Source organism: Mycobacterium sp. DHQP2018-32-09 (genome assembly GCF_058148405.1).
Map to the genome: position 1 here is coordinate 56,971 of NZ_JBYVYK010000009.1, position 56,752 is coordinate 113,722.

Consider the following 56,752-nt stretch of genomic DNA (forward strand, 5'->3'; position numbering starts at 1 on the left):
CCGGCGTGGGGTAGCTGCGCACCGGTGATCGGTGGCGCGGCCGCCGCCGTTCCCACCGCCCAGTGCAGCACCGTCACGGTCCCCGTCGACTGGGACGATCCCGCGAACCCGGCGACCGCGCAGCTCGCCGTGATCCGCGTGCCCGCCACCGGCAACCGCATCGGCGTGCTGATGGTCAACCCCGGCGGCCCGGGCGCGTCCGCCGTCGACACCGTCGCGGGCATGGCCGCCGGCCTCGCGGGCACGCCCATCACCGAACACTTCGACCTCGTCGGCTTCGACCCGCGAGGCGTCGGCCATTCGACGCCGCAGGTGCGCTGCCGCACCGACGCCCAATTCGACGCGTTCCGGCGCGAACCGATGGTCGACTACAGCCCCGCAGGCGTCGCCCGCATCGAAGCGCTCTACGCCGGCCTCGCCCAGGGCTGCGTCGACCACACCGGATTGCCGTTCCTGGCCAAGGTCGGCACGTCGTCGACGGCCAGGGACATGGACGCCGTGCGCGCCGCACTCGGCGAGGAGCAGATCAACTACCTCGGCTTCTCCTACGGCACCGAGTTGGGCGCGCGCTACGCCACCCGCTACCCGGATCGCGTGCGGGCCATGGTGCTCGACGGCGCCGTGGACCCGACGTCGGACCCCATCGCCGAGAACCTGCGGCAGGTCGCGGGATTCCAGACCGCCTTCGACGATTACGCCGCCGACTGCGCCCGCTACGCCGACTGCCCGCTGGGGCGAGATCCCGCCCAGTTCGTGGCGCGCTACCACCAGCTGATCGACCCGCTGGCGCTGGCGCCCGCCCGTACCAGCGACCCCCGCGGGCTGAGCTACTCCGACGCCATCACCGGCACCGTCAACGCGCTGTACTCCCGGCAGTACTGGAAGTACCTCACCAGCGGGCTGCTGGGCCTGGCGCGCGGCACCGATCCCGGGGACCTGCTGATGCTGGCCGACGACTACGACCAGCGCGACGCCTCCGGGCACTACTCCAACCAGCAGGACGCGTTCACCGCCATCCGATGCGTCGACGCGCCCTACCCGCGTGACCCCGCCGTCTGGGCCGAGGCCGACCGCCGGGCCCGCCTCGCCGCGCCGTTCATGTCCTACGGCCAGTACACCGGATACGCCCCGCGTGACGTCTGCGCCATGTGGCCGGTCGCGGCCACCTCGCAGCCCGAGGGCGTCGCCTCACCCGGTGCGGGCAAGGTCGTGGTGGTCTCGACGACCCACGACCCCGCGACGCCGTACCAGGCGGGCGTCGACCTGGCCGCACAACTCGGCGCCGCGCTCGTCACGTTCGAGGGCACGCAGCACACCGTGGTGTTCAACGGCAGCCCGTGCGTCGACCCCGCGGTGGTGAGCTTCCTCGTCGACGGCGTCCAGCCCGCGCCCGGACTGCGCTGCTGAACCCCGGCTGCTGAACCCCGGCTGCTGAACCCCGGCGACACGGGTAGCCCGCACGTAACACGGATTTAACAGCTGGTGCCTACGCTGCGCACATGGACCGGCAGAAGGAATTCGTACTTCGCACGCTGGAAGAACGTGACATCCGGTTCGTCCGGCTGTGGTTCACCGACGTGCTCGGCTACCTGAAGTCCGTCGCCATCGCGCCCGCCGAACTCGAGGGGGCCTTCGAAGAGGGCATCGGGTTCGACGGCTCGTCCATCGAGGGCTTCGCCCGCGTGTCGGAAGCCGACATGGTCGCCCGCCCCGACCCCTCCACCTTTCAGGTGCTGCCGTGGACCACCAGCGCCGGCAAGCACCACTCCGCCCGCATGTTCTGCGACATCACGATGCCCGACGGCTCGCCGTCGTGGGCCGACTCGCGCCACGTGCTGCGCCGCCAACTCGCCAAGGCCAGCGACCTCGGTTTCTCCTGCTACGTGCACCCCGAGATCGAGTTCTTCCTCCTCAAGCCCGGCGAGGACGGCGAGCCCCCCGTACCCGCGGACAACGGCGGCTACTTCGACCAGGCCGTGCACGACTCCGCACCCAACTTCCGCCGCCACGCCATCGACGCCTTGGAGCAGATGGGCATCTCGGTGGAGTTCAGCCACCACGAGGGCGCTCCCGGCCAGCAGGAGATCGACCTGCGCTACGCCGATGCGCTGTCGATGGCCGACAACGTGATGACGTTCCGCTACGTCGTCAAGGAGGTGGCCCTCGGCGAAGGCGTGCGGGCGTCGTTCATGCCGAAACCCTTTGCGCAGTACCCCGGTTCGGCCATGCACACCCACATGAGCCTGTTCGAGGGCGAGACCAACGCCTTCCACGACCCCGAGGATGCGCTGCAGCTGTCCGACGTCGGCAAGTCCTTCATCGCCGGCATCCTGGAACACGCCAGCGAGATCAGCGCGGTCACCAACCAGTGGGTGAACTCCTACAAGCGCCTGGTGCACGGCGGCGAGGCGCCCACGGCGGCGTCGTGGGGTGCGGCCAACCGCTCGGCGCTGGTCCGGGTGCCGATGTACACGCCGCGCAAGGCGTCGTCGCGGCGCGTCGAGGTGCGCAGCCCCGACTCCGCATGCAACCCGTACCTGGCCTTCGCGGTGCTGCTGGCCGCCGGGCTGCGCGGCGTCGAGAAGAACTACCAGCTGGGCCCCGAGGCCGAGGACAACGTGTGGACGCTGACGCCCGAGGAGCGTCGCGCCATGGGCTACAAGGAACTGCCCGGCAGCCTCGGGGTGGCACTGGAGGCCATGGAGAACTCCGAACTGGTCGCAGAAGCCTTGGGGGAGCACGTCTTCGACTTCTTCCTGCGCAACAAGCGCAAGGAGTGGGAGGACTACCGCAGCCACGTGACGCCGTTCGAACTCAACGCCTACCTGTCGCTGTAGCCGCCAGGCCCGGCAGGCGCGTGCGCTAACGTCGACGGGTGTCCAAACCCGCCACGCAGCGCCCGACGCTGCCCAGTGTCGGAAGGCTCGGCCTCGTCGCCTCCACGGCGCGCGACGACCTCGACCGGCTCGGCTGGAACACCGACGCACACATCGAGCTGCTCTGGTCGCTGTCCCGGGCGCCCGACGCCGACGAAGCCCTGCGCGCCATCGTCCGTCTCGCCGACGCGCTCGGCGACGACTGGCCCGAACTGGACCGCGCCCTGCTGACCGACAAGGCGCTGCGCGGCAGGCTTTTCGGTGTCCTGGGCTCGTCGCTCGCCCTCGGTGACCACCTGGCCGCCCACCCCCGCTCGTGGCGTCTGCTCGCCGGTGCCGTCACGCTGCCGACCGCGGCCGAGCTGCGCGAGGCGTTCCTGGCCGTCGCCGACGCCGACACGTCCCCGCGGATCGTGCACACCCTGCGCGTGCACTACCGCGACCGCCTGCTCGTGCTCGCCGCGCTCGACGTCGCACCGACCGTCGAGAACGAACCCGTGCTGGCCTTCCCCACCGTCGGGCGCCACCTCGCCGACCTCGCCGACGCCGCGCTGGCGGCCGCCCTGGCCGTGTCCACCCGCGCGGTCTGCGGCGCCGACACCCCGCCGGCACTGGCGGTCATCGCCATGGGCAAGTGCGGGGCCCGCGAGCTGAACTACGTCAGCGACGTCGACGTCATCTTCGTCGCCGACGACGCCGGCGAGACCGCCATGGCCCTCAACACCCGCATCGCCGGGGAGATGATGCGCCTCGCCGGTGAGGCCTTCTTCGAGGTGGACGCCGCCCTGCGGCCCGAGGGCAAGCGCGGGCAGCTGGTCCGCACCCTCGAGTCGCACGTCGCCTACTACGAGCGCTGGGCCAAGACGTGGGAGTTCCAGGCACTGCTCAAGGCCCGGCCCGCGGTCGGCGACGCCGAGCTGGGCGCCCGTTACGTCGCGGCCCTCATGCCGATGGTGTGGACCGCCTGCGAGCGCGAGGACTTCGTCGCCGACGTGCAGGCCATGCGGCGGCGTGTCGAGGAACTGGTGCCCGCCGGGGTGCGTTCCCGCGAGATCAAGCTGGGCACCGGGGGATTGCGCGACGTCGAGTTCGCCGTGCAGCTGCTGCAACTCGTGCACGGCCGCACCGACGAGTCGCTGCACGTCGCCTCCACCGTCGACGCACTCGCCGCCCTCGGCACGGGTGGATACGTCGGCCGCGACGACGCCGCCAACCTCACCGCGTCCTACGAATTCCTCCGACTCCTGGAACACCGCCTGCAACTGCAGCGCCTCAAGCGCACCCACATGCTGCCCGAGGCCGACGACGACGAGGCGATGCGCTGGCTCGCGCGCGCCGCGCACGTCCGGCCCGACGGGCAGCGCGATGCGCTCGGCGTGCTGCGCGAGGAACTCAAGCGCCAGAGCATGCGCGTGTCCCGGCTGCACGCCAAGCTGTTTTACCAACCGCTGCTGGAATCCGTCGGCGCCACCCCCGCGGCCCACCTGGCCGCCGCGGGCATGACGACCGCGGCCGCCGAACGTCAGCTCGCGGCCCTCGGCTACGAGGGTCCGCAGAGTGCACTCACGCACCTGGCGGCGCTGACCAGCGGTGGCGGCCGCCGCGCCACCGTGCAGCAGGTGCTCCTGCCGACGCTGCTCGACTGGCTGTCCGACACCCCCGACCCCGACGCCGGGCTGCTGGCCTACCGCAGGATCAGCGAGGAACTCGCCGACCAACGCTGGTATCTGGCCGCGCTGCGCGACGAGGGCGCCGTCGCCAAACGGCTCATGCACGTACTCGGCACGTCGGCGTACGTGCCCGATCTGCTCATGCGCTCACCCGAGGTGATCCAGCAGTACGCCGACGGACCGAACGGGGCCAAACTGCTCGAGGTCGACCCGGAGGCGTTCGGCCGCGCCCTCGTCGCCTCCGCCGGCCGCCACCCCGACCCGGTGCGGGCCATCGCCGCCGCCCGGACGCTGCGCCGCCGCGAGCTGGCCCGAATCGCCTCGGCGGATCTGCTGGGTCTGCTCGACGTCACCGACGTGTGCGCGGCGCTGACGTCGGTGTGGGTGGCAGTGCTGCAGGCCGCGCTCGAATCGGTGATCCGGGCCAACACCCCCGTCGGCGGAGCGCCCGCGACCATCGCGGTGATCGGCATGGGCCGCCTCGGCGGCCGCGAACTGGGCTATGGGTCGGACGCCGACGTGATGTTCGTGTGCGAACCGGTGGGCGGGGCCGACGAGTCCGTCGCGGTCAAGTGGTCGGTGAGCATCGCCGAACAGGTGCGTGCCCGGCTCGGGACGCCGAGCGCCGACCCGCCACTGGAGGTCGACGCCAACCTGCGACCCGAGGGCCGCAGCGGGCCGCTGGTGCGCACGCTGGCGTCGTATCAGGCGTACTACGCCCAGTGGTCGCAACCCTGGGAGGTGCAGGCGCTGCTGCGCGCACACTGCGTGGCGGGCGATGCCGATCTGGGCCAACGCTTCCTGCTGATGATCGACGCCATCCGGTACCCGCCCGACGGCGTCTCGACGAAGGCCGTACAGGAGATCCGGCGCATCAAGGCGCGTGTCGACGCCGAGCGGTTGCCGCGCGGCGCGGACCCCAACACGCACACCAAGCTGGGTCGCGGCGGGCTGGCCGACATCGAGTGGACGGTGCAGTTGCTGCAGCTGCGCCACGCCCACCGGTTGCCGTCGCTGCACAACACGTCGACCCTGGAGACGCTCGACGCCATCGGGGCCGCCGAACTGGTCGCCGAGGGGGACGTCGACCTGCTGCGTCAGGCGTGGCTGACGGCCACCAAGGCGCGCAATGCGCTGGTCCTGGTGAAGGGCAAGCCCACCGATCAGCTGCCGGGCCCGGGTCGGCTGCTCAACGCCGTCGCCGTCGCCGCCGGCTGGCCCGAGGGCGACGGCGGCGCGTTCCTGGACAACTACCTGCGGGTGACCCGCCGCGCCAAGACCGTGGTGCGCAAGGTGTTCGGAGAGTAGCCGCATGCAGTTCTACGTCAGCACCGCGTTCCTGAACATCGACGAGGTGGTCGAGGTCGCCAGGGCCGCAGACGATCTCGGGTACGACGGGATGGGCATCCCCGACCACGTCGTGAACCTCGAGACGCTGGCCACGCCCTACCCGTACACCAAGGACGGCTCTCGGCGGTGGGAGGCGTTCACGCATTGGCCCGATCCGTGGGTGACCATCGGGGCCATCGCGCTGGTGACGCAGCGGCTGCGCTTCGTGACCACGGTGTACCTGCCGGCGATGCGGGACCCGTACTCGGCGGCGAAGGCCATCGGCACGGCAGCCTGCCTGGCGCAGGGCCGGCTGGAACTCGGCGTCGGCGTCGGTTGGTGCGAAGAGGAATTCACCCTGATGGGGCAGCCGTTCGCCCGCCGGGGCAGGCGCACCGACGAGATGCTGCGGCTGATGCAGGCCCTGTGGCAGCCGGGATGGACCGAGTTCGACGGCGAGTTCTACCGCACACCGCGGCTGGAGATGGAGCCGACGCCGCCGCCCATCCCGATCTACGTGGGCGGGCTGTCGGACGTCGCGCTGCGCCGCGCGGCCCGCCACGACGGCTGGATCGGCGACCTCATCGACACCGAGCGTGCCCTCGCCGCCGTGGATCGCATTCGGCAGGTGCGGGCCGAGAACGGGCTGGGGATGCGCGATTTCACGGTGCTGACGCCGCTGACCGACGCGTTCACCCCAGAGCACTACGCGCGGGCCGAAGACGCGGGCGTCACGGGCATCATCACCATGCCGTGGATGTTCTACGCCGGGCCACAGGCCACGCTGGCCGAGAAGATCGACGGCATGCGGCGCTTCCGGGCCGACCTGGGGCTGGACGGTTGAACCGTCTGCTAGGCCCTGCCGCGCACGGCGTCCAGCGCGTACGCGCCGCCCCCGGTGAACACCAGCGCCAGGAACGCGAAGCAGAACAGCACGGCGGCCTCGCCGCCGTTCTCGATGGGCCAGAAGGCCTTCGGCATGTGCGCGGTGAAGTAGGCGAACGCCATCTCGCCGGCGCCGACGAAGGCCGCCGCGCGGGTGGCCAGGCCGACGATGAGCAGCACGCCCACCACCAGCTCGATGATCCCGGCCCACCAGTAGGGCCACGTGCCGACGGGGACCGGTCCGCCGCCCCCGGATGCCGAGGGCCAGGCCATCAACTTCTGGGTGGCGTGCATCGTGAACAGCAGGCCCAGCACGACGCGGAACACGCTGATCATCGCGGGGGAGAAGGCGGTCAGCTTGGTGTCCAGAGAGGTCTTCACGTGCAGCACCCTACTATTCGGACTTGAGTCCGGATAGTCGAGTGCCCACGGGCCCGTCGATTCAGGCCGTTCTCCCGGATTCGGCGACACCCCGGCGGTGGACGTCGTGGACGTCGAGCCCCGCCGCCGGGGTGCGCTCGACTCAACCGATCGACTCGCGGAACTGCACGCCGCGCTGAGCAGCCGCCATCCAGTCGGCCACGTCGACCACCGGATGCAACGCGAACTCGTTGAGCGGGCCGAACTCCAACGCGCCCTCGAGGAGCGCGGCGGCATCGTCGGTCTCGACGACGGCGAACCCGCCGCCGCCGTCGACGCGGCCGAGGAAGTGGTGGAACGTGGTGCCCGCCGGCTGCTCCCACTTGGAGAACAGCGCGACACCGCGCTTGACGGCCTCCTCGTTCTCCCGCTCCGACCCGTTGAGCCTGGTCGTCCAGGACATTACGTACTTCATCTGATCGCTCCCGTCGTCGCTTGTCGGATGCGAACGAGGGTGCGCGCGTCACCGCCGGAACGCGCCACATTGGACGACGCCGCGTCGGCCTCCTTTCCGGTGAAACGGTTAGGTGCCCGAAGAGCTCCTTGCCGAGGCCCGCGCCGACACCGCCGCGACGACGCAAAATGCCCCGTCCGCGGGGGACGGGGCATTCGCGACGACCGGGGTTACACGTCGTAGTAGAGCGAGAACTCGTACGGGTGAGGACGGATCTGGATCGGCATGATCTCGTTCTCCCGCTTGTAGGAGATCCAGGTCTCGATCAGGTCCTCGGTGAACACGCCGCCCTCGGTGAGGTAGTCGTGATCCTGCTCGAGCTTGTCGATGACCGCGGACAGCGAGGTCGGCGCCTGCGGGATCGCGGCGGCCTCGTCCGGCGGCAACTCGTAGAGGTCCTTGTCGACCGGCGTCAGCGGCTCGATCTTCTTCTTGATGCCGTCGATGCCCGCCATGAGCATCGCCGCGAACGCGAGGTACGGGTTGCCCGAGCTGTCGGGGCAGCGGAACTCGAGGCGCTTGGCCTTCGGGTTGTTGCCCGTGATCGGGATGCGGACGCACGCGGAGCGGTTGCGCTGGCTGTACACCAGGTTGATCGGCGCCTCGTAGCCCGGCACCAGGCGCTTGTAGGAGTTCACCGTCGGGTTGGTGAACGCCAGCAGCGACGGCGCGTGGTGCAGGATGCCGCCGATGTAGTGGCGCGCGATGTCCGACAGCCCGGCGTAGCCCGACTCGTCGTGGAACAGCGGCTTGCCGTCCTTCCACAGCGACTGGTGGGCGTGCATGCCGGAGCCGTTGTCACCGAACAGCGGCTTGGGCATGAAGGTGACGGTCTTGCCGTTCTGCCACGCCGTGTTCTTGATGATGTACTTGAACAGCAGCACGTCGTCGGCGGCGGCCAGCAGCGTGTCGAACTTGTAGTTGATCTCGGCCTGACCGGCGGTGCCCACCTCGTGGTGGCCCCGCTCGAGCACGAACCCGGCGTTGGTCAGGTTGGTGGCCATCTGGTCGCGCAGGTCCACGTAGTGGTCGTACGGCGCCACGGGGAAGTAGCCGCCCTTGGGGCGCACCTTGTAGCCGCGGTTGGGGGAGCCGTCGGCCTCGAAGGGCTCGCCGCTGTTCCACCAGCCGGACTCCGAATCCACCTCGTAGAAGGTGCCGTTCATCTTCGAGTCGAAGCTCACGGAGTCGAAGATGTAGAACTCCGCCTCGGCGCCGAAGTACGCCGTGTCGGCGATGCCGGTGCTGACCAGGTAGTTCTCGGCCTTGCGGGCCACGTTGCGCGGGTCGCGCGAGTACGCCTCGCGCGTGAACGGGTCGTGCACGAAGAAGCTCAGGTTGAGCGTCTTGGCGGCCCGGAACGGGTCGATGCGCGCGGTGTTGGGGTCGGGCAGCAGCATCATGTCCGACTCGTGAATGGACTGGAAGCCGCGCACCGACGAACCGTCGAACGCGAGACCGTCCTCGAAGACGCTCTCGTCGAACGCCGAAGCCGGGATCGAGAAGTGCTGGACGACACCAGGGAGATCGCAGAACCGAATGTCGACGTACTCGACTTGTTCGTCCTTGATCAGCTTGAAGATGTCGTCGGCCGTCTTGTCTGCCACTGAGTGTTCTCCTTGTCGGTCGTACCCGCCGACTGACGCTATGGACACCATGTTGCGCGGCAGTCAACCGAATGTTGCGCCGACGTTACGCAATGCGGCCGGCCGGTGCTGGGCGGCACGACACTATCCTGGCCGTATGGCGCGCACCTCCGGTTCCGGTCTCGGCTCGTGGCTGTCGGGTCCCGGCAACTCGGACGCCGGCGCGTATCCCGGCGAGAGGCTCGGGCTGCCCGAGGACGGGCCGGGCTCGATCGCCCGCTTCGGACGGCGCCTGGCCGCGCTGATCGTGGACTGGGTGCTGGCCCTGGGGTTGGCGGCGTTGCTCATCACCCTGCTCGGCGCCGACGTCGCGGTGCAAACGGGACAGTTGGTGGTCTGGTTCGTGCTCGGCGTGGCCTCGGTGCGGCTCTTCGGTTTCACACCCGGACAGGCCGTCCTAGGACTGCGGGTGGTCACCGTCGACGCCGCGGGCGTCGGGGGCGGCGTCGGCCTCGGACGGCTGCTGCTGCGCGGACTGCTGATCGTGCTGGTGATCCCGGCGCTGTTCACCGACGCCGACCATCGCGGCCTACACGACCTGGCCTCCAAGACCGCCGTGATCAGGCGCTGACCTCCAGGCCTCGGTCAGTACGCTCAGGCCTTGTGGCGGATGCGGCCGTCCATCATCGTCATCACCACCCTGGCCGTGTGGATCTCGTGCGGGTCGACCGCGAACACGTCCTTGTCCAGCACGATCAGGTCCGCGAGCTTGCCCACCTCGATCGAGCCCACCTTGTCCTCCAACCGGATCTGGTGCGCCGCGCCCAACGTGTTGGCGCGCACCGCCTCGGCCACCGTCAGCCGCTGATCGGCGGGCGCCAGCACCGGGGCAGCGGGGTTGCCGATCAGCTGGCGCGTCACGCCGATCTGGATCGAGTCCAGCGGCCTGTACGTCGAGAAGTAGCCGGCCGCGGGCCAGTCGGTCCCCAGCGAGACCCGACCACCGGTGCGCAGCACGTCCTGGATCCGGTAGAACTCGTCCTTGCGTGGCGCCCCGTAGCGGGCCGCCATGTTCACCACGGTGTCCGGATCCGCCGAGAACCAGTTCGCCGAGAACTCCGCACCCACGCCCAGCGCGCCGAAGCGCGCGCTGTCGGGATCCTGCACGTACACCAGATGCGCGATGGTGTTGCGCCGATCCCGCGGCGGGTTCTTCGCCACGGCGGCCTCCAGCGCGTCGAGCGCCACGCGGGCGGTGCGCTCGCCGCACGCATGCACGTGCATGTCGATGCCCGCGGCGTCGATCTGGTCCACCAGCTGATGCCACTGCTGCTCGGTGAACGGCGACCCGCCGATCGAGTCCGGTTTGTCGGCATACGGCTCGATGAGCCACGCCGTGTACCCGCCCTGAGTGCCGTCGCCGACGATCTTGATCATGCCGACCTGGACCAGATCGGTGGCGACCCGCGAGCGCGCTTCGGTGAACTTCGCGACGGCGTCGTCGAACGGCGGTGACTTGACGCTGTAGGACGCCACCACCCGGAACGGCAGCGCGTCGTTGCGTTCCACGGCGGCGTACAGCCCGATGATGTCGGCCTGGTCGCCGCCCACCGGCGGCACGCCGGCGTCGAACACCGCCGTGATGCCCGCCTCGGAGGCCTTGGGCAGCCACTCCTCGAGCATGCGCTGCATGCCCGCGGCATCGATCGGGTCGATGGCGTTGACCAGGCTCAGTACCGCGTTGATCTCGAGCACGTAGCCCGTGGGGTCACCGTTGGCGTCGCGGGCGTAGTAGCTGAACCCGGGAACGGGGTCGGGGGTGCCGCGCGACACGCCGGCCGCCTCGAGGGCGGCGGTGTTGGCCCACATGCTGTGGGCGTCGATCGCGAAGAAGAACCCCGGCCGATCCGGCAACACCGCGTCGAGTTCCTGGCGCGTCGGCCCCTCGGGGCCGAACATGTCCACGCGCCAACCGAATCCGCGCACCGGGCCCTCGGGATGGGCCTTCGCGTAGGCCGCGATGGCCGCCAACGCGTCCTGCCTGGTGGGCACCTGCAGGTCCACGCCGTGGCTGAGGAAGGCGCCGAGGAACGGGTGGATGTGACCCTCGACGAAGCCCGGCAGCAGCAGCCGGCCCGCCAGGTCCACCACGCGGGTGTGCGGCCCGACGCGCGCCATCACGGTCGCCTCGTCGCCGACGGCGGTGATGGCGTTGCCCGTGACCGCGACGGCCTCGACCCACTCCGCCGGGCCTGCCACGGTGTGGATGCGGCCGTTGTGGAACACGACGTCGGCGTCGCCGGCGTCGTTCCCGCTCTCGGCGCCGTTGCCTGCCGGGCCCGAGGCGGGTCCTGCCGAACACGCCGCGACGGCCGTCGCGGCGATCATCACCGTCGCGGCGGTGCGCAGCACCCTACGGCGGGGGGTCTGCGCGCCGAACGCGGCGAAGTGCGGGGCCCAGTCACATGCGGTGCACACCGCGATATTGTCGCCGACGAAAATTAACTCGGCAAGGCTGCCGCGCGTCGACTACTTGCGGCGCACCGTGCGCTGCACGCCCCGCATCTTGGCGTTCCCCGGCAACGGACCCTTCGGCATCGCCGCCGGCCCCACGCGCGAACCCAACGCCGCCAACCGCGACTCGAGCGAATCCATCTGCTTCGCCGTGATGTTGGCGGGCAGCTTGTTCAGATGCCGCTCCAGCTTGGCCAGCGGCACCTCGCCCTCGCCGTTGCCCACCACGAAGTCGTAGATCGGCGTATCGCCGATCAACCGCGCCGTGCGCTTCTTCTCCTGCGCCAGCAGCGGCTTGACCCGGGACGCGGCACCCTCGCCGACGAAGATCACCCCGGGCCTGCCGATCACGCGGTGCACGGCGTCGAAGTGCCCCGTCGCCGCCACACCAGGGGTGACGCGCCACTTGCCGCGCAGGTTGTCCAACGCCCACGCCGCCGCGCCCGTCTGACCCTCGGCCTTGCGGTACACCGACTTCTGCGCGCGCCTACCGAAGATGATGAACGCCACCAGGGCGCCCAGCACGATGCCCAGCGGAATCAACGTCACCATGGTGAACGTGCTGCCACTGAGCACGCCCGTGACGACCGCGGCCGCCACGATGAGGACGAACGCCCCGATCATGTACGGCAGGAGGCGCGAATCCTCCTTGCGCTGAATCTGGAACGCCTGCCACAGCTGACCGCGCCGTTGCTTCGACGCCGCCTTGCGCTGTGCCTTCGCCTCGGCCTTGGCGGCCTTCACCTCGGCGGGGTTGCGTTTCTTCGCCATTTGTCCAGTTTACGGTGCGACCGCGGCGCCATCGGCAGCGCGCGCCCGCATCACTTCCTGATACAGCCGGCCCGCGCGATACGACGACCGGACCAGCGGACCGGAGAGCACGCCGGGGAACCCGATGCCCTTGGCGTAGTCGGCGTGCTCGACGAACTCCTCGGGCTTGACCCACCGCTCGACCGGATGGTGACGGGCCGACGGCCGCAGGTACTGCGTGATGGTGATGATGTCGCAGCCCGCAGCCAGCAGGTCGTCCAACGCGGTGCGGACCTCCTCGGGGGTCTCGCCCATGCCGAGGATCAGGTTGCTCTTGGTCACCAGACCGAATTCGCGGGCCGCGGTGATCACGTCGAGGCTGCGCTGGTAACGGAACGCCGGACGGATCCGCTTGAAGATGCGCGGCACCGTCTCCACGTTGTGCGCCAACACCTCGGGACGGGACTGGAAGACCTCGTCGAGTTGTTCGGGGACGGCGTTGAAGTCGGGGATCAACAACTCCACACCGGTGTTCGGGTTCAACGCCTTGATCTGACGCACCGTCTCGGCGTACAGCCACGCCCCGCCGTCGGGCAGGTCGTCGCGCGCCACACCGGTGACCGTCGAGTACCGCAGGCCCATGGCCTGCACGCTCTCGGCGACGCGGCGCGGCTCGTCGCGGTCCAGTTCGGCGGGCTTGCCGGTGTCGATCTGGCAGAAGTCACACCGCCGGGTGCACTGCTCGCCGCCGATGAGGAACGTGGCCTCACGATCTTCCCAACACTCGTAGATGTTCGGGCAGCCCGCCTCCTCGCACACCGTGTGCAGGCCCTCGCGGCGCACCAGCGCCTTGAGTTCGGTGTATTCGGGGCCGGTCCTCAGCGTCGTCTTGATCCACGGCGGCTTGCGCTCGATGGGCGTCTCGGCGTTGCGGACCTCCAGGCGCAGCAGCTTGCGGCCGTTCGGGTCGACACTCACGACGTCAATGCTACCGACGGAGTGCCGTCGAGTGCTCCCGCCACCGCCGCCGCCACCAGCTCGGTGACCTCGCTCACCGTCACGTCGCGCCCCAACTCCCGCGACAACGACGTCACGCCGGCGTCGGCGATGCCGCACGGCACGATGTTGCCGTACGCGCCCAGATCGCAATCGCAGTTCAGTGCGAACCCGTGCAGCGTCGTCGCGCGGGCCACCCGGATGCCGATGGCCGCGACCTTGCGCTCCGGCAGACCCGCTGTGCGACTCGCGGGCACCCACACCCCCGAACGGCCCTCGACCCGCGTGGTGGCCACGCCCAGCGTCGCGCACACCGCCATCAACGCATCCTCGAGACGCCGCACGAACTTGACGACGTCCAAGGGCTCGGCCAACCCGACGATGGGGTAGCCGACGAGCTGGCCGGGGCCGTGCCAGGTGATCTTGCCGCCCCGGTCGGTGTCCACGACGGGCGTGCCGTCGGCCGGACGCTCGTGGGGTTCGGTACGCCTGCCCGCCGTGTAGGTCGGCGGGTGCTCCAACAGCAGCAGTGTGTCCGGACCGCCCGCCGCCCGGGCGGCCGCCACCTCGCGCTGCAACTCCCACGCCTCGCGGTAGTCGACGACACCCAGTCGCCGCACGGCCACCGGCGTGCCCGCCGAGCGCACCGAATCCGTCATCGTGGTCACGCTACTCGCACTCAGCCGTCGTCCCCGCGGGCCGTGGCGCGCGCCGTCGCATATGCCAGTGCCTCGCCGATGGTCTCGTGGTGGAACTCGAACCCGGACCGCTCGAGGACCGCGGGGATGACGCGCTGACCGCCCAGCACGCCCTCGTCGGCGAACTCGCCCAGCACCGCCCGCAAGGCGAAGCCGGGCACCGCAAGGGGAGTGGGCCGATTCACCGCGCGGCCCATCGCCGCCGTGAACTCCGCGTTGGTCACCGGCGCCGGACCCGTCATGTTGACCGGGCCCGCCACGTCCTCGCGGGAGATGGCGAACAGCAGGGCCCGCACCTCGTCCTCGAGGCTGATCCACGGCATGTACTGCCGCCCGCCGCCGAGGCGGGCGCCCAGCCCGAGCGCGAACAACGGGCGCAGCCGGCTCAGCAGGCCGCCCGACGGGGACAGCACCAGCCCGGTGCGCGCCAGCACCACCCGCGCGCCCGCCGCCGTGGCGACCGCCGTCGCGGCCTCCCAGTCGACGCACAACGTCGCCAGGAACCCGTCGCCCGGCGGTGCGGTCTCGTCGGTGATCCGGTTGCGCGTGTCGCCGTAGAACCCGACGGCGCTGGCGTTGACCAACACCGGCACACCCGCCTCGGCCACCGCATGCGCCAACACCTCGGTGGGGCCGATGCGGCTGTCGCGCAAGCTCTGCTTGAACGCGCCCGACCAGCGCTTGGCGCCGACGTTGACCCCGCACAGGTTGACCACGGCGTCGGCGTCCCGCAGGGCGTCGGCGTCGAAGTCGCCGGTGTCGGGGTTCCAGAACACGTCGTCGGCGTTCGTCGGGGCACGTCGCACGATGCGCAGGACCCGGTGGTCGGCCGCGCGCAGCGCGGTGACCAGGGCCGAGCCGATCAGGCCCGAGGATCCTGCGATCGCGATGACGGAACCGGGCGTGGTGGCCACGTCGCGCACACGCCCCTTACAGACCCAGGTCGGCCTCGAAGGCTCCCTCTTCGAGGCGACGCTTGATGGTGGTCAGGAACCGGCCGGCGTCGGCACCGTCGATCAGTCGGTGGTCGTACGTCAGCGGCAGGTACGCCACCGACCGAACGCCGATCGACTCGTTGCCGAACTCGTCGACGATGACCCGCGGGCGCTTGACGATGGCACCGGTGCCCAGCATCGCCGCCTGCGGCGGAACCAGGATCGGGGTGTCGAACAACGCCCCCTGGCTGCCGATGTTGGTGATCGTGAACGTGCCGCCGGACAGCTCGTCGGGCTTGAGGTTGCCCGACCGGGCGCGCGCCGCGATGTCCGCGATGGCCCGCGCGAGGCCCGCCAGCGACAGGTCACCGGCGTTGTGCACCACCGGGGACAGGAGGCCCTGCTCGGTGTCCACCGCGAAGCCGAGGTGCTCGGCGTCGTAGTAGGTGATCTCCTTGGTGTCCTCGTCGTAGCTGGCGTTGACGTTCGGATGCGCCTTGAGCGCGTCCACGACCGCCACCGCGAAGAACGGCAGGAACGTCAGGTTCACGCCCTCGCGCTCGGCGAACTTCGCCTTGGCGCGCGCCCGCAGCGCCACGATCTTGGTGAGGTCCACCTCGTGGGTCTGCGTCAGCTGCGCCGTGGTCTGCAGGCTCTCGCGCGTCTTCTTCGCGGTGATCTGACGGATGCGGTTGGCCTTCTGCGTGGTACCGCGCAGATGCGCCAGGGCCGGGGCGGGCGCCGGAGCCTTCGAGGCGGGTGCCGACCCGGACGCCGCTGCGGGCTCGGGAGCCTGCGCCGCCGCGTCCTTCTCGCCGGCCGCCGCCAGCACGTCCTGCTTGCGGATGCGACCACCGACGCCGGTGCCCTTCACCGTCGCCAGGTCGACACCGTGCTCCGACGCCAGCTTGCGCACCAGCGGTGTGACGTACGGGCTGGCGTCACCGTTGGACTCGCCGTTGGTCGCGGCGGGCTTGGGTTCGGGCTTGGGCTCGGGCTTGGGTTCCGGCTTGGGTTCGGGCTTGGGTTCCGGCTTGGGTTCCGGCTTGGCTTCCTGCTTGGGTTCGGGCTTGGGCTCCGGCTTGGCTTCCTGCTTGGGCTCGGGCTTGGGCTCGGGCTTCTCCTTGGGCGCCGACCCCTCGGCGCCGATCGTGCCGAGTTCGCCGCCGACGGCGACGACGTCGTCCTCCTCGGCGCTGATCGACAGCAGCGTGCCCGCCACCGGCGACGGGATCTCGGTGTCGACCTTGTCGGTGGAGACCTCGACGAGCGGCTCGTCGACGGCGACGCTGTCACCGACCTTCTTGAGCCACCGCGTCACGGTGCCCTCGGTCACGGACTCGCCCAGTTCGGGCATCTTCACCGACGTGGCGTCCCCACCGGATGCGGTGGGCTCGGACTGCTCCGGCTCCTGCTCCTCGGCGGCGGGCTCTTCCTGCGCCGCCGGCTCCTCGGCCGGCTTCTCCTCCTCGGCGGACTCCTCGGCGGACTCCTCGGCGGCGGGCGGCTCCGCCGAGTCCCCCGACGAATCGGCCTCTTCGCCGGCCTCGCCGATCAGCGCCAGATCGCCACCGACCTCGACGGTGTCGTCCTCCTGCGCGATGATCTTGGTGAGCACACCCGCGGCGGGCGCCGGAATCTCGGTGTCGACCTTGTCGGTGGAGACCTCGAGCAGGGGCTCGTCGACTTCGACGGTGTCACCCTCCTGCTTGAGCCACCGAGTGACGGTCCCCTCTGTGACGCTCTCGCCGAGTGCGGGCATCTGGACGGAGATGGCCATGTCTTCTGACTCCTAGACGGTCGCTCGTGCCGGTGCAAAAACTCGCGCCACCCATCCTGTCACGTCGCCGTGCCGCGGTCGTCGCAGACCTGCGGACTGTGCGCTCTGGCACTATCGAAGGAGGTGTCGGCCGCCGGACAGGGCGTGAGATCCGAAGGAGTGGGCGTGGGACTGTTCGATGGGTTTCGCCGTCGCGGCGGCCGTCGTGACGCAGGCACCGATCCCGCAGCCGACCTCGCCTACATGAAGGACTGGGTGGCCACGCACGTCGGCGTGGAGGCGTTCGTCGAACCCAAGACCACCGTCACCGACGTCACGGTGGTCCTGGTCGCCACCGACGGGGAGTGGACGCGGCGGCGCGCCGGTGGGCAGTCCGGGGCCCGCAAACTCAACCAGCGGCTCGGCATCCCCGTCTACGACGTGCAGAAGGTGGGCTACCCGCAGCGCATGCGTGACTACGACGCGCGGCGGCGCATCGAGCGCAAGCGCGCCGAGCGCCACGCGCTCGAGTGAGTCCAGGGCGCCACGCGCTCGAGTGAGTCCAGGGCGCCACGCGCTCGAGTGACGCCGGAGCGCCACGCGCTCCAGTGACGCCGGAGCGCTACCCGTTCTTGGCGATGTCCTCGATGGCGGCGAACATCGTGCGCGTCGGCACGCCGGTGCCGCCCTTGCCGGTGTAACCCCACGGGCCGCCCGTGTTGTAGGCCGGACCGGCGACGTCGACGTGCGCCCACTGCACCCCGTCGGCGACGAACTCCCGCAGGTACACCCCCGCCACCAGCATGCCGGCGAACCGCGAGCCGCTGATGTTCGCCAGGTCGGCGACCGTCGACTTCAACTCGTCGGCGATCTCGTCGGGCAGCGGCATGGGCCAACCGTTCTCGCCGACCCCCTGCGAGAGGGCCGCGACCCGGTCGCGGAACTCGTCACTGCCCATCACCCCGGGCGTGCGCGCACCGAGCGCGACGAGTTGCGCACCCGTCAGCGTGGAGGTCTCGATGAGGTAGTCCGGCCGGTCCTCGCAGGCGCGCACGATGGCGTCGGCCAGGATCAGCCGACCCTCGGCGTCGGTGTTGAGCACCTCGACGGTGATGCCGCCGTACTGCGTCAGCACGTCACCGGGGCGCTGCGCGGTGGCCGACGGCATGTTCTCGGCCATGGGCACCGTGGCGATGACGTCGACCGGCACCCGCTGCTTGGCGGCCAGCACGACGGTGGCCACGACCGCGGCCGCGCCACCCATGTCCGACGTCATCTGATGCATGTTCGCCGCGGGCTTGATGGAGATGCCGCCGGTGTCGAACGTGATGCCCTTGCCGACCAGCGCGACGGTCTTGGCCTGGGCCGGGTCCGCCGCCAGCGTCGACCCCCGGTGGATCAACCGCACCAGCCGCGGCGGACGGGACGACCCCTTGCCCACGCCGACGATGCCGCCGTAGCCGCCCGCCTCCAGGGCCGCCTCGTCGAGCACCTCGACCTCGAGGCCGGCTGCCTCGCCCAAAGCCCTTGCGCGCTCGGCGAATTCGGCCGGGAAGAGGTGGCTCGGCGGGGTGTTCACGAGATCGCGTGCCGTGGCGACGGCGGTGGCGACGTCGACGCCCCTGGCTGCCTGCTCCTCGGCGTCCGACGCCGTCGACAGCACCGTGATCGACGTCAGCCCGGCGTCCGACGGCGCCGTCTTCTGGCTGCGGAAGTCGGTGAAGCGGTACGCGCCCAAGACGAGGCCCTCGACGGTGGCGGCGACGTCGACGTCCGACAGCGTGGTGACGACCGCCTCCGCGCCCGACAGCGCGCGCGCCGCCGCGCCCGCCGCCCGCCGGATCAGGTCCGCCGGATACGCGTCGCGGGCCTTGCCCAGGCCGACCGCGACGACGCTCGCGACCGGCAGTCCGGGCACCACCAGGCGCGTGGTCTGCTCGGCCCCACCCTTGGCGCGCAACGCCGCCAGGGCCGCCTCGATCTCGCCGACCGCCGCGGCGTCCAGGAACGGCGTGGCCAGTACCGACACCGCGTCCCCGTCGTCCCCGTCGCCGGTGACGACTCCCACGATCAGCACGGCAGGCGCGCTGCCCTCCTGCGGCAGGGCGGCGGACACGGTGACGGCGGGGGACTGGTATCCGGGTGCGGTGCTCATGGAGACCCACCCTAGCTAGGGTGTGACCGTGACTTCCGTGCGTCCCACCGACCTGTTGCAAGGCCCTCTCGAGGACCGTCACCGCGCGCTCGGCGCCAGCTTCGCCGAGTTCGGCGGCTGGCTCATGCCGGTGTCCTACGCCGGGACCGTCGCCGAACACCACGCCACCCGGAACGCCGTCGGCCTCTTCGACGTGAGCCACCTGGGCAAGGTGCTCGTCAAGGGCCCCGGTGCGGCGGCCTACGTCAACTCCGTGCTCACCAACGACCTCGACCGCGTGGGCCCCGGCAAGGCGCAATACACGTTGTGCTGCACCGCCTCCGGCGGGGTGATCGACGACCTGATCGCCTACTACGTCTCGCCCGACGAGGTGTTCCTGGTACCCAACGCCGCCAACACCGCCGCCGTGGTGGCGGCGATGCGCGCCGAGGCGCCCAGCGGCGTCGAGGTCACCGACGAGCACCGCTCGCACGCGGTGCTCGCCGTCCAGGGGCCGCGGTCGGCCGAGGTGCTCGGTGCGCTGGGCCTGCCCACCGACATGGACTACATGGGCTTCGCCGACGCCGAGTACGACGGCGTCGCCGTGCGGGTCTGCCGCACCGGCTACACCGGCGAGCACGGCTACGAGCTGCTGCCCGAATGGGACCGTGCGGCCACGGTGTTCGACGCCCTCGTCGACCGGGTGCGGGCCGCCGGCGGCGAGCTGGCAGGCCTGGGCGCCCGCGACACCCTGCGCACCGAGATGGGCTACCCGCTGCACGGGCACGAACTGTCGTTGGAGATCAGCCCGGTACAGGCCCGCTGCGGCTGGGCCGTGGGGTGGCGCAAGGACGCGTTCTGGGGGCGTGACGCGCTGCTGGCCGAGAAGCAGCAGGGTCCGCGGCGCACGCTGCGCGGCCTCAAGGCGCTGGGGCGCGGCGTGCTGCGTGCCGACATGACGGTGCTGGCAGGGGACACCCCCGTGGGCCACACCACGTCCGGAACGTTCTCTCCGACACTCAAACTGGGCATCGCGCTGGCGCTCGTCGACACCGCCGCCGGCGTCGCCGACGGCGACGTGGTGGCCGTGGACGTGCGTGGCCGCCGCCTCGACTGCGAGGTGGTCGCACCCCCGTTCGTGGACGCGAAAACCCGCTAGCCCCGAGTTATACAATTCCTCCATGACCGACGGCCACCTCGAATTCTCACTCGCCCGCAACACCACCCCGGCGAGCGACGAGGTACGAGCCGACGTGCTGCGCGACCCCGGGTTCGGCCGGTATCACACCGACCACATGGTGGTCATCGACTACACCGACGGCCGCGGCTGGCACGACGCCCGCGTCGTGCCCTACGGACCCATCGAACTGGACCCGTCGGCCGTCGTCCTGCACTACGCGCAGGAGGTGTTCGAAGGGCTCAAGGCCTACCGCTGGGCCGACGGATCCATCGTGTCCTTCCGGCCCGAGGCCAACGCGGCCCGGCTGGGCCGCTCGGCACGCCGCCTCGCCATTCCCGAGCTGCCCGAAGACGTCTTCCTGGAGTCGCTGCGCCAGTTCATCGCCGTCGACGGCGACTGGGTGCCCGCCGCGGGCGGCGAGGAGTCGCTCTACCTGCGGCCGTTCATCATCGCCACCGAGCCCGGCCTCGGCGTCCGACCCGCCACCGAGTACCGCTACCTGGTCATCGGCTCGCCGGCCGGCGCGTACTTCAAGGGCGGCATCAAGCCCGTGTCGGTGTGGCTGTCCACCGAGTACGTCCGGGCCAGCCCCGGCGGCACCGGGGCGGCGAAGTTCGGCGGCAACTACGCGGCCTCGCTGCTCGCCCAGGCCGAGGCCGCCGAGCACGGGTGCGACCAGGTGGTGTGGCTCGACGCCATCGAGCGCCGCTACGTCGAGGAGATGGGCGGGATGAACCTGTTCTTCGTCTTCGGCAGCGGCGGCTCCGCGCGGCTCGTCACCCCGGAGCTGAGCGGTTCGCTGCTGCCCGGCATCACGCGAGACTCGTTGCTGCAGTTGGCCACCGACGCCGGCTTCACCGTCGAGGAACGCAAGATCGACGTCGACGAGTGGCAGAAGAAGGCCGCCGCAGGCGAGATCACCGAGGTGTTCGCCTGTGGCACGGCCGCCGTCATCACGCCGGTCTCCCACGTGAAGTCCGGTGACGGCGACTTCACCATCGCCGACGGCGAACCCGGCGAGGTCACCATGGCGCTGCGCGACACCCTCACCGGCATCCAGCGCGGCACCTTCGCCGACACCCACGGCTGGATGACCCGACTGGGCTGACGGTCAGCGCACCGCAAGCCCCAGCGCGGCCAGCGTCGTCGTCACCTCGACGGCCGCACCCAGCACGTCGCCGGTGATGCCGCCGAAGCGGCGCACGCAGTGCTCCACCAGCAGCGCCGTCACGGCCAACGCCAGCAGCACCGCCAGCGGGCCCTGCCACGGCCGCGGCGTGACGAACGCCGCGGCCACGGCGAGCGCCACGGTCCACGCCGCCACCACCGGGACCGGTTGCGTGCCCGCGACGAGCGCGCCCAACGTGCTTCCCGGCGCGGCGGGCACCGTGCGCCGGCACGCCAGCACCACCGCCACCCGCCCCGCGGCGACGGCGACCACGACCGCGAGGGGGCCGGCCACCGAGAACGACAGGGACTGGACGGCGAGCGTCACCACGACGGCCGCGACGCCGAACGGTCCCGCCGTGCCGTCGCGCATCACCGCCAGCGCCCGTTCGGGCGGGCCGTAACAGCCGAGCGCGTCGACGGTGTCGGACAGCCCGTCGACGTGCAGCCCCCGCGTCGCCAACAGCAGCGCAGCCACCGCCAACACGCCCGTCAGCGGGCTGCCCTCGCCGAAACCCCGTGCAGCGAGCCAGATCACGCCGGCAGCCAGGAAGCCCAACCCGACGCCGACTGCCGGCAGCGCGGTCAGGGTGGCGCGGCCCAGGGGATGGTTGCTGCGAACGGGCAGCACCGTCGCGAACGCCCAGGCGGACGCGAGCGGCCCGATCACGGCTCGCGGTTGGACACGGCCGCCTCGTCGAACGTGGCCATCGACGCCAGCGTCGCGACGGCGGCGCGCAGCACGGGCAGCGCCACGGCGGCGCCGGTGCCCTCGCCGAGGCGCATGCCGAGATCGACGATCGGGTCCAGGCCCAACCGGCGCAGCGCGAGATCGTGGGCGGGTTCGGTGGAGCGGTGGCCTGCCTGCCACCACTGGCGGGCGCCGGGCGCCAGCCGGTCGGCGACCAGCGCAGCCGCGGTCACCACGACCCCGTCGAGCAACACGGGTACCCGGCGTACGGCGGCCTGGGCCACGAAGCCGGCCATGGCCGCGAGGTCCGCGCCCCCACACGCGCGCAGCAGCGCCACGGGGTCGGCGACTGCCGTGCGCCCGCGGTACAGCGCGTCGCGGACGGCGGCCGTCTTGCGCATCCACCCCTCGTCGTCCACCCCGGTGCCGCGGCCCACCACCGCCACGGGTTCGGCGTCGGTGAGTGCGGCGACCACCACGGTCGCCGGCGTGGTGTTGCCGATGCCCATGTCGCCGGCGATCAGCAGGTCGGCGCCCGCGTCGACCTCCTCGTCGGCGATCCGGCGGCCTGCGGCCAGCGCGGCGACCACCTCGTCGTCGGTGAGCGCGTCCTCGACGGCGATGTTGCCGCTGCCGCGCCGCACCTTGTGCGCACCCACCTCGGCCGACGCCGGCTGGTCACAGTCCACGGCCACGTCGACCACGCGGACCCGCGCACCCGCCAACTCGGCCAGCACGTTGATGGCCGCGCCCCCGGAGGCGAAGTTCGCGACCATCTGCGCGGTGACCTCCGCCGGGAACGCCGACACTCCCGCGGCGGTGACGCCGTGATCTCCGGCGAACACCACCACGGTGGGCCGGGCGAACTGCGCGGGCGGGCACTGCCCCTGGCAGGACGCCACCCAGACGGACAGGTCTTCGAGCCGCCCCAGCGCCCCGGGCGGCTTGGTGAGCGTGGCCTGCCTGGCCCGCGCGGCAGCGGCGGAGGCGGCGTCGGGTGCGGTGACGACGAACGCGTCGGACGAGGCGGTCACGCCCGTCAGGCGATCTTGGTGCCGCGCTCGACCTGCGGCCGCGGGGCCCGCATGCGGCGCAGCTGCGACGCCCGGCTGGCAGCGTAGAAGCCGAGCTTCCAACCACTTTCGACGTTGTCGGGGAACTTCGCATCGACCATCTTGTTCACCTTGCGGCCGACGATCACGCCGTCGACCACCATGACGAGGACGAGGACGAGCATGGCCGGGGAGATGAAGCGCTGCACCTCGAGCGAGGGCACCGACAGCATCACGAACACCAGGACCAGCGCCGCGGGCATGAACAAGCCGAGGACGTTGCGGCGGGCGTCGACGATGTCGCGGGCGTAGCGGCGCACCTCGCCCTTGTCGCGGGGGAGGAGGTAGGCCTCCTGACCGGACATCATCTTCTCGCGGCGCTCGCTCATCTCGGCACGACGCACGGTGCGTTCCGCGCGGCGCTCCTCCTTGGAGAGCTTGGGCCCGCCCATCTCCTTGCGTCGCTTGCGCGCCTCGGCCGACGTCATCGGCGCCGGCGCCACGGGGCCACGCTTGCGGGCGACCTCGTTGCGCTTCGGCGTGGGGCGACCCTTCGGCGCCGTCTGGCGAGTGGCCTCGGCGGACCGATCGATGCCGTCGTCGGCCGGGACGGACGCCTCCGGTTGAGGGTCTTCCTTCTTGCGGCCGAGCAGTTTCACGCCCGCCAGGGTACTTGAGGCGACGGCCGCCGTTCGAGCCCGCTCCGGCACCGCGGCCCACGCGGCCGATCGCGTGCGATCAGCCGCGAGTGAGTCGGGGAATAGGCTCCCGAGGGGGTACCGTTGAACGAGACCGACGCATGAGTATGCACAGGGAGAAGCAATGACTGTTCAGGACGAGTCGACCACCGCCACCCACGGCGTGACCCTTTCCGACGCCGCGGCGTCCAAGGCCAAGGCTCTGCTGGACCAAGAGGGCCGCGACGATCTGGCGCTGCGCATCGCCGTGCAGCCCGGCGGATGCGCCGGCCTGCGCTACAACCTCTTCTTCGACGACCGCACCCTCGACGGCGACCTCACCGCCGAGTTCGGCGGCGTCTCGCTGACCGTCGACCGGATGAGCGCCCCCTACGTCCAGGGCGCCACCATCGACTTCGTCGACACCATCGAGAAGCAGGGCTTCACGATCGACAACCCGAACGCCACGGGCTCGTGCGCGTGCGGCGACTCGTTCAACTGATCGACCTGCACGGCTGAGCTCCGCCGGCCGCGCCCGGCCCTAGAACTGGCCGGTGCGCGGCAGGTAGGAGCAGACCAGCGTGTCGTTGCCCTGCACCAGGATCTGGGCGATCGCCTGACGCTCCGCCTGCCCCTGCGTGCGCGACGGTTGCACCTGCATGCTGAACAGCACCTGCGCCTGATTCGGCGACCACTCGACGATCTTGTCGATCGACGTGACCTGAGCACTCTTGTACTGCCTGCGGAAGGCGTCGCTGGCAAGGTTCGCCAGCGACATGTCGGACTGCTTGTCCTTGATGTCGTCGAACAATCCGCACGACGCGTTGCGGGCGATCGTCTGGTCGTCACCCCGGCTGAGCGCATCCACGTAAGCCTGGATCGCCGTCTTCGCGCGATCGGGTGACAACACCCCCGACGCCGAATCCGAGCCGCGGTTGGCGAGCGCCACACCGGCGACCACCGCGCCGATCACCACCACCACCAGCACGCCCAGAACGGCCCACAGCACCGGCTTGCGGCCCGACCGCTTCGGGTAGGGCACCGGCGGCGGCAACGCGCCCGGGTACGGCGGCTGCTGCGGAAACGGTTGCGGGGGCGGATACGGCCCACCGGGTCCAGGCCCGAGGGACCCGCCGGGAGGCGGGTAGTTCTGGGGCGACGATTCGGGGTACGGGAATGTGCCGGCCATGTCGTTGTTAGGCTAGCGCACCGACCTGCGGCAACGGCGAAACCAGTGCATGCCCGGGTGTCAGTAGTCTTTCCACGGGCCACGAATCGGGCCCGGAATCGGCGCTGATGAGCGCGGCAACGACCAAAGCAGTCCCGAAAGAGGAGCATTCAGCGTGACCATTGCGGTGACCGGATCGATCGCGACCGACCATCTGATGAGGTTTCCCGGCAAGTTCTCCGAGCAACTGTTGGCCGAGCATCTCCAGAAGGTCTCCCTGAGCTTCCTGGTCGACGATCTCGTCATCCACCGCGGTGGCGTCGCGGGAAACATGGCCTACGCCATGGGCATCCTCGGCGGCAGCCCCACGCTGGTCGGCGCCGTCGGCCCGGACTTCGGCGACTACCGCACCTGGCTCACCGACCACGGCGTCGACTGCTCCCAGGTGCGCGTCTCCGCCGACGCCTACACGGCGCGGTTCGTCTGCACCACCGACGAGGACATGGCGCAGATGGCGTCGTTCTACCCCGGCGCCATGTCCGAGGCGCGCGACATCGACCTCGCGGAGGTGGTCGCGGCCACCGGCAAACCCGACCTGGTGATCGTCGGCGCCAACGACCCCGACGCGATGTTCCGGCACACCGACCAGTGCCGCGAGCTGGGCCTGGCGTTCGCCGCGGACCCCAGCCAGCAGCTGGCCCGGCTCAGCGGCGAGCAGATCCGCTCGCTCATCGACGGCGCCGCCTACCTGTTCACCAACGACTACGAGTGGGACCTGCTGCTGCAGAAGTCCGGCTGGTCGGAGGCCGAGGTGATGAACCAGATCGAGCTGCGCGTCACCACGCTGGGGGAGAAGGGCGTCGACCTGGTGGGGCGGGACGGCACCTTCGTCCACGTCGACGTGGTGCCCGAAACCCACAAGGAAGACCCGACCGGCATCGGCGACGCATTCCGCGCCGGCTTCCTCACCGGTCGCGGTGCCGGGCTGAGCCTCGAGCGCGCCGCGCAGCTGGCCTCGCTCGTCGCGACGCTGGTGCTCGAGGCGCCGGGCCCGCAGGAGTGGACGTGGGACAAGGCCGCCGGCGTCCCGCGTCTGGCCGCCGCCTACGGCGACGACGCGGCCGCCGAGATCGCCGAGGCGCTGTAGCCGGGCGCGCTCAGAGCTGCACGGGGTAGTGCGGCTCGCGGATCTCGGGCGTCACGCTGCCCTCGACGAAGATGGCGTGCCACAGCATGAAGATCAGCACCGTCCACAGCCGTCTGCTGTGATCGGAGACGCCGTTGCGGTGCTCGTCGAGCATGCCGCGCACGGCGGCGAGGTCGACGAGATGGCCCGCCTGGGACGCCGCGACCGTCGCGTACGCCCAGTCGAGCAGTTCGCCGGCGCGCAGCCAGTGCCGAATCGGCACGGGGAACCCCAGCTTCGGCCGGTTCAGCACGTGCGCGGGCACGATGGGCTCCAGTGCGCGACGCAACGCGTACTTCGTGGTCGCCCGGGTGATCTTCTGCTCGTACGGCAGCCGGGAGGCCACCGCGAACACCTCGGGATCCAGGAACGGCACCCGCAACTCGAGCGAGTTGGCCATCGTCATCTTGTCGGCCTTGACCAGGATGTCGCCGCGCAGCCACGTGAACAGGTCGACGTGCTGCATGCGCGCCACCGGATCCCAGCCGGCCGACTCGGCGTACAGCGCCGCCGTGACGTCGGTGTGGGTCCACTCCGGCCGGAACCGTCGTAGCGTCGCGCGCAACTGCTCGTCGGAGAAGCTGCGCGCGTTGCCGTAGTACCGCTCCTCGAGCGTCTGCGATCCGCGGTGCAGCAGGCTCTTGCCGCGCATGCCCTCCGGCAGCGGGCGCGACGCCTTGCCCAGGGACTTGCGCACCGGCCGGGGGAGCAGGTCGAACGGCTTGAGCGACAACGGCTCCCGATAGATCGTGTAGCCGCCGAACAGCTCGTCGGCGCCCTCGCCGGACAGCACCACCTTGACGTGCTTGCGCGCTTCGCGCGCGATGAAGAACAGCGGCACCAGCGCCGGATCGGCGACCGGCTCGTCGAGATACCAGACGATCTCCGGCAGCGCGGCGACGAACTCGGCCTGGCCGACCACCTTCGCCACGTGCCGCGCGCCGATGGCCTCCGCCGAGGCCACCGCGACGTCGACCTCTGAGAACCCCTCGCGTTCGAACCCGGTGGTGAACGTGATGAGTTTCGGGTTGTGCCGCATCGCCAGCGCCGCGATGGCCGTCGAATCGATGCCGCCCGACAGGAACGCGCCGACGGTGACGTCGGCACGCATGTGCTTGGCCACCGAGTCCTCGAGCACGGCGGTGATCTCGTCGTAGCGGGCCTGCTCGCCCCCTGCGGTGAACGGCACCGCCGAGAAGCGCGGCCGGAAGTACCGCGTGATCTCCGGTGCCGACCCCGGCCGGATGCGGGCGTAGCAGCCCGACTCCAGCCTGCGGATGCCGCGATGCAGCGTCTCGGGTTCCGGCACGTACTGCAGCACCGTGTAGTGCTGTGCCGCCCGCTCGTCGAGCGCGGTGTCGAATCCGCCGACGGCGGCGAGGTCCAGCAGACACTTCTTCTCGCTGCCGACGGCGGTGCCACCCGCACCCGTCGCCAGGAACAACGGCTTGATGCCGAACGGGTCGCGCGCGCAGAACAGCTCGCGCTCCACGGTGTCCCAGATGGCGAACGCGAACATGCCGCGCAGCCGCGTCAGCGCATCCGGGCCCCAGTGGTGGAAGGCCGCCACGATGGCCTCGCCGTCGCCATCGGTGTGGAACGCCGCCCCGTGTTCGGAGCGCAGCGCCTCGCGCAATTCCAGGTAGTTGTAGATCTCGCCGTTGAACACCAACACGTAGCGGTCGGGCGTCTCGGCGGGACCCCAGCGCAACGGTTGATGACTGTGGGCGATGTCGATGATCGACAGCCGGTTGAAGCCGAGGACGACCGCGGGCGCGGCCGTGTCGTCGGCCCACGTTCCCGGCTCGTCCGGGCCCCGGTGACGCATCAGATGCGAGGCACCGGAAACAGCCTCTACCAGGCCCGCCGTGCTCTCAGCGGACGGATCGGTCAGGTACGCCAGAAGTCCGCACACCCGACGAGTATGCCGAATGCGGAGGTGTGTCGAGACCCGCACCCGGGTGTGGTCTACGCTGCGTAGTATTCGGTTCGGTCGAACCCCGGCATGACTTCACTAGGAGGCGCCAACGTGACCGCTCGCGGGCTTAAGCTAGCGGCGTTGTCCGCGGTTCTGGGCGGTATGACGCTCGTGCTCAGCGGCTGCGACTTCCACACGGTCTTCGGCCTCGGCTGGCCGACCGGCATCACCCCCGAGGGCAAACTCAACCGCGACCTGTGGGTGTGGTCGGTCATCGCGTCGTTCGTCGTCGGCGGCATCGTCTGGTTCCTGATCTTCTGGACGAGCGCGTTCCACCGCAAGAAGAAGACCGACACCGACCTGCCGCGGCAGTTCGGCTACAACATGCCGCTCGAACTCGTGCTGACGGTCATCCCCTTCCTCATCATCTCGGTGCTCTTCTACTTCACCGTGGTGGTGCAGGAGAAGATGCTGTACAAGGACCCCAACCCCGAGGTGGTCATCGACGTCACCGCGTTCCAGTGGAACTGGAAGTTCGGGTACCAGAAGATCGAGTTCGCCGACGGCACCCTGAGCTACGACGGCGTCGACAACGCCCGCAAGGAGGCCATGGTCTCCAAGCCCGAGGGCACGTACGAGAACGGCGAGGAGCGGGTGGGCGCCATCCGCGGCCTCAACCCCGAGGACCGCACGTACCTCAACTTCGACAAGATCGAGACCGTCGGCACCAGCACCGAGATCCCCATCCTGGTCCTGCCGAAGGACAAGCGCGTCGAGTTCCAGATCGCATCCGCGGACGTCATCCACGGGTTCTGGGTGCCGGAGTTCCTGTTCAAGCGCGACGTGATGCCGGATCCCAAGGCCAACAACTCCGACAACGTCTTCCAGATCAGCAAGATCGAGCAGACCGGCGCCTTCGTGGGTCGCTGCACGGAGATGTGCGGCACCTACCACTCGATGATGAACTTCGAGGTTCGCGTGGTCGAGCCCAACGACTTCAAGGCCTACCTGCAGTTCCGTGAGGACAACCCGAACGCCACCAACGCCGACGCGCTGATGGCCATCGGATTGCCGCCGACCGCGGTCACCACCAAGCCGTTCGACACCCGTCGCGGTGAACAGGCTCCCGAGGCGAGATAAGTAAGTAGGGACGACACCTCATGCACATCGAAGCCAGGCTGTTCGAGTTCCTCACCGCGTTCTTCGCGCTCTGCGCGGTGGGTTACGGCGTCCTGACGCACCTGTTCGCCAACGGCGGCATCGAGTGGGCCGGCACCACCGCGTTGGCGCTGACCACCGGCTTGTCGCTCATCACCGGCACGTTCTTCCGGTTCGTGGCCCGGCGCCTCGACACCCGGCCCGAGGACTACGAGGACGCCGAGATCGCCGACGGCGCCGGGGAACTCGGCTTCTACAGCCCGCACAGCTGGTGGCCCCTGGCCATCGCGCTGTCGGCGTCGGTCACGGCCGTCGGCGCGGCGCTGTGGCTGCCGTGGCTGATCGTCGCCGGCGTGTGCTTCGTCCTGGCGACGGTGTCCGGCCTGGTGTTCGAGTACTACATCGGTCCCGAGAAGCACTGACCCCACGCGGGCAGGTAACGATCCGGGCGACGGTTTGCCGTGGCACCGCGTCTCGAGGTCCCTGCCCCCCGCGGGTTGGGTACTGTGGCCCCGGCACGGTCGCTCACGCTCGTCACGGTGACGTCGCGCCGAATGGACAGTCGAGATCGATGGGCTGAAGAGGACAGGCGATGAGCGGGCCGAACCATCCTGGGCCGGACTCCCCGACGCCGGACGAACCGCGACAGGACGTCCCGGCCACCGGCGAGACGGAGATCTACTCCCGTGCGTACTCCGCACCGGAGTCAGAGCAGTTCACCAGCGGTCCGTACGTACCGCCCGAGGCCGGACTCTACGACTACGACACGTTCGATCCCGCGGCCACCCAGTACACCCCCGATCCGCCCAAGTGGCCCTGGGTCGTCGGCGTCGTCGCCATCATCGCGGCCATCGCCCTCGTGGTCTCGGTGACGCTGCTGGTGGCCCGCACGGACAGCTCCGAGACCGCGGCGCCGTCCACCACGACCACCTACGCGCCGCCGGTGCAGGACGAGATCACCACGACCACGACCACCACGACCCCACCGCCGCCGCCTCCCAGCAGCGAGCCGCCGCCACCGCCGCCCACGACCGAGGCGCCGCCGCCGCCCCCGCCGCCGAGCCCGGAACCGGCGCCGCCCAGCACCGAGGCACCCCCACCGCCCCCGCCGCCGTCGACCCCTGCCGCGCCTGCGGGACCCCGCTTCATCACCTACACGGTGACGGGAACCAAGGCGCCGCTGGACCGTATCTCGGTCACCTACACCGACGCCTCGGGCAGGCAGCGCACCCAGCAGAACGTCTACATCCCGTGGTCGCTGACGGTCACGCCGATCTCGATGTCCGAGTACGGTTCCGTGCAGGCGTCCAGCCTGTTGCGCCTGTCCAAGTTGAACTGCTCGATCACCACGAGTGACGGGCAGACCATCGCCTCGCAACAAAACAACGACTGGCAGACCAGCTGCTGATGACATCAGACATCGACTCGACGAGTCCCCGGCCCGGCGCCGACTCCCTCGACCAGACCGACCGAATCGTGCTCGGCCTGGCCGCCCTGCTGTGGTTGACCGCGCTGGGGGCCTTGGTGGCCGCCGCCGTGGCGCTGTCCAACATGGGCAAGACCACGACCGGTGGCGGTGAATCCGAGACGCCCTGGCTGCTCTACACGGTGATCGGCGTGTCGGCCGTCGTCATCGTCGCCGCCGTCCCCCTGCTGATCCGGGCACGGCGCGCCTCCCTGGAGACGCCCAGCGGGCCCGCGCCCGCCCCCGCGGCCCGCCCCGACACCGGGGGATCGGCGTTCGGAGATCCCGTCGTCACCACCAACGTGCGTTCGACGACCGGGCCGGTGATCCGGCGCCAACCCATGCCGCCGGCGAGCAGCCGCCTCGGATTCCCCACGGCCGCAGTCGAACGCATCTACCTGCGCTGCCCGGCAGTGCTGGCCGCCGCCATGGGCGGCGCCGTCACGTTGGCCGGGGTGGCCACCTACCTCGCGGCCACCGGGCATGACACGCCGTCGTGGGTGCTCTACGGCGTGTGCGCCGTGGTCGTCGTCGCGATGCCCGCGGCGCCGGTGTTCTTCCTGCGTCAGCTGCGCAGCGTCCTCGCCTGACCGACCGCGTCGCCGCCTGACCGCCGCCCGACCGAGGCGGCGCCGCCGGGCGCAGCCGACGATGGCGACGATGATGGTGTCGGTGCTGGGGTGTCCGGGTGCTGGTGGGGCCTTCGAGGTGGAGGTGGCGCCGGTGGGTGTGGTGAGTTCGACGGTGTGACAGCCGGTCGGCCTGTGTGGCGGTGTGGTCGGGCGCGCCCTTCCGAGAGGGCGCCGGTTTCCAGGGCGCCGGCTTCCAGGGCGGCCAGGGTGTGGGGCATCTCGTGGACCAGGGTCTCGGCGAATCCGAGGTGGCGGTTGCCGCGATGGGGGGAGTCGTGGCGGGCCGGGGCGACCTCGCCGGCCAGGCCGCGGCCGCGGAGACGGCCGGGAATCCCCGCGGCGTTCTCACGGCCGCGGCGCAGGTGGGCGAATGCGGCGGTGGCCGTGGCTTGTTCGGCGGCCGCGGCGGACTTCACGCGTTCGAGTTCGGTGATGCGCGCGACGAGGGCCGCCTCGTCGGCATTCGGATCGAGTTCGTCGAACACGCGTTTGACACCACGCGGCGGGTCGGCCCCGGCGCCGCGACGGGGTGGGGGAGGGGCATCAGACGCGCTGCCCCGGCAACGACGACGGCCCGCCGAGCGAAGGATCGCTCGACGGGCCGCGCCGTGTCGGTGATTAGTGGTGTCCGTTCGAACCGTTGCCGTTCGAACCGTTCCCGTTCGAGCCGTTGCCGTGCCCGTTCGTCCCGTGCCCGTTGGAGCCATGACCATTCGAGCCGTGCTCGTGGTCCTGGTACTCCTTGAGCGCCGTCAGGGCCCGGCTGTGCGAGGCATGCTCGGCGTCGGTGATCGCCCGGCTCTCGGTGACGGGGTCCGGGAACAGGAAGCTGCCCGTACCCGTGGAACCGCCGGAACCCAACTTGTTCATGCGCTTGGGCAACGGAGCGCCCTGGTACTCGAGCGGGATCGGATGACCGTGCTCGTCGACCGGGCCGAGCGGCTGGTGCAGCTCGACGTAGGCACCGTGCGGCAGCCGCTTGATGATGCCGGTCTCGATACCGTGCTCGAGGACCGCGCGGTCGCTGCGCTGCAGCGCGACGGCCCAGCGGTAGGCGATGTAGTAGACGAGCGCCGGCAGCACCACCAGACCGATGCGGCCGATCCACGTCGTCGCGTTCAGCGAGATGTGGAACTTCAGCGCGATGATGTCGTTCATGCAGGCGAACGTCAGCAGGATGTAGAACGAGACCGCCATCGCGCCGATCGCGGTGCGCACCGGTGCGTCCCGCGGGCGCTGCAACAGGTTGTGGTGCGCATCGTCACCGGAGAACTTCTTCTCCATGAACGGCCACGCGATGAGCAGCATGAACACCAAGCCCATGCCCACCGCGATCCAGAACGGCTGGGGAATGGTGTGGTTGCCGATGTAGATCTCCCACGCGGGGAACAGGCGGATCAGGCCGTCGGTCCACATCATGTAGAAGTCCGGCTGGCTACCCGCCGACACCTGCGAGGGTTTGTACGGTCCCAACACCCAGATCGGGTTGATCTGCAGCAGACCGCCCATGAGCCCGATGATGCCGGTGGTGATGGCGAAGAACGCGCCCGACTTGAAGGCGAACACCGGCATGACGCGCACGCCGACCACGTTCTTCTCGGTGCGGCCCGGGCCGGGGAACTGCGTGTGCTTCTGGAACCACACCAGCGCCAGGTGGGCGCCGATGAGCGCCAGGATGATGCCCGGGATCAGCAGGATGTGCAGCGCGTAGATGCGCGGGATGAAGATCGTGCCGGGGAAGTCGCCACCGAACAGCGCCCAGTGCAGCCACGTGCCCACCACCGGGACGCTCATCGTGATGCCCGACAGGGCGGCGCGGACGCCGGTGCCCGACAGCAGGTCGTCGGGCAGCGAGTATCCGAAGAAGCCCTCGAACATCGCGAGGATCAGCAGCAGCGAGCCGATGACCCAGTTGGCCTCGCGGGGCCTGCGGAACGCGCCGGTGAAGAAGATGCGTGCCAGGTGCACCATGATCGACGCCGCGAACAGCAGTGCCGCCCAGTGGTGGACCTGCCGGACGAACAGGCCGCCGCGCACCTCGAAGCTGATGTCCAGGGCGGTGGCGTACGCCTTCGACATCTGCACGCCGTTGAGCGGCTGGTAGACGCCGTGGTAGGTCACCTCCGCCATCGACGGGTCGAAGAACAGGGTGAGGTACACGCCGGTGAGCAGCAGGATGACGAAGCTGTACAGCGCGATCTCACCGAGCAGGAACGACCAGTGCGTCGGGAAGACCTTGTTCAGCTGACGACGCACGGCCGCCGACGGGTGATACCTCGAATCGATTGCGTCGCCTTGCGCGGCGGCCATGTCAGCGAGTTTGGGACTCATGAGCGACGCTCCCAGAATGCCGGTCCGACGGGTTCGATGAAGTCGCCGTTGGCGACCAAGTACCCGTCCTGGTCAATCGTGACGGGTAGCTGTGCGAGGGCGCGTGCGGCCGGGCCGAAGATCGGCTTGGCGAAGTGCAGCGCGTCGAACTGCGACTGATGGCAGGGGCACAGAATGCGGTAGGTCTGCTGCTCGTACAGCGACGAGGGGCATCCCAGGTGGGAGCAGACCTTGGTGTAGGCGAACAGATCGCCGAAGTTGAAGCTCTCCTGGCCCTGCCGCTTGACCACGCGGGGCAGGTCCTCGGGCCGGATGCGGATGAGCATCACGGGGTTGCGCACGCCCATGGCGATCTCGGTGAGCTTGTGCGACGACTCGACGGTGGTGCCGTCGCCGTCGGACTCGCGCCACGGGAACACGGTCTCCATGCCGCCCGCGTCGAGGTCCTCGGGACGCATCTTGACGAACGGCGACTCGCCGGGCAGCCCGGTGGCACGGGCCAGGTAGATGGTCTCGCCCTGGAAGCGCGGGGTCCAGCCCGACGTCCACAGCACGGCCTTCTTGCCCTCGGCGGTGGGGACCACCGGCTTCCACGGGTTCTTGATCAGTCCGCCGACGAACGCCACCGCGGTGCCGAGGCCGAACGCGCCGAGACCGATGCCCAGCGACAGCCCGATGAGCTTGCGCCGCTTGATCGTCGACCCCTCGAGGGCGTCGGTGAGGTTGGCGGCCACCGTCTTGCGCTGGAGTTCGGGGGAGGCGCCGTCGTGGCGCTCCTGGATCGAGATCTCCTCGGGGATGAACTTCTTCTGGAACAGCACGGCGCCGATGCCGATGGCCAGCACCGAGAGCCCGAAGGTGAGGCCGTACAGCGGGGTGGCCAGGGTGTAGAGGAACTCGCCCTCGGACCCGAACGGCTTGTACTCCCACGGCCAGAACAGGAAGACCAGCAACAGGGCCAGGCCCGCGACGCCGCCGAGCATGAACCAGTAGGCGACGGCGCGCTCGGCGCGCTTCTCCGCCTTGGTGCCCTCGACGGGCCAGCGCGGCTCCTTGAAGACGGTCTGGACGCCGTCGAGCTTGCCGCCGAGTTCGACGAGCTGCTCACGCGTCATCTGCGCCAGCTGCGCATCGGTGGGCTCGCCGGGCGTGCCCGTCTGACCGGGAGTGTCCGAACCCTTGACGTCGTCGCTCATGCCCTTGCCCCTACCCACATCGCCGCGGCGATGACCGCAACCATTCCGATGATCCAGGCCGCCATGCCCTCGGTCGTCGGGCCGAACCCGCCGAGCCCGTAACCGCCGGGGCTGGGCGTCTCGGCTGCCTCGTGGACGTAGGCGACGATGTCGCGCTTCTCCTCGGGAGACAGCTGGCGGTCGGAGAACTTGGGCATGTTCTGCGGGCCGGTGAGCATCGCCGTGTACACCTGCGCCGGCACCTTCGCGGCATCGCCGAGGTCGGGCGCGTACTTGCCCGACGACAGGGCGCCGCCCTTGCCGGTGAAGTTGTGGCACGACGCGCAGTTCAGGCGGAACAGGTCGCCACCGCGCGCGACGTCGCTGCCGAGCAGCGATTCGCTGGCGATGCCACCGTTCTCGTCGCGCGGGACGACCGGGCCGCCGCCGTTGGCCTGCACGTAGGCGCCGAGCGCGTCGATCTGGTGCTCGTCGAACGACGGGGCCTTGCGCTGGGCCTGTGCCTCACCGCGCATGGCGGGCATGCGGCCGGTGGAGACCTGGAAGTAGACGGCGGCCTCGCCGGTGCCGATGAGGCTGGGGCCGCGGTCGGGAACACCCTGCAGGTTCGCGCCGTGGCACGTCACGCAGGACGTCTCGAACAGCTGCTTGCCGGTGCGCAGCAGCGCCATCTGCGACTCGTCGGCCTGGGCCACCTGCGGCTTGGGAGTCAACGTGGCCGCGAGGCCACCGGCGACTACGAGCCCGACCATCAACAGCAGCGCTGCTGACAGGCGTCGGCGGAACCGACGCCGCTTGATCGTCGCCGGCTTCCCGGCTCCGGGCGCCTTGCTGGTCATCGAACCCCTTCTGATCAGACGCATCGGGTTGGTGGACGTGGGACGGTCCGACGAATCGCTCATCGGGCTCATCGCACGAAGTAGATGACGGCGAAGAGGGCGATCCACACGATGTCGACGAAGTGCCAGTAGTACGACACGACGATGGCGGCGGTCGCCTGCGCCGGGGTGAACTTGCTCATCCGGGTGCGCAGCAGCAGCAGCACGAAGGCGACCAGACCGCCGATGACGTGCAGGCCGTGGAAGCCGGTCGCGAGGTAGAAGACCGTGCCGTAGGCGCTGCCCGGGATGGTCGTGCCCTCGTGCACCAGGTGGTAGTACTCGTAGCCCTGGCCGCACACGAAGAACGTGCCCATGGCCAGCGTCAGCAGGTACCACCGGCGCAGGCCGTAGACGTCGCCGCGCTCGGCGGCGAAGACGCCCATCTGGCAGGTGAACGACGACGCGATGAGGACCAGGGTCACCGGCACCGCCAGCGCGAGGTTCAGCTCGGTGGGCTTCGGCGGCCAGTCACCCCCCGCCTGGGCGCGGGCAGTGAAGTACATCGCGAACAGTCCAGCAAAGAACATCAGCTCGCTGGAAAGCCATACGATCGTGCCAACACTGACCATGTTGGGTCGGTTCAGCGAATGGATTCGCGACGTGATCGCGGTTCCCGAAGTGCCTACAGCGCTCGTCACATCAAGAAGTATGACGCTTTGTAGTTGGCCAACTCCAGCCGGGTCGACAGATTGTCACAAACGTGTCGCGATCTGGGGCCTTCCCCGGGGGCCGACAGTGGTGAGTCAGTGGGGAGTCGATGGCCTCGGCGGGCGTGCCGGCCGCGCCACCCGTCGCGGCGCTGGCACTACGCTGACCCGCGTGGCTTCCGAAGAGACCCCCACCTGGCCCCAGATCCTCGGCCGGCTGACCACCGGTCAGTCGCTGCTCACCGGCGAGGCGGCCTGGGCCATGGATCAGATCATGACCGGCGTCGCCACGCCCGCCCAGATCGCCGGTTTCGCGGTGTCGATGAAGATGAAGCGGCCGACGTCGGCCGAGGTCGCCGAACTCGCCGACATCATGCTGCGGCACGCGCGCCGGGTGCCGACCGAGGAGATCGGCCGGGAGACCGTCGACGTGGTCGGCACCGGCGGGGACGGCGCCAACACCGTGAACCTGTCGACGATGGCGTCGATCGTGGTGGCGGCGTGCGGCGTGCCCGTGATCAAGCACGGCAACCGGGCGGCGTCGTCGCTGTCCGGCGGCGCCGACACGCTGGAGGCGCTCGGGGTGAAGATCGACGTGGGCCCCGAGGACGTCGCCCGCAGCGTCGCGGAGGTGGGCATCGGGTTCGCGTTCGCACCGCAGTTCCATCCGTCGTACCGCCACGCCTCGGTGGTGCGCCGCGAGATCGGCGTGCCGACGGTGTTCAACCTGCTCGGACCGCTGACCAACCCGGCGGCGCCGCGGGCAGGCCTGATCGGTTGCGCGTGGGGCGATCTGGCCGAGGTGATGGCCGGCGTGTTCGCCCAGCGCGGTTCCAGCGTGCTCGTGGTGCACGGCGACGACGGCCTCGACGAGCTGACCACCACGACCACCAGCACGATCTGGCGCGTGCAGGCGGGCACGGTCGAGCGGCTGACGTTCGACCCGGCGGCGTTCGGCTTCCAGCGGGCGCATCTGAGCGAGTTGATGGGCGGCGACGCCGAGGCCAACGCCAAGTCGGTGCGGGAGGTCTTCAGCGGGGCCAGGGGGCCGGTGCGCGACGCCGTGGTGCTCAACGCCGCGGGCGCGATGGTGGCTCACGCCGGGCTGTCCAGCGAGGCCAAGTGGGTGCCTGCGTGGGAGTCCGGCCTGGCCCGCGCGACGGCGGCCATCGACTCCGGGGCTGCCGAGCAGCTGCTGGGCCGGTGGGCGCGCTTCACCCAGAAGCTCTGAACCCCCGAAACTCTGAAACCGGAGGGTCCGGCGGGGCGGGCGCCGCGCGTCAGGACGCGCGGGCGTCGACGCTGCGGGACCGGCCGAGCCCGCCGACGCCGTACCGGTCGTCGAAGGTCTCGGCGTCGAGTCGCTGCGCGGCCGCCCGGGCCGAGCGGGCGAGCGCGGCCCAGGCTGCGTGCGCGCCCGCCGCGCCGATCGGGCTGGCGTAACCGTCACCCGAGGTGGTCTGGACCCGCACGATCCGAACCCCCGGCTGTGCCAGCCAGCGGGCGATCAGCGCCGTCTCCTCGACCAGTGCGCCGCCCAGCGGCGCCTGCCGCGGCACGATGGTCTGCGCTCCCGCCGAGATGGCGTCGACGACGGGCATCGGCGGGACCCCGCGCACCGCGCAGCCCGACGCGCACAGCTGCCCGTGGCGCACCACGACGAGATGCCATCCGCCGGCGCCGTCCGGGCGTGCGGCGACGAGTTCGTCGACGTCGGCCAGCGCCCGCAGCCGCTGGCCGCGCCACAGCGCCTCGATGGCCGTGGCGGCATGGTCGCGCAACCGGGCGGCGGTCTCGTAGCGGCCGCGGGCCGCCAGGTCCTCGATCTGGGCCAGCACGTCGGCGATGGCGGCGCGGCAGGTCCCCGCGACGAGTGCGCCCGCGCGCTGCGGTGCCGCGGCGTAGTCGGCGGCGCTGACGTCGCGCGGTGCCGGGCACGGTGCGAGTTCCCGTGGCGGACAGGCGGGGCCGTGCCGCACCGTGCGGCCCAACCTGCTGGTGCACGTGCGCACGCCGGTCGACCTGGCGAGCAGTTCGGCGGTCTCGGCGGCGTCGGCGCGGACGCGGAACGGACCGACGACGTGGGGCTGCGTGGGTGCGCGCACCACCGAGAACCGGGGGAAGGCCTCGTCGGTGAGCGTGACCCACCACCACCGGTGCGGGAACTTCGACCGGCGGTTGTACGGCGGTGCGTGGGCGGCGAGCAGTCGCAGTTCGCGCACCCCGGCCTCGAGGTCGTGGGCGCATTCGACGTGGTCGACCTTGGTGGCCAGGGCCACCATCTCCTTCATCCGGGTGCGCGGTTCGGATCCGGTGAAGTACTGCCCGACGCGGCGACGCAGGTCGACCGCGGTGCCCACGTAGAGCACCTCCTCGGCGGGCCCGCGGAACAGGTACACGCCCGGGGTGCGCGGCAGGGCGGTGGCCAGGTGCCGCTTGCCGCGCTGCGCGGTCGAGACGTTCGGCAGGTAGGCCCGCAGGTCGGCGAACGTGTGCACGCCGCGGTTGCCCACCCGCTCGATGAGCCCGTGCAGCACGTCGACGGTGGCGCGGGCGTCGTCGAGCGCGCGGTGCGTCGGAGTGGTGCGCGCGTGGAACAGCTCGGCCAGGGCGGAGAGCTTGACGCTGGGCGCCTCGTCGCGCGTCAGCACGCGACGTGCCAGCTTCACGGTGCACAGCACCGGCGGCCGCGGCCAGGTGAGGTCGGCGCGGGCCGCAGCCGCCTTGAGGAAACCCACGTCGAAACCCGAGTTGTGCGCCACCAGCACTGCGCCGCGGGCGAATTCGAGGAACGCGGGCAGGACGGACTCGATGCGGGGGGCGTCGCACACCATGGCGGTGGTGATGCCGGTGAGCGCGACGATCTGGGGTGGGATGGAGCGGCCCGGGTCGACCAGGGTGCCCAGTTCGCCGAGGATCTCGCCGCCCCGCACCTTGACGGCGCCGATCTCGGTGATCTGGTCGTGATCGCCCCGGCCGGGGGCGCTCTCGGTGGCGCGGCCGCCCGTGGTCTCGAGGTCGACGACGACGAACGTGGTGTCGCGCAGCGACAGGCCGAACGACTCCTCGTCGAGCGCGTCGAACGACAGCTGTTCGGCTTCGGCGAGACGCGGGCGACCCATGGCGGTGACCGTAAGCCCCGCGACCGACATCGCGACGGGTCCCACGCCGGTCCCCTCGGGCGTCGGCCCCGTCTGTCGGTGCCCGCCGTTAGCGTGCGGGCATGTCGACCACGAGGAGAGACGCCATGCCGCCGGAGGAACCAGGACAGCGGGCACCGGACACCGGATCGGTGACCATCGACTGCGATGACTGCGCCGTGCGCGGCCCGGGCTGCAGCGACTGTGTCGTCACTGTTTTGCTGGGAGTTCCCGAGACGCTGCGCGATGACGAACGGCGAGCGCTGGAAGTGCTGGCTGAGGTAGGTTTGGCGCCGAGGTTGCGGTTGGTCCCCATCCACCGCGCCGGGGAATCGGGAGTTGCCTGACGACACCGTGGTCGTTCCGCAGCGAAAAAATTCCCTTGCGCCTGTTAAATTCGGGTCTTCTGTTGGACAAGCCCGATGCCGTTTCGTAACCTATTCGAGACCAAATCGCAGTTCGACGCGGCACGCTACGGCAGTTGAAGGACGCTATTACCTTGAGGCTCGACCGCACGCACCGGAACACACGTGGAATTCGTCGACCCGTCGCTGGTGCGATAGCTGGGCTGACCCTGCTCTCGGGTGTGCTGGCCAGCGGTGTGCAGGCCGATCCGGCCGACGATGCCCTGGCAAAGCTCAACGAATTGTCCCGCGAGGCCGAACAGACCACCGAGGCGATGCACAGCGCCCAGCTGGATCTCGATCAGAAGGTCTCGGCCCAACAGGTCGCGGATGCTCAGCATGCCGCCGACGCTGCCGCCGCCGACGCGGCGCAGACACAGCTGGCTACCTTCCAAGGTGCCGTCAACAAGGTTGCTGCCGCCCAGTACATGGGGGGCCGTACCGACGGGCTGACCGCCATGCTCACCGCCGACTCGCCGCAGCGGCTCATCGACCAACTCGCCGTCCAGCGGGTCATGGCCACCGAGATGTCGGCCCAGATGAAGAACTTCGCCAAGGTCAACGAGGACGCCGCCCGCGCCGAGCAGGCCTCCGAGAAGTCGGCCGCCGATGCCAAGACCGCCGCCGAGCAGGCGGCCGCCGTCCGCGCCGACCTCCAGAACAAGCAGAGCAAGCTGCAGGTGCAGATCGCCGTCGTCAAGTCGCAGTACTCGGCGCTGACCCCGGCCCAGCGCGAGACCCTCGCCGCCATCCCGCCGGCCCCGGCCGCCATTCCGCCCGCCCCCGACGCCGTACCGCCGGGCGACGGCGGCCCCGAGGTCTTGGCCGCTGCACCCATGCCGAACCTCGCCCCGCCGGAGGGTGCGGTACCCGCCCCAGGTCCCGGCGGACCCGAGGGCGTGACGGCCGTGCAGGCCGCGCTGACCCGACTCGGCTCGCCGTACTCGTGGGGTGCCTCGGGCCCGAACGCATTCGACTGCTCCGGTCTGGTGATGTGGGCCTTCCAGCAGGCGGGCGTCTCGCTGCCACACTCCAGCCAGGCCCTCGCCCGCGGTGGCGAGCCGGTGTCGATGGATCAGATGCAGCCCGGCGACCTCATCACCTACTACGGCGATGCCTCGCACGTCGGCATCTACATCGGTGACGGCATGATGGTGCATGCCTCCACGTACGGCTCACCGGTTGCCGTGGCACCGGTGAACAATGCACCCATCCACAACGTCCGCCGCTACTGAGTCCGCCGGTACTGGCTCCGCCGGCACTGGCTCCGCTGGTACCGAGTCCGCCGGTACCAATCCTTCGGCAGGTCCGGCCGTCGCCCGTCGCGGCGCCGTCGCGCTGATCCTGGCCGTCGAATTCGTCCTGGCCTGCCTGCTGCTCTCGGGATGGCGGGCCCCGGCGTCACCGCCCGCCGCGTCGGCGACCCCGACCCCGGCCCTGGCTCCGACCCCGAACCCGAACCCGGCCCCAACCCCGGCACCCGCTGCCCGCCAGTTCACCGTGATCCCGCTGGGCGGGTCGGCCGCCGCCGCCCTCGCCGAGCGCATCCGCGCCGAGACCCCCACCGCCGAGGCGGCCGTCACGGCGTTCTGGGGTGACGACTGGCGCCGTGACGTGGAGATCGTCGTCACCGATTCCGCCGATCGGTTCGCCGCGCTGGGCAACGGCGGCCGCGAGTTCAGCCCCGACATCGCCGCCGTGACCACCGGCGAGCGCATCGTGTTCGCGCCGGGAGCCGCCGGCATGGGTCCCGGAGCCCTGCGAATCGTGCTGCGCCACGAACTCTTTCACTACGCCGCCCGGCTCGCGACCGCTGCCGACGCGCCGCGCTGGCTCACCGAGGGCGTCGCCGACTACGTCGGCCGACCTGCCGCGCCGCGACCGGGACCGGCGGCCGCCGCCGAACTGGCCCGGCTGCCCACCGACGCCGACCTCGACGACCCCGGGGCCGTGCGATCACAGGCCTACGACCGCGCCTGGTGGTTCGCGCGCTTCGTCGCCGACCGCTACGGCGTGGGCTCGCTGCGCGCGCTCTACGTCGCCGCCTGTGCGCCCGGGCACGCCGACGTCCCCACCGCCATCCGCACCACGCTGGGCGTCGAGCCGCGCGAGCTGCTCGCGCAGTGGGGCCGCTGGCTGGCCGACTAGTCTCCCAACCATGGCTCGGGTGCTGCTGGTGACCAACGACTTTCCGCCGCGCCGCGGCGGCATCCAGTCCTACCTCGAGAACCTCGTCGACGAGCTGGTGGCCGCGGGTGAGCACCAGGTGACGGTGTACGCCCCGACATGGCGGGACTGCGCGGCCTACGACGAGCGCGCCGCCCGCAGCGGTTATCGCGTGGTGCGGCACCCGACGTCGCTGATGCTGCCCGAGCCCTCGGTGGCGCTGCGCATGCGCGACCTCATCCGCGCCGAGGACGTCGAGACGGTGTGGTTCGGCGCCGCCGCGCCGCTGGCCCTGCTCGAACCGCTGGCCAGGTCGGCGGGTGCACGCCGCGTCGTCGCCAGCACCCACGGCCACGAGGTGGGGTGGTCGATGCTGCCGTTGGCGCGAACCGCGCTGCGCCGCATCGGAACCGGCGTCGACGTGGTGACCTTCGTGAGCCGCTACACGCGCGGTCGCTTCGCCTCGGCGTTCGGGCCGCACGCGGCGCTGGAGTACCTCGCACCCGGCGTCGACACCGAACGCTTCCGACCCGACCCGGCCGCCCGCACCGCGATGCGGGAGCGCTACGGGCTGGGGGAGCGGCCGACGGTGGTGTGCGTGTCACGGCTGGTGCCCCGCAAGGGCCAGGACATGCTGATCCGGGCATTGCCCGCCGTGCGCGCTCACGTCGACGGGGCGGCGCTGGCGATCGTCGGCGGCGGTCCCCACCGCGACGAACTGCACCGTCTCGCGCGGCACGTCGGCGTCGCCGAGCACGTGGTGTTCACCGACGGCGTACCCGGCGCCGAGCTACCCGCGCACTACGCCATGGCCGACGTGTTCGCGATGCCGTGCCGCACGCGCGGCCGCGGCCTGGACGTCGAGGGTCTGGGCCTGGTCTATCTCGAGGCGTCGGCGACCGGGGTGCCCGTCGTCGCCGGCCGCTCGGGCGGCGCGCCGGAGTCGGTGCGCGACGGCGAGACCGGGCTGGTGGTCGACGGCGACGACCTGCCCGCCATCACCCGTGCGGTCACCGAGTTGCTCTCCGACCGCGACCGCGCCGCCCGGATGGGTGCGGCCGGGCTGCGCTGGGTGACCGAGCAGTGGCAGTGGAAGGCCAAGGCGCAACGCCTCGGCCAACTGCTGAGCGACTAGGCGCTACTTCGCGTAGAGCGCCGCGATGTCCGAGGCGAACTTCTCGGCCACCACCTTGCGCTTGACCTTCATGGTGGGGGTCAGCTCGCCGGTGTCCTCGGTGAAGTCGACCGGCAAGATGCGGAACTTACGGATCGACTCGGCATGGGAGACGGCCTGATTCGCGTCCTTCACGGCGAGGTCCACCTCGGCGCGCAGGTCGGGGTCGTCGGCGAGGTCGGCCACGGTGGCGTCGGCGCGCTTGCCGTTGCGCTCCTTCCACCCGGGGAAGGCCTCCGGGTCGATGGTGATGAGCGCGGCGATGAACGGCTGCTGGTCGCCGACGCACATGGCCTGGCTGATCAACGGGTGCGCCCGCAGCCTGTCCTCGAGCACGGCGGGGGCGACGTTCTTGCCGCCCGCGGTGACGATGATCTCCTTCTTGCGCCCCACGATGGTCAAGAAGCCCCGCTCGTCGATGGCGCCGAGGTCGCCGGTGTGGAACCAGTCGTCGGTGAAAACGGCCTTGGTCTCCTCGTCGTTGTTCCAGTAGCCCTTGAACACCACGCCACCGGAGACCAGCAGTTCACCGTCGTCGCCGAGTCGCATCGCGTTGCCCGGCACCAGCTTTCCGACCGAACCCACCTTGAGGTCGTCGACGCGGTTGACGGTGATCGCGGCGCTGGTCTCGGTCAGGCCGTAACCCTCGTAGATGGACAACCCCACGCCGCGGTAGAAGTGGCCCAGGCGGGCGCCCAGCGGTGCGCCGCCCGAGATCGCCGAACGGCAGTTCCCGCCGAGGGCTGCCCGCAGCTTGCCGTAGACCAGTTTGTCGAACACCGCGTGCTTGAGCTTGAGCACCAGTCCGGGGCCACCGGCGTCGAGCGCCTCGCTGTACTCGATGGCCGTCGCGGCGGCGATCGCGAAGATGCGGCCCTTGCCGTCGTTGCGCGCGTTTTGTTCTGCGGTGTTGTAGACCTTCTCGAACACCCGCGGCACCGAGACCACCAGCGTGGGGGTGAACACGCCGAGCGTGGGCACCAAGTTCTTGATGTCGCTGGTGAAGCCGAGCGTCACCCCGTTGGTGAACGCCGCCATGGTGATGGCGCGGGCCAGCACGTGCGCCAACGGCAGGAACACCAGCAGCTTCTGGCCCATGGCGAGCTGGTCGGGAAAACACGCCTTGGCGCCGCGGATCTCGTAGAGCAGATTGGAGTGCGTGAGCTGGCAGCCCTTGGGGCGGCCGGTGGTTCCCGACGTGTAGATCAGCGTCGCCGCGTCGGCGGACCGGATGGCGGCCAGGCGCGCGTCGAGTTCGGCCGCATCGGTGCCCGCGCCCGCCTCGGCGAGCACGTCGAGAGCGGCCGGGCCGGTGCCGTCGATGCGCAGCACCTCGCGCAGGTCGGGCAGCTCGCCGCGCAACTTCTCGACGGTGTCGGCGTGCCCGTCGGTCTCGGCGAACACGGCGACGGCACCGGAGTCGGCGAGCACGAACCGCACCTGCTCGGCCGACGACGTCTCGTAGATCGGCACCGTCACCGCACCGGTCGCCAGGATGGCGAAGTCGATGATGGCCCACTCGTACCGCGTGGCCGACAGCACCGCGACCCGGTCACCGGCGCGCACGCCCTTGGCGATCAGCCCCAGCGCCGTCGCGCGCACCTGTGCGGCGACCTCGGCGCACGTCACGTCGATCCAGGAGCCCCCGGCCTGACGTTGGGCGATGACGTGTGAGGGGTGGTCGCGTTCGTGGGAGAACACGGGCGCCACGACGCTGTCGTGCTCGTCGACGTTGAACGTTGCTGGTTCCGAGAACTCGCGCACGGGGGTCAGCCTAGCCGCGGGCCTGCAGGTCGCGGGGCCGGATGCCCCCGTATCCGGGGGTGTGTGAAGCTGGAGGCGATGAACAGCATCCAGATCGCCGACGAGACGTTCGTGTGCGCGGACCCCGCCGACGTGGGCGCGGCGGTGGCTCAGCCGTCGAGTTGGCGCCGCTGGTGGCCCGACCTGCGTCTGACGGTGGTGGAGGACCGCGGTCCGCTGGGGCACCGGTGGACGGTGACGGGGGCGCTCACCGGGTCCATGGAGGTCTGGCTGGAGCCGGTCATGGACGGTGTGGTGCTGCACTACTTCCTGCATGCCGAGCCCGCGGGGGTCTCGGCATGGGAGCTGTCCCGGATGGATCTGCCTGCGCTGAACCATCGGCGTCGGGTTGCCGGGAAGGCGATGTCGTTCGAGGTGAAGCAACGCCTCGAGCGGGCCCGCCCGGTCGGGGTGTCCCGGTTGGCCTGAGCGCCGCAGCCGTGACGGCCGGTAGCGGGTATCTTTGCGGTTCGGAGGGCGTGACGGACTCCGACGGCGGGCACGGCGGGAAGGGAACACGTGGCGGACAAGACGGCGCAGACGATCTTCATCGACGCCGAGCCGGGCACCGTGATGGACGTGATCGCCGACATCGGCTCCTACCCCGACTGGGTGGGGGAGTACCGGGAGACCGAGGTCCTCGAGGTCGACGACGACGGGTATCCGCAGCGGGCACGGCTGATGCTCGACGCCGCGGTGCTCAAGGACACGATGGTGCTGAACTACGTGTGGCCCGCCGACCGCATGTCGGTGACGTGGACCCTGGAGTCCAGCTCACTGCTCAAGGCGCTTGATGGTGCGTATCGGTTGCAGCCCAAGGGATCTGGCACCGACGTCACCTACGAACTCTCGGTGGATCTGATGATCCCGATGATCGGGCTGCTCAAGCGCAAGGCGGAGCGGCGGCTCACCGACACCGCGTTGAAGGATCTGAAGAAGCGAGTCGAGGCTGAGTGACGTAGGGACCAGGGTCAGCCTCTTCGTCGGCAAGGGCGGGGTGGGCAAGTCGACGCTGGCCACTGCGACCGCCGTGCGCGATGCCGGTGACGGGCAGCGGGTGTTGATCGTCTCGACTGATCAGGCGCACTCCACCGGCGACGTCCTCGGCGCGACGGTGGCGCCCACCGGCGAGCGCGCTCCGACGCGGATCCTCGCCGACCTCGACACCGGAACCGGTGGGGGCCTGCTGGACGCCCTGGCGCTCGACACGTTGGCACTGCTCGAGCGGCGGTGGCGCGAGGTGGCCGGCGTGCTGGCCGCCCGCTTCCCGGAGTCCGATCTGGGAAGCGTTGCCCCCGAAGAGCTTTCGGCACTCCCGGGCATTCAGGAGGTGCTGGGGCTGCACGAGGTGGGCGAGTTGGCGGCCAGTGGGCGGTGGGACCACGTGGTGGTCGACTGCGCCTCGACCGCCGACGCCATGCGCATGCTGACGCTGCCCGCGACGTTCGGGCTCTACGTCGAACGGGCCTGGCCGCGGCATCGCCGGCTGTCGCTGGGAGCCGAGGACGCACGGTCGGCCGGCGTGGTCGCCGTACTCGAACGCATCGCCGCGGGCACCGAACGCCTCGCCACGTGGCTGGTCGACGGGTCGCGCGTGGGTGCGCGCCTGGTCCTGACGCCGGAGCGGGTGGTGGCTGCCGAGGCGGTGCGCACCCTGGGTGCGTTGGCGCTCATGGGCGTCCGCGTCGAGGAGCTGATCGTCAACCAGGTGCTGCTGCAGGACGATTCGTTCGAGTACCACAACCTGCCCGCCCACCCCGCGTTCGACTGGTACGCCGAACGCATCGCCGAGCAGCGCACCGTCCTGACCGAACTGGACGCCGCCATCGGCGACGTCAAGCTGGTGCTGGTGCCCCACGTGGCCGGCGAACCGATCGGGCCCAAGGCGCTGGCCGAGCTGCTCGACGCGGCCCGCAGACGCGACGGCGCACCGCCGCCGGCGCCCCTGGCCCCCGTCGTCGACCGCGAGTCCGGAACCGGTCTCGAGGCCGTGTACCGCCTGCGGATAGAGTTGCCGCAGATCGACCCGGCCACGCTGACGTTGGGCAGGGTCGACGACGAGCTGATCATCGGGGCCGGTGGCATGCGTCGACGCGTCCGCCTGGCCTCGGTCCTGCGGCGGTGCATCGTCACCGACGCCGCGCTGTGCGGACGGGAGCTGACGGTGCGGTTCCGCCCGAATCCGGAGGTGTGGCCGGCATGAGCGACGACGCAGGCGGTTCGCGTCGGCACGCCGAACTCCCGCCCGAACTCCGTCAGCTCGCCCAGACCCTGCTCGACCGCCTCGACCCCGCCGTCCGGCTGGCCGCGGCCCGGGTCACCTCCGGCGGCACGGGCAAGTGCGACCAGGTGTGGTGCCCGGTGTGCGCGCTGGCCGCGCTGGTGACCGGCGAGCAGCACCCACTGCTGACGATCGTCGCCGAGCACAGCACCGCGCTGCTGACCGTGATCCGGGCGATGCTCGACGCGTCGACACCCGCGTCGTCGGCTCGGCCCGACGCCCCCGGGGAACCGGGCGGTCAGCCGCCGCCCGACGGTCCCGAACCGCCCCCGGCGAGCCCACCGCCTGCCGGCCCCGGCCGCTACGAACACATCCCGGTGACGTTCCAGAGCGGCCCGTCCGACTAGCAGCCCTCTGGCAGGTGCCTAGCCGTGGCCGACGCCACGGGGCGTGGGTAAAGTTGTCGCAGGGCACCGTCCGGGGCGCCCATCGCGGGAGGTCCGATGTGGTATTGGCTGTTCAAGTACGTGCTGCTCGGACCGTTGCTGGCCTTCATCGCTCGTCCGAAGATCGAAGGGGTCGAGAACATCCCGGACTCCGGCCCGATGATCCTGGCCAGTAATCACCTGGCGGTCATGGACAGCTTCTACCTGCCGCTGATGGTGAAGCGACGCATCACGTTCCTGGCCAAGTCGGAGTACTTCACCGGTACCGGCATCAAGGGTCGGCTCCTCGCGTGGTTCTACACGGCCGTGGGGCAGGTGCCCATCGACCGCACCGACGCCGACTCCGCGCAGGCCGCGCTGACCACCGCCGAGCGCATCCTGTCCGAGGGCAAGCTGCTCGGCATGTACCCCGAGGGCACCCGGTCGCCCGACGGCCGCCTCTACAAGGGCAAGACCGGCCTGGCCCGGCTCGCGCTCAAGACCGGTGTGCCCGTGGTCCCGGTCGCGATGATCGGCACCGACCGGGTCAACCCGCCCGGGAAGGGGCTGCGGTTCGCCCGCGTCCGGGTCCGCATCGGCACGCCGATGGACTTCTCCCGTTTCGAGGGGCTCGAGGGCAACCGGTTCATCGAGCGCGCCGTGATCGACGAGGTGGTCTACGAGCTGATGCGCCTGTCCGGCCAGGAGTACGTCGACCTGTACGCGGCCGACGTCAAGGAGGGCAAGGCCGGCGCCGCGCCCGCCAGCCGCATCCCCGAGTCCGCCGCAGGCTAGCGGGGCCCGCTAGTTGGAGTTCGCGGCGGGCACCGGTGGCACGCCCTCGGGTGCCGTCACCGGCGGCGGCGTGGAATCGGCGACGCGCGCCAGACGGCCCGCGACGCCGCCTGCCACCAGGATGAGCAGCAGCGCGAACCACAGGTAGGAGCTGCCCGCCAGCTGACGCCACAGCGGCGCCGCGGTCTCGCGGTGCGGGGTCAACAGGGTGATGGGGGTCCACACCATCAGCGCGACGCCGCAGGCGCTCACCGCGGCCAACGCTGCGTCGCGGTAGCGGTAGGCCACCACCACCAGCACCAGGATGGCCGGCAGCATCCACACCCAGTGGTGTGACCACGACACCGGGGACACCACCAACCCGAACATCGCCACGCACACCAGCGTCAGTACGGGAGCCTCGTCGAAGCGGCCGCGCAGGAGTCGGCGTCCCGCCCACACCGTCACCGCCAGCACCGCGAAGCAGGCCGCGACCCACAGCGCGAACCGCGACGCGTCGCCCACGCCCAGCCGGGCCAGCGTGCCCGCGATGTTCTGGTTGGTGTTGAGCGTCGCCGTCCCGATGCGGTCGGTGTCGTGCACGGTGACGCTCCAGTACTGCACGGAATCGCGGAACGCCAGCAGCAATCCCACCAGCGTGGCCGCCAGCGTCGAGGCGGCGGTGACCACGATGGCGCGGACGTCCTTGCGCAGCAACAGGTACAGCACGAACACCGCGGGCGTCAGCTTGAGCGCGACGCCGATGCCCAGCAGCAGCCCACGCGGCCACGGCGGCTTGCGCGGCACCAGGTCGGCGATCACCAGCGTCATCAGCACGACGTTGATCTGACCGAACTCGAAGTTCGCCCGGATCGGTTCGAAGTACACGACGGTGGGCGCCACGATCGCCGCGGCCAGCCACGCGCGCCGCGCCCACGCGGGCGTCCGCACGCGGCTCGCGACGTCCCAGATCCGCAGCCGCGTCAGCACGATCCACGTGGACACCATCAGCAGCAGGAACGTGATGGCGGTGATCGTCGCACTCGCCGCGGGCAGCGGCAGCCAGGCGAACGGGGCGAACACGATGGCCGCCAGCGGGGGATAGGTGAACGGCAGGTCGATGCCGCCGAGGGTGTGGAAGACCGTCTGATCGCTGTAGAGCGGGGTGCCGTCCAGCCAGGCGCGGCCGCCCATGCGATAGACGTCGATGTCGATGCGGTACGGCGTGTGGCCCAGCAACCTCCAGCCGGCCCACCCGACGGCCACCAGCGTCAGCACCTGGAACGCCCGCCACGCGGGCGCCGCTCCCACTGCTGCCCAGCTACGTGCCCGAACGGGCGTCTGCCGCTTACTCATCTCGACCGACAGCGTATCGGGGCGATTCGGCGCGTCGGGGACCAACCACCGCGCGGCGGGTGCAGGTCGGCGTAAGTTTTCGGCCGTGGACCCCTGGACATTGGGATTCGATTTCGTCCCACGCGACCGCATCCCGCTGATGTGCTGCCTGCTCGCGTTCATCCTGACGTTCTTCGTGACCCGCACCATCGTCCGCTACATCCGGCACAACGCCGACGACACGAAGCCCCGCAAGTGGTGGCAGCCGCGCAACATCTCCGCCGGTGACGGGCTGCACATCCACCACGTCGTGATCGGCGTGATCCTGGTGATGGTGTCCGGGGTGACCATGGTGACGCTGGCCGTCAACGGCGGCGTGGCCGAGTTCACGGCGGCGGCCATCATGTTCGGCATCGGGGCCGCGCTCGTGCTCGACGAGTTCGCCCTGATCCTGCACTTGCAGGACGTCTACTGGGCCGAGGACGGCCGCACGTCGGTCGACGCCGTGTTCGCCGCGGTCGCGGTCGCGGGCCTGCTGGTGCTCGGTTTCAACCCGCTGTCGTTCTTCGACGTCGGGATCTGGCAGGAGGACCATTCGGTGGCCGCGCGCGCCTTCGTGTTGGTGGCCGCGGCGCTGAACCTCGGCATCGCCGTCGTCGTGCTGCTCAAGGGCAAGGTGTGGACCGGCCTGGTCGGCATGTTCATCTCACCGCTGCTCATCGTCGGCGCCATCCGACTGTCGCGGCCGCACGCCCCGTGGGCGAGGTGGCGCTACACGAAGCGACCCCGCAAGATGCACAAGGCGCTCGAACGCGAGCGCAAGCTGCGCCGGCCCGTGGTGCAGGCCAAGCTCTGGCTGCAACACGTGGTGGCCGGCGAGCCGCACTTTCCCGACGATGCGAAGGTCAACGAGGAATTGGACCGCGAGATCCACGCCGCGCCCGCGCCGGCTGCCAGCCAGGGAGCCGCCTGAGTGCGCTACTTCTACGACACCGAGTTCATCGACGACGGCCGCACCATCGAGCTGATCTCGATCGGCGTCGCCGCCGAGGACGGCCGCGAGTACTACGCCATCTCCACCGAGTTCGACCCGGACCGAGCAGGTCCGTGGGTGCGCAAGCACGTGCTGCCCAAGTTGCCGGGTCCGGCGTCGCCGCTGTGGCGGTCGCGCCGGCAGATCCGGGACGACCTCGAGGAGTTCTTCGGCGTCGACACCGACGAACCCATCGAGCTGTGGGCCTGGGTGGGCGCCTACGACCACGTGGTGCTGTGCCAGCTGTGGGGGGCCATGACCGAGCTGCCGCGGCCGATCCCGCGGTTCACCCGCGAACTGCGGCAACTGTGGGAGGAGCGCGGCTCGCCCCGCATGCCCCCGCGCCCGAGCGACGCGCACGACGCGCTGGTCGACGCCCGGCAGAACCTGGAGCGCTACCGGCTCGTCACCGCGGACGGCGACCGCGACGGCGCCTGGGCGGTACGCTCCTGAGCTGCGGGTATGGCCCGTCGAAACCGGTCGGGCGGCCCGTTAGGATGGTCGGGTGAACTGGACCGTCGACGTACCCATCGATCAGCTGCCGGACCTGCCGCCGCTGCCGGGTGACCTGCGCCAGCGACTCGACGCCGCCCTGGCCCGGCCCGCACTGCAGCAGCCCAGCTGGGACGCCGGTCATGCCAAGGCCATGCGCACCGTGTTGGAGAGCGTGCCGCCGGTGACGGTGCCGTCGGAGGTGTTGCGCCTCAAGTCGCAGCTCGCCGCCGTCGCGCGGGGCGAGGCGTTCCTGCTGCAGGGCGGCGACTGCGCCGAGACGTTCGTGGACAACACCGAGCCCCACATTCGGGCCAACATCCGCACGCTGCTGCAGATGGCGGTGGTGCTGACCTACGGCGCCAGCATGCCGGTGGTCAAGGTGGCGCGCATCGCCGGCCAGTACGCGAAGCCCCGGTCGTCCGACGTCGACGCGCTGGGGTTGAAGTCCTACCGCGGGGACATGGTCAACGGTTTCGCGCCCGACGCTGCCGTGCGCGAGCACGACGCCTCGCGGTTGGTGCGCGCCTACGCCAACGCCAGCGCCGCGATGAACCTCGTCCGTGCCTTGACGTCGTCGGGCCTGGCGTCGCTGCACGCGGTACACGACTGGAACCGGGAGTTCGTGCGGACCTCGCCCGCGGGCGCGCGGTACGAGGCCCTGGCCGGCGAGATCGATCGCGGTCTGCGGTTCATGACCGCGTGCGGCGTCAACGACCGCAACCTGGACACCGCCGAGATCTACGCCAGCCACGAGGCGCTGGTGCTGGACTACGAGCGCGCGATGCTGCGCATGGACGGCGGTGATCCTGCCGCCGAGGACGCCACCCCCAAGCTCTACGACCTGTCGGCGCACTACCTGTGGATCGGGGAGCGCACGCGCGCGCTCGACGGGGCCCACGTCGCATTCGCCGAGGTGATCTCCAACCCGATCGGCATCAAGATCGGCCCGAGCACCACCCCGGAACTCGCGGTCGATTACGTCGAACGGCTCGACCCCCACGACGAACCCGGCCGCCTCACGCTGGTGAGCCGGATGGGCAACCACAAGGTGCGCGACGTGCTGCCGCCCATCATCGAGAAGGTGCAGGCGTCGGGGCACCAGGTGATCTGGCAGTGCGATCCGATGCACGGCAACACCCACGAATCGTCGACCGGATACAAGACGCGCCACTTCGACCGCATCGTCGACGAGGTCCAGGGATTCTTCGAGGTGCATCGGGCGCTCGGTACGCATCCGGGCGGCATCCACGTCGAGATCACCGGTGAGAACGTCACCGAATGTCTCGGGGGCGCGCAGGACATCTCCGACTCCGACCTGGCCGGCCGGTACGAGACGGCCTGCGATCCGCGGCTCAACACCCAGCAGAGTCTGGAGTTGGCGTTCCTGGTCGCGGAGATGCTGCGCGACTAGCGTTCTAGCGGCCGAAGAACAGTCCGTCGAGGTTGCTGCCGAGCGTCCACGCGCCGGCGGCGATCAAGGCCGTCAACGTCAGGACGGCGACCACCCAGAACACCGTCATGCGCTTGCCGCGCTGGCGCGCCCACTCGAACTCGTCGAGTTCGATGCCCGCGAACCGCTCGGGGGCGCGGCGTGATCGGGCGGCGTCCGGGGGCCGCGCGAACGCGCGGGTGTGGGTGACCCGAGGCGGCGCCAGGTTGGGCACGTCGTCCGGCATCGCGGCCGGGGCCACCCGGTCGGTCGCCTGGTCGGTGGCGGGCTCGAGGCCGACCCTGTCGTGGTACGCCGTCGCCGCGGCGTGCCCCGCCGAGTTGCGGGGTGCCGGCACTCGGAACGCGGGGAGGCCCAGTTCGTCGACGATGGCGTCGAGTTCGGTGCCCATGTCCTGGGCGTCGGCGAACCGGTCGGCCGGGTTGCGTGCGGTGGCACACCGCACCAGATCGTCGAATTGCCGTGGTACGCCGGCGATCGCCGCGCTCGGCGGGGGCACGTCGTGATCCATCCGCTGATAGGCGACGGCCAGCGGGCTGTCACCGGCGAACGGCGTGACGCCGGTGAGCAGTTCGTAGGCGAGGATCCCGACGGCGTAGACGTCGCTGCGAGGTCCCGCGTCGCCCGTGCCGACCTGTTCGGGAGACAGGTACGCGGCGGTGCCGAGAATCACGCTGGTGGAGGTGATCTTGGCCTCGGCGACGGCGCGCACCAGCCCGAAGTCCGCGATCTTGACGTCGCCGTCGTCGGAGATCAGCACGTTCTCGGGTTTGACGTCGCGGTGCACCAGGCCCGCCCGGTGGGCGACCGCCAGCCCGGTCAGCACCGGCGCCAGCACGGCGGCCACCGCGTGCGGTGGCATGGGGCCGCGTTCGCGGAGCAGCTCCCGCAACGTGCCGCCCTCGACCAGCTCCATGACCAGGAACGGGTGCGCGCCGTCGATGCCCTGGTCGTAGACCGCGACCAGGCCGGGGTCCTTCAGGCGGGCGACCGCGCGGGCCTCGCGCTGAAAGCGGGCGAGGAACTGCTGATCCCCGGAATAGCGCGCGTCCATCACCTTCAACGCCACGGGACGGTCCAGGCGGACGTCCAGGCCGCGATACACCGTCGACATGCCGCCCGTGGCGATCGGGGTGTCGACGCGGTACCGCCCGTCCAGGACGACGCCGACCAGCGGGTCGACGGGGATGCCGTCTGCCCGCCGCGCCGGCGCCCGTTGGTGGCTTGTGTCCACGCGATGCATCCTAGACTCGCATCCGTGAGCGCCATTCCCGCCGCCGAGGACGTCCTGGACCCCGACGAGGCCGTCTACGACCTCCGTCAGGTGGCAACGCTGCTGTCCATCCCGGTCACGAAGGTGCACCAGCACCTCAAGGACCGGCATCTGCTCGGGGTGCGCCGTGACGGTGCCATCGTGGTGCCCAAGGCGTTCTTCGACGAGTCGGGTCACCTGGCCAAGGCGTTGCCCGGGCTGCTGGTCGTGCTGCACGACGGCGGCTACCGCGAAACCGAGATCGTGCGTTGGCTGTTCACTCCCGATCCGTCGCTGACGATCTCACGCGACGGCGGCGGTGCGCCCGTGGCCAACGCCCGGCCCGTCGACGCGCTGCACTCGCATCAGGCACGCGAGGTGCTGCGGCGCGCGCAGGCCATGGCGTACTGAGTGTGGCGTACTGAGCGTGGCCTACTGAGCGCCCACCGCGGGCGTGCCCCGCTCGGGTGCCTTGGCCAGGTAGTACCAGGCGCCCACCGCGCACGCGGTGGCCAGCAGGACGTGGATCCACGAGTACATGCCGTGGGAGCCATCGGGCTTGAAGATCACCATGATCCACGTCGAGAACCCGGCGATGAGCGCGGTCGCCGAACGAGTCTGCGCCAGCGCCGACATGACCGCCAGCGGCCACGTGTAGTACCAGGGCAGCGCCGCGGGTACGAACAGGCAGACCACCAGCATGGCCAGCGCGATGCCCGTCAGTGCCTCCCGGTCGGTGTGCCGGAATCGCCACCACAGCAGGGGAAGTGAGATCGCGATGATCGCGATGCCGATGATGCGGGTGACCTCGAGCACCGCGTAGAAGTTCACCGGGATGAGCAACCCGCCGACGGCGTTGATGACGTTCGCGGCGGCCGTGGGGATGGTCAACCAGTTGATGATCTTCACCGAACCGGCGAGCGCGGTGAGCCAGCCCAGACCGACGCCCGCCATCAGCGACACGACCGCGAAGACCGCCACGAAGATCAGCGCCGACGCGACGGTGGCCACCGCGAACGCCCGGACCGGGGACAGCGAGCGGCGCCGACGCAGTCGGTGCACCCACATCCACACCATGAACGGCAGCGCCAGGCCTGCGGTGGCCTTGACCGCCACCGCCAGCGCCACCAGCGACACCCCCCACGCCGGTCGGTCGGCGAGCGTCAGCGCGATGCCCGCCATCATCAGCCCCACCATGAGCATCTCGTTGTGCACACCGCCCATCAGGTGGATGATCACCAGCGGGTTGAGGGCGCAGATCCACAGGGCCGCAGCCGGATCGGCGCCGATGCGGCGTGCCACGCGGGGCGCCGCCCACAGCAGCAGCACCAGCCCGGGCAGCATCGACAACCGCAGCAGCATGGTCCCCGCGACGACGTGTTCGCCGACGACCAGCGTGACGAACTTGGCCACCATGATGAACGCGGGACCGTACGGGGCGGTGGTCGTGGTCCAGATGGGACTGACGTTGTCCAGCAACGAGTTCACGTTCTCGACCGGGCCCACGACGTACGGGTCCAGCCCGTCGCGCAGCAGGGCCCCCTGCGCCAGATAGGAGTAGGTGTCGCGGCTGAACACCGGGACGCTCAACAGCAGTGGCGCCAGCCAGAACCCCGCCGTCGCCACCATCGTGTATTCGGTTGCGCTGCGGTGGATCACGCGTCGACCCAGCCACAACCACGACGCCAACATGAGCGCCACGCCGGTCCACAGCAGGATCGACGACACCACCAGCCCGTGCCCGAACCGCAGCCACGACAGGTGCAGTGACTCCAGCAGCGGATCGTGCAGACGGGTGCTGCCGGCGCCCAGTCCACCGAGGGTGATCAGGCAGGCCCCCAGGAAACCCAGCAGCGCCGGGCGTGCCTCGGGTGACCTGGTGAAGTCGAGCAGCCGGCCCGGTCCGGTCCTGCGGTCGGCTGCGGTCGCGGGTGACGTCGGGGTGGCCATGGTGGGTGCGCCGTCGCTCACGCGGACCGGTTGGACGCCAATCTGGCGAGTTCAGCCAGGCCCACCTTGGCGTCGTCGTGAATGGGCGCGGTGGCCAGCACGTCGAGGCCGTGCTCGGTGAGTTCGCGGATGTGGGTCTCGACCGCGGCCAACGCGCCCACCGACTCGATGACGTCGCACAGTCGACGCACCTGTTCGTCGCTCAGGTCGGTGCCGACGGAGGCCCTCAGCAGCTTCGCGGCGGCGGCGTCGGTGCGGTCGGCCCGCTCCAGCGCCTCGGCGAGCAACACCGTGCGCTTGCCCGATCGCAGGTCGTCAAGCGAGGGTTTACCGGTGACGGCCGGATCGCCGAACACGCCGAGGACGTCGTCGCGCAGCTGGAAGGCCACGCCGAAGTCGGTCCCCAGTTCGTGGAAGATGGCCTGCACGTCCGGTCGGTCGGCGGCCGCGGCGGCGCCGAACTGCAGCGGCCGCGACACCGTGTACGACGCGGTCTTGTAGGTGTTGACGTTCATGGCCGAGGCGACGGTCTCGGCACGGCTCGCCTCGGCGGCGATGTCGAGGTACTGCCCGCCGAGGACCTCGGTGCGGATGTCGGACCACACCCGGTGCACCCGGCGGTAGGCCTCGGGGGACAGGTCCGCCATCGCGATCACGTCGTCGGCCCACACCAGCGACAGATCACCCATCAGGATGGCCGTCGACAGGCCGAACTGTTCTGGGCTGCCGTGCCAGTCGCGCGTGCGATGCGTCTCGGCGAACACGCGGTGCACCG

Annotated in this window: 53 protein-coding genes and 1 pseudogene (2 of these 54 running past the window's edge); 28 read left to right on the forward strand and 26 right to left on the reverse strand. The window is 70.6% G+C overall.

What is annotated here, in order from left to right; genetic code table 11:
• From AC30CM_RS06700 to AC30CM_RS06715, 4 genes are all read left to right on the forward strand, one after another.
• Positions 1 to 1,407, forward strand: the 3' portion of a protein-coding gene (locus AC30CM_RS06700) for an alpha/beta hydrolase (RefSeq protein WP_490116055.1). The gene continues 120 nt to the left of window position 1, outside the view; the window shows 1,407 of its 1,527 coding nt (coding positions 121-1,527); its start codon lies beyond the left edge, outside the window; its stop codon occupies positions 1,405 to 1,407.
• Between the two features lie 92 nt (positions 1,408 to 1,499).
• Complete coding sequence (locus AC30CM_RS06705; protein WP_490116056.1) at positions 1,500 to 2,837, forward strand: glutamine synthetase family protein; 1,338 nt, start codon at positions 1,500 to 1,502, stop codon at positions 2,835 to 2,837.
• A 38-nt stretch (positions 2,838 to 2,875) separates the two neighbouring features.
• The gene (locus AC30CM_RS06710) at positions 2,876 to 5,854 is read left to right on the forward strand and encodes a bifunctional [glutamine synthetase] adenylyltransferase/[glutamine synthetase]-adenylyl-L-tyrosine phosphorylase (protein ID WP_490116057.1); all 2,979 of its coding nucleotides are present in this window, start codon (positions 2,876 to 2,878) and stop codon (positions 5,852 to 5,854) included.
• A 4-nt stretch (positions 5,855 to 5,858) separates the two neighbouring features.
• On the forward strand, positions 5,859 to 6,719 hold the full coding sequence (locus tag AC30CM_RS06715; RefSeq protein WP_490116058.1) for a TIGR03619 family F420-dependent LLM class oxidoreductase: 861 nt from the start codon (positions 5,859 to 5,861) through the stop codon (positions 6,717 to 6,719).
• Between the two features lie 8 nt (positions 6,720 to 6,727).
• Here the strand turns inward: AC30CM_RS06715 and AC30CM_RS06720 are convergent, their stop codons facing one another.
• From AC30CM_RS06720 to glnA, 3 genes are all read right to left on the reverse strand, one after another.
• Complete coding sequence (locus AC30CM_RS06720) at positions 6,728 to 7,141, reverse strand: DoxX family protein (protein ID WP_490116059.1); 414 nt, start codon at positions 7,139 to 7,141, stop codon at positions 6,728 to 6,730.
• A 142-nt stretch (positions 7,142 to 7,283) separates the two neighbouring features.
• A complete protein-coding gene (locus AC30CM_RS06725) occupies positions 7,284 to 7,595 on the reverse strand; it encodes a DUF3303 domain-containing protein (protein ID WP_490116060.1) in 312 nt (103 codons plus the stop codon).
• A gap of 209 nt (positions 7,596 to 7,804) precedes the next feature.
• Positions 7,805 to 9,241, reverse strand: coding sequence for a type I glutamate--ammonia ligase (gene glnA, locus AC30CM_RS06730; RefSeq protein ID WP_490116061.1), 1,437 nt, complete (start codon positions 9,239 to 9,241; stop codon positions 7,805 to 7,807).
• Between the two features lie 136 nt (positions 9,242 to 9,377).
• Here glnA and AC30CM_RS06735 point away from each other — a divergent pair, with 136 nt between their 5' ends.
• Positions 9,378 to 9,851: an RDD family protein gene (locus AC30CM_RS06735; RefSeq protein ID WP_490116062.1), complete on the forward strand. Its 474-nt coding sequence runs from the start codon at positions 9,378 to 9,380 to the stop codon at positions 9,849 to 9,851.
• 23 nt (positions 9,852 to 9,874) lie between these two features.
• Here AC30CM_RS06735 and AC30CM_RS06740 read toward each other — a convergent pair whose 3' ends face one another.
• The 6 genes from AC30CM_RS06740 to sucB are packed head-to-tail and all read right to left on the reverse strand — an operon-like array spanning position 9,875 to position 16,893.
• The gene (locus AC30CM_RS06740; RefSeq protein WP_490116063.1) at positions 9,875 to 11,698 is read right to left on the reverse strand and encodes an amidohydrolase; all 1,824 of its coding nucleotides are present in this window, start codon (positions 11,696 to 11,698) and stop codon (positions 9,875 to 9,877) included.
• Between the two features lie 51 nt (positions 11,699 to 11,749).
• Complete coding sequence (locus tag AC30CM_RS06745) at positions 11,750 to 12,505, reverse strand: DUF4191 domain-containing protein (RefSeq protein WP_490116064.1); 756 nt, start codon at positions 12,503 to 12,505, stop codon at positions 11,750 to 11,752.
• Between the two features lie 9 nt (positions 12,506 to 12,514).
• The gene (gene lipA / locus AC30CM_RS06750) at positions 12,515 to 13,462 is read right to left on the reverse strand and encodes a lipoyl synthase (protein ID WP_490116065.1); all 948 of its coding nucleotides are present in this window, start codon (positions 13,460 to 13,462) and stop codon (positions 12,515 to 12,517) included.
• Entirely contained in the window at positions 13,459 to 14,139 is a 681-nt protein-coding gene (lipB, locus tag AC30CM_RS06755; protein WP_490116066.1) for a lipoyl(octanoyl) transferase LipB, read from the reverse strand. The genes lipA and lipB overlap by 4 nt, the downstream gene beginning before the upstream one ends.
• Positions 14,140 to 14,159: 20 nt before the next feature.
• Positions 14,160 to 15,092 (reverse strand): TIGR01777 family oxidoreductase, encoded by a 933-nt coding sequence (locus tag AC30CM_RS06760; protein WP_490116067.1) that lies wholly within the window; start codon positions 15,090 to 15,092, stop codon positions 14,160 to 14,162.
• A 16-nt stretch (positions 15,093 to 15,108) separates the two neighbouring features.
• Positions 15,109 to 16,893, reverse strand: coding sequence for a 2-oxoglutarate dehydrogenase, E2 component, dihydrolipoamide succinyltransferase (gene sucB, locus AC30CM_RS06765; protein WP_490116068.1), 1,785 nt, complete (start codon positions 16,891 to 16,893; stop codon positions 15,109 to 15,111).
• 165 nt (positions 16,894 to 17,058) lie between these two features.
• On the opposite strand from sucB, the gene AC30CM_RS06770 reads away from it, so the two are divergent.
• The gene (locus AC30CM_RS06770) at positions 17,059 to 17,406 is read left to right on the forward strand and encodes an oxidoreductase (protein WP_490116069.1); all 348 of its coding nucleotides are present in this window, start codon (positions 17,059 to 17,061) and stop codon (positions 17,404 to 17,406) included.
• An 88-nt stretch (positions 17,407 to 17,494) separates the two neighbouring features.
• Here the strand turns inward: AC30CM_RS06770 and AC30CM_RS06775 are convergent, their stop codons facing one another.
• On the reverse strand, positions 17,495 to 19,027 hold the full coding sequence (locus AC30CM_RS06775) for a leucyl aminopeptidase (RefSeq protein WP_490116070.1): 1,533 nt from the start codon (positions 19,025 to 19,027) through the stop codon (positions 17,495 to 17,497).
• 28 nt (positions 19,028 to 19,055) lie between these two features.
• Between AC30CM_RS06775 and gcvT the strand changes: the two genes are divergently transcribed.
• Both gcvT and AC30CM_RS06785 read left to right on the forward strand, forming a co-directional pair.
• Positions 19,056 to 20,165: a glycine cleavage system aminomethyltransferase GcvT gene (gene gcvT / locus AC30CM_RS06780; protein WP_490116071.1), complete on the forward strand. Its 1,110-nt coding sequence runs from the start codon at positions 19,056 to 19,058 to the stop codon at positions 20,163 to 20,165.
• Between the two features lie 22 nt (positions 20,166 to 20,187).
• Positions 20,188 to 21,294: a branched-chain amino acid aminotransferase gene (locus tag AC30CM_RS06785; protein ID WP_490116072.1), complete on the forward strand. Its 1,107-nt coding sequence runs from the start codon at positions 20,188 to 20,190 to the stop codon at positions 21,292 to 21,294.
• A 3-nt stretch (positions 21,295 to 21,297) separates the two neighbouring features.
• On the opposite strand, the gene AC30CM_RS06790 is transcribed toward AC30CM_RS06785, so the two are convergent.
• Genes AC30CM_RS06790 through AC30CM_RS06800 form a run of 3 tightly spaced genes read right to left on the reverse strand, consistent with a single transcriptional unit; the run spans position 21,298 to position 23,755 of the window.
• Positions 21,298 to 22,023 (reverse strand): adenosylcobinamide-GDP ribazoletransferase, encoded by a 726-nt coding sequence (locus AC30CM_RS06790; RefSeq protein ID WP_490116073.1) that lies wholly within the window; start codon positions 22,021 to 22,023, stop codon positions 21,298 to 21,300.
• Complete coding sequence (cobT, locus tag AC30CM_RS06795) at positions 22,020 to 23,078, reverse strand: nicotinate-nucleotide--dimethylbenzimidazole phosphoribosyltransferase (RefSeq protein WP_490116074.1); 1,059 nt, start codon at positions 23,076 to 23,078, stop codon at positions 22,020 to 22,022. Before cobT ends, AC30CM_RS06790 begins: the two co-directional genes overlap by 4 nt.
• Before the next feature lie 5 nt (positions 23,079 to 23,083).
• Entirely contained in the window at positions 23,084 to 23,755 is a 672-nt protein-coding gene (locus tag AC30CM_RS06800; protein WP_490116075.1) for a DUF3043 domain-containing protein, read from the reverse strand.
• Positions 23,756 to 23,918: 163 nt separating this feature from the next.
• Between AC30CM_RS06800 and AC30CM_RS06805 the strand changes: the two genes are divergently transcribed.
• Positions 23,919 to 24,275 (forward strand): HesB/IscA family protein, encoded by a 357-nt coding sequence (locus AC30CM_RS06805; RefSeq protein ID WP_490116076.1) that lies wholly within the window; start codon positions 23,919 to 23,921, stop codon positions 24,273 to 24,275.
• Positions 24,276 to 24,314: 39 nt separating this feature from the next.
• Here the strand turns inward: AC30CM_RS06805 and AC30CM_RS06810 are convergent, their stop codons facing one another.
• Positions 24,315 to 24,962: an Rv0361 family membrane protein gene (locus AC30CM_RS06810; RefSeq protein ID WP_490116077.1), complete on the reverse strand. Its 648-nt coding sequence runs from the start codon at positions 24,960 to 24,962 to the stop codon at positions 24,315 to 24,317.
• A gap of 154 nt (positions 24,963 to 25,116) precedes the next feature.
• Between AC30CM_RS06810 and AC30CM_RS06815 the strand changes: the two genes are divergently transcribed.
• A complete protein-coding gene (locus AC30CM_RS06815) occupies positions 25,117 to 26,088 on the forward strand; it encodes a carbohydrate kinase family protein (RefSeq protein ID WP_490116078.1) in 972 nt (323 codons plus the stop codon).
• A 10-nt stretch (positions 26,089 to 26,098) separates the two neighbouring features.
• On the opposite strand, the gene asnB is transcribed toward AC30CM_RS06815, so the two are convergent.
• On the reverse strand, positions 26,099 to 28,042 hold the full coding sequence (gene asnB, locus AC30CM_RS06820; RefSeq protein ID WP_490116079.1) for an asparagine synthase (glutamine-hydrolyzing): 1,944 nt from the start codon (positions 28,040 to 28,042) through the stop codon (positions 26,099 to 26,101).
• Positions 28,043 to 28,156: 114 nt separating this feature from the next.
• Here asnB and ctaC point away from each other — a divergent pair, with 114 nt between their 5' ends.
• The 4 genes from ctaC to AC30CM_RS06840 all read left to right on the forward strand — a co-directional run bounded on the left by ctaC (position 28,157) and on the right by AC30CM_RS06840 (position 31,258).
• The gene (gene ctaC / locus AC30CM_RS06825) at positions 28,157 to 29,185 is read left to right on the forward strand and encodes an aa3-type cytochrome oxidase subunit II (RefSeq protein ID WP_490116080.1); all 1,029 of its coding nucleotides are present in this window, start codon (positions 28,157 to 28,159) and stop codon (positions 29,183 to 29,185) included.
• 20 nt (positions 29,186 to 29,205) lie between these two features.
• A complete protein-coding gene (locus tag AC30CM_RS06830; protein ID WP_490116081.1) occupies positions 29,206 to 29,625 on the forward strand; it encodes a cytochrome c oxidase subunit 4 in 420 nt (139 codons plus the stop codon).
• A gap of 170 nt (positions 29,626 to 29,795) precedes the next feature.
• Positions 29,796 to 30,611 carry an MmpS family transport accessory protein gene (locus tag AC30CM_RS06835; protein ID WP_490116082.1) on the forward strand — a complete coding sequence of 272 codons (816 nt, stop codon included), beginning with the start codon at positions 29,796 to 29,798 and terminating at the stop codon, positions 30,609 to 30,611.
• Positions 30,611 to 31,258: a DUF2561 family protein gene (locus AC30CM_RS06840; protein ID WP_490116083.1), complete on the forward strand. Its 648-nt coding sequence runs from the start codon at positions 30,611 to 30,613 to the stop codon at positions 31,256 to 31,258. The genes AC30CM_RS06835 and AC30CM_RS06840 overlap by 1 nt, the downstream gene beginning before the upstream one ends.
• A 221-nt stretch (positions 31,259 to 31,479) precedes the next feature.
• Here the strand turns inward: AC30CM_RS06840 and AC30CM_RS06845 are convergent.
• The 5 genes and pseudogenes from AC30CM_RS06845 to ctaE form a co-directional block, all read right to left on the reverse strand.
• Positions 31,480 to 31,785 (reverse strand): annotated as a pseudogene (locus AC30CM_RS06845) (HNH endonuclease); the annotation flags it as partial.
• 133 nt (positions 31,786 to 31,918) lie between these two features.
• Positions 31,919 to 33,631, reverse strand: coding sequence for a cytochrome bc1 complex cytochrome b subunit (gene qcrB, locus AC30CM_RS06850; protein ID WP_490116084.1), 1,713 nt, complete (start codon positions 33,629 to 33,631; stop codon positions 31,919 to 31,921).
• Positions 33,628 to 34,827 (reverse strand): cytochrome bc1 complex Rieske iron-sulfur subunit, encoded by a 1,200-nt coding sequence (qcrA, locus tag AC30CM_RS06855; protein ID WP_490116085.1) that lies wholly within the window; start codon positions 34,825 to 34,827, stop codon positions 33,628 to 33,630. The genes qcrB and qcrA overlap by 4 nt, the downstream gene beginning before the upstream one ends.
• Positions 34,824 to 35,666 carry a cytochrome bc1 complex diheme cytochrome c subunit gene (gene qcrC / locus AC30CM_RS06860; protein WP_490116086.1) on the reverse strand — a complete coding sequence of 281 codons (843 nt, stop codon included), beginning with the start codon at positions 35,664 to 35,666 and terminating at the stop codon, positions 34,824 to 34,826. The genes qcrA and qcrC overlap by 4 nt, the downstream gene beginning before the upstream one ends.
• A gap of 68 nt (positions 35,667 to 35,734) precedes the next feature.
• Complete coding sequence (ctaE, locus tag AC30CM_RS06865) at positions 35,735 to 36,346, reverse strand: aa3-type cytochrome oxidase subunit III (protein WP_490116087.1); 612 nt, start codon at positions 36,344 to 36,346, stop codon at positions 35,735 to 35,737.
• Positions 36,347 to 36,518: 172 nt separating this feature from the next.
• On the opposite strand from ctaE, the gene trpD reads away from it, so the two are divergent.
• Positions 36,519 to 37,586 carry an anthranilate phosphoribosyltransferase gene (gene trpD / locus AC30CM_RS06870; protein WP_490116112.1) on the forward strand — a complete coding sequence of 356 codons (1,068 nt, stop codon included), beginning with the start codon at positions 36,519 to 36,521 and terminating at the stop codon, positions 37,584 to 37,586.
• 49 nt (positions 37,587 to 37,635) lie between these two features.
• Here trpD and AC30CM_RS06875 read toward each other — a convergent pair whose 3' ends face one another.
• A complete protein-coding gene (locus AC30CM_RS06875; RefSeq protein WP_490116088.1) occupies positions 37,636 to 39,477 on the reverse strand; it encodes a DEDD exonuclease domain-containing protein in 1,842 nt (613 codons plus the stop codon).
• Positions 39,478 to 39,602: 125 nt separating this feature from the next.
• Here AC30CM_RS06875 and AC30CM_RS06880 point away from each other — a divergent pair, with 125 nt between their 5' ends.
• The 4 genes from AC30CM_RS06880 (at position 39,603) to AC30CM_RS06895 (ending at position 43,200) form a co-directional block, all read left to right on the forward strand.
• A complete protein-coding gene (locus AC30CM_RS06880; protein WP_490116113.1) occupies positions 39,603 to 39,842 on the forward strand; it encodes a hypothetical protein in 240 nt (79 codons plus the stop codon).
• A 152-nt stretch (positions 39,843 to 39,994) separates the two neighbouring features.
• Positions 39,995 to 41,134, forward strand: coding sequence for a peptidoglycan hydrolase RipC (gene ripC, locus AC30CM_RS06885; RefSeq protein WP_490116089.1), 1,140 nt, complete (start codon positions 39,995 to 39,997; stop codon positions 41,132 to 41,134).
• The gene (locus tag AC30CM_RS06890; protein ID WP_490116090.1) at positions 41,103 to 42,047 is read left to right on the forward strand and encodes a peptidase; all 945 of its coding nucleotides are present in this window, start codon (positions 41,103 to 41,105) and stop codon (positions 42,045 to 42,047) included. The genes ripC and AC30CM_RS06890 overlap by 32 nt, the downstream gene beginning before the upstream one ends.
• 10 nt (positions 42,048 to 42,057) lie before the next feature.
• Complete coding sequence (locus AC30CM_RS06895) at positions 42,058 to 43,200, forward strand: glycosyltransferase family 4 protein (RefSeq protein ID WP_490116091.1); 1,143 nt, start codon at positions 42,058 to 42,060, stop codon at positions 43,198 to 43,200.
• Between the two features lie 3 nt (positions 43,201 to 43,203).
• Here AC30CM_RS06895 and AC30CM_RS06900 read toward each other — a convergent pair whose 3' ends face one another.
• On the reverse strand, positions 43,204 to 45,003 hold the full coding sequence (locus AC30CM_RS06900) for an AMP-dependent synthetase/ligase (protein WP_490116092.1): 1,800 nt from the start codon (positions 45,001 to 45,003) through the stop codon (positions 43,204 to 43,206).
• A gap of 78 nt (positions 45,004 to 45,081) precedes the next feature.
• On the opposite strand from AC30CM_RS06900, the gene AC30CM_RS06905 reads away from it, so the two are divergent.
• The 5 genes from AC30CM_RS06905 to AC30CM_RS06925 all read left to right on the forward strand — a co-directional run bounded on the left by AC30CM_RS06905 (position 45,082) and on the right by AC30CM_RS06925 (position 48,483).
• Positions 45,082 to 45,471: a polyketide cyclase / dehydrase and lipid transport gene (locus AC30CM_RS06905; RefSeq protein ID WP_490116093.1), complete on the forward strand. Its 390-nt coding sequence runs from the start codon at positions 45,082 to 45,084 to the stop codon at positions 45,469 to 45,471.
• A 90-nt stretch (positions 45,472 to 45,561) separates the two neighbouring features.
• Positions 45,562 to 45,999, forward strand: coding sequence for an SRPBCC family protein (locus AC30CM_RS06910; RefSeq protein WP_490116094.1), 438 nt, complete (start codon positions 45,562 to 45,564; stop codon positions 45,997 to 45,999).
• Positions 45,992 to 47,245: an ArsA family ATPase gene (locus AC30CM_RS06915; RefSeq protein ID WP_490116114.1), complete on the forward strand. Its 1,254-nt coding sequence runs from the start codon at positions 45,992 to 45,994 to the stop codon at positions 47,243 to 47,245. Before AC30CM_RS06910 ends, AC30CM_RS06915 begins: the two co-directional genes overlap by 8 nt.
• Positions 47,242 to 47,670, forward strand: coding sequence for a hypothetical protein (locus tag AC30CM_RS06920; protein ID WP_490116095.1), 429 nt, complete (start codon positions 47,242 to 47,244; stop codon positions 47,668 to 47,670). The genes AC30CM_RS06915 and AC30CM_RS06920 overlap by 4 nt, the downstream gene beginning before the upstream one ends.
• Before the next feature lie 96 nt (positions 47,671 to 47,766).
• Positions 47,767 to 48,483, forward strand: coding sequence for a lysophospholipid acyltransferase family protein (locus AC30CM_RS06925; RefSeq protein WP_490116096.1), 717 nt, complete (start codon positions 47,767 to 47,769; stop codon positions 48,481 to 48,483).
• A 9-nt stretch (positions 48,484 to 48,492) separates the two neighbouring features.
• Here the strand turns inward: AC30CM_RS06925 and AC30CM_RS06930 are convergent, their stop codons facing one another.
• Positions 48,493 to 49,818 (reverse strand): glycosyltransferase 87 family protein, encoded by a 1,326-nt coding sequence (locus AC30CM_RS06930; protein WP_490116097.1) that lies wholly within the window; start codon positions 49,816 to 49,818, stop codon positions 48,493 to 48,495.
• 139 nt (positions 49,819 to 49,957) lie between these two features.
• On the opposite strand from AC30CM_RS06930, the gene AC30CM_RS06935 reads away from it, so the two are divergent.
• Genes AC30CM_RS06935 through AC30CM_RS06945 form a run of 3 tightly spaced genes read left to right on the forward strand, consistent with a single transcriptional unit; the run spans position 49,958 to position 52,736 of the window.
• The gene (locus tag AC30CM_RS06935; protein ID WP_490116115.1) at positions 49,958 to 50,770 is read left to right on the forward strand and encodes a hypothetical protein; all 813 of its coding nucleotides are present in this window, start codon (positions 49,958 to 49,960) and stop codon (positions 50,768 to 50,770) included.
• Positions 50,771 to 51,283 (forward strand): polyadenylate-specific 3'-exoribonuclease AS, encoded by a 513-nt coding sequence (locus AC30CM_RS06940; RefSeq protein WP_490116098.1) that lies wholly within the window; start codon positions 50,771 to 50,773, stop codon positions 51,281 to 51,283.
• Between the two features lie 52 nt (positions 51,284 to 51,335).
• Positions 51,336 to 52,736, forward strand: a complete 1,401-nt coding sequence (locus AC30CM_RS06945) for a class II 3-deoxy-7-phosphoheptulonate synthase (RefSeq protein WP_490116099.1) — start codon at positions 51,336 to 51,338, stop codon at positions 52,734 to 52,736.
• Positions 52,737 to 52,740: 4 nt separating this feature from the next.
• On the opposite strand, the gene AC30CM_RS06950 is transcribed toward AC30CM_RS06945, so the two are convergent.
• Positions 52,741 to 53,964, reverse strand: coding sequence for a protein kinase domain-containing protein (locus AC30CM_RS06950; protein WP_490116116.1), 1,224 nt, complete (start codon positions 53,962 to 53,964; stop codon positions 52,741 to 52,743).
• A 69-nt stretch (positions 53,965 to 54,033) separates the two neighbouring features.
• On the opposite strand from AC30CM_RS06950, the gene AC30CM_RS06955 reads away from it, so the two are divergent.
• Complete coding sequence (locus AC30CM_RS06955; protein WP_490116100.1) at positions 54,034 to 54,438, forward strand: Rv2175c family DNA-binding protein; 405 nt, start codon at positions 54,034 to 54,036, stop codon at positions 54,436 to 54,438.
• A gap of 21 nt (positions 54,439 to 54,459) precedes the next feature.
• On the opposite strand, the gene AC30CM_RS06960 is transcribed toward AC30CM_RS06955, so the two are convergent.
• Complete coding sequence (locus tag AC30CM_RS06960) at positions 54,460 to 55,977, reverse strand: alpha-(1->6)-mannopyranosyltransferase A (protein WP_490116117.1); 1,518 nt, start codon at positions 55,975 to 55,977, stop codon at positions 54,460 to 54,462.
• Positions 55,978 to 55,994: 17 nt separating this feature from the next.
• Positions 55,995 to 56,752 carry the 3' portion of a bifunctional (2E,6E)-farnesyl/geranyl diphosphate synthase gene (gene idsA2 / locus AC30CM_RS06965; RefSeq protein ID WP_490116101.1) on the reverse strand. It continues 349 nt past the right edge of the window, so 758 of the gene's 1,107 nt are visible here — the last part of the coding sequence; its start codon lies beyond the right edge, outside the window; its stop codon occupies positions 55,995 to 55,997.

Excerpts from the sequence above, each read along its gene's own strand:
- AC30CM_RS06705 (WP_490116056.1), top strand. The coding sequence starts at position 1,500 with ATGGACCGGCAGAAGGAATTCGTACTTCGCACGCTGGAAGAACGTGAC.
- AC30CM_RS06715 (WP_490116058.1), top strand. The coding sequence starts at position 5,859 with ATGCAGTTCTACGTCAGCACCGCGTTCCTGAACATCGACGAGGTGGTC.
- AC30CM_RS06725 (WP_490116060.1), bottom strand. The coding sequence starts at position 7,595 with ATGAAGTACGTAATGTCCTGGACGACCAGGCTCAACGGGTCGGAGCGG.
- AC30CM_RS06735 (WP_490116062.1), top strand. The coding sequence starts at position 9,378 with ATGGCGCGCACCTCCGGTTCCGGTCTCGGCTCGTGGCTGTCGGGTCCC.
- AC30CM_RS06745 (WP_490116064.1), bottom strand. The coding sequence starts at position 12,505 with ATGGCGAAGAAACGCAACCCCGCCGAGGTGAAGGCCGCCAAGGCCGAG.
- lipB (WP_490116066.1), bottom strand. The coding sequence starts at position 14,139 with ATGACGGATTCGGTGCGCTCGGCGGGCACGCCGGTGGCCGTGCGGCGA.
- sucB (WP_490116068.1), bottom strand. The coding sequence starts at position 16,893 with ATGGCCATCTCCGTCCAGATGCCCGCACTCGGCGAGAGCGTCACAGAG.
- AC30CM_RS06775 (WP_490116070.1), bottom strand. The coding sequence starts at position 19,027 with ATGAGCACCGCACCCGGATACCAGTCCCCCGCCGTCACCGTGTCCGCC.
- AC30CM_RS06785 (WP_490116072.1), top strand. The coding sequence starts at position 20,188 with ATGACCGACGGCCACCTCGAATTCTCACTCGCCCGCAACACCACCCCG.
- AC30CM_RS06805 (WP_490116076.1), top strand. The coding sequence starts at position 23,919 with ATGACTGTTCAGGACGAGTCGACCACCGCCACCCACGGCGTGACCCTT.
- AC30CM_RS06810 (WP_490116077.1), bottom strand. The coding sequence starts at position 24,962 with ATGGCCGGCACATTCCCGTACCCCGAATCGTCGCCCCAGAACTACCCG.
- AC30CM_RS06830 (WP_490116081.1), top strand. The coding sequence starts at position 29,206 with ATGCACATCGAAGCCAGGCTGTTCGAGTTCCTCACCGCGTTCTTCGCG.
- AC30CM_RS06835 (WP_490116082.1), top strand. The coding sequence starts at position 29,796 with ATGAGCGGGCCGAACCATCCTGGGCCGGACTCCCCGACGCCGGACGAA.
- AC30CM_RS06840 (WP_490116083.1), top strand. The coding sequence starts at position 30,611 with ATGACATCAGACATCGACTCGACGAGTCCCCGGCCCGGCGCCGACTCC.
- qcrB (WP_490116084.1), bottom strand. The coding sequence starts at position 33,631 with ATGAGTCCCAAACTCGCTGACATGGCCGCCGCGCAAGGCGACGCAATC.
- qcrA (WP_490116085.1), bottom strand. The coding sequence starts at position 34,827 with ATGAGCGACGACGTCAAGGGTTCGGACACTCCCGGTCAGACGGGCACG.
- qcrC (WP_490116086.1), bottom strand. The coding sequence starts at position 35,666 with ATGACCAGCAAGGCGCCCGGAGCCGGGAAGCCGGCGACGATCAAGCGG.
- AC30CM_RS06875 (WP_490116088.1), bottom strand. The coding sequence starts at position 39,477 with ATGGGTCGCCCGCGTCTCGCCGAAGCCGAACAGCTGTCGTTCGACGCG.
- AC30CM_RS06880 (WP_490116113.1), top strand. The coding sequence starts at position 39,603 with ATGCCGCCGGAGGAACCAGGACAGCGGGCACCGGACACCGGATCGGTG.
- AC30CM_RS06890 (WP_490116090.1), top strand. The coding sequence starts at position 41,103 with ATGCACCCATCCACAACGTCCGCCGCTACTGAGTCCGCCGGTACTGGC.
- AC30CM_RS06895 (WP_490116091.1), top strand. The coding sequence starts at position 42,058 with ATGGCTCGGGTGCTGCTGGTGACCAACGACTTTCCGCCGCGCCGCGGC.
- AC30CM_RS06905 (WP_490116093.1), top strand. The coding sequence starts at position 45,082 with ATGAACAGCATCCAGATCGCCGACGAGACGTTCGTGTGCGCGGACCCC.
- AC30CM_RS06920 (WP_490116095.1), top strand. The coding sequence starts at position 47,242 with ATGAGCGACGACGCAGGCGGTTCGCGTCGGCACGCCGAACTCCCGCCC.
- AC30CM_RS06925 (WP_490116096.1), top strand. The coding sequence starts at position 47,767 with ATGTGGTATTGGCTGTTCAAGTACGTGCTGCTCGGACCGTTGCTGGCC.
- AC30CM_RS06930 (WP_490116097.1), bottom strand. The coding sequence starts at position 49,818 with ATGAGTAAGCGGCAGACGCCCGTTCGGGCACGTAGCTGGGCAGCAGTG.
- AC30CM_RS06935 (WP_490116115.1), top strand. The coding sequence starts at position 49,958 with ATGTGCTGCCTGCTCGCGTTCATCCTGACGTTCTTCGTGACCCGCACC.
- AC30CM_RS06960 (WP_490116117.1), bottom strand. The coding sequence starts at position 55,977 with ATGGCCACCCCGACGTCACCCGCGACCGCAGCCGACCGCAGGACCGGA.